The sequence below is a fragment of the Luteibacter yeojuensis genome (assembly GCF_011742875.1).
Taxonomy (GTDB): Bacteria; Pseudomonadota; Gammaproteobacteria; order Xanthomonadales; family Rhodanobacteraceae; genus Luteibacter; species Luteibacter yeojuensis.
Map to the genome: position 1 here is coordinate 56,769 of NZ_JAAQTL010000001.1, position 57,671 is coordinate 114,439.

At 66.5% G+C, this 57,671-nt stretch carries 45 protein-coding genes, 1 tRNA gene and 2 pseudogenes (2 of these 48 cut by a window edge); 27 read left to right on the forward strand and 21 right to left on the reverse strand.

Going from position 1 to position 57,671, the window contains the following annotated elements:
• A tRNA-Pro gene (locus HBF32_RS00255) sits at positions 1–2 on the forward strand; it begins 75 nt to the left of the window's first position.
• Between the two features lie 96 nt (positions 3–98).
• Here HBF32_RS00255 and HBF32_RS00260 read toward each other — a convergent pair.
• Both HBF32_RS00260 and HBF32_RS00265 read right to left on the reverse strand, forming a co-directional pair.
• The gene (locus HBF32_RS00260) at positions 99–1,550 is read right to left on the reverse strand and encodes a nitrilase-related carbon-nitrogen hydrolase (RefSeq protein ID WP_166697646.1); all 1,452 of its coding nucleotides are present in this window, start codon (positions 1,548–1,550) and stop codon (positions 99–101) included.
• The gene (locus tag HBF32_RS00265; protein WP_166697647.1) at positions 1,534–2,115 is read right to left on the reverse strand and encodes a TetR/AcrR family transcriptional regulator; all 582 of its coding nucleotides are present in this window, start codon (positions 2,113–2,115) and stop codon (positions 1,534–1,536) included. Before HBF32_RS00265 ends, HBF32_RS00260 begins: the two co-directional genes overlap by 17 nt.
• A 125-nt stretch (positions 2,116–2,240) precedes the next feature.
• Here HBF32_RS00265 and HBF32_RS00270 point away from each other — a divergent pair, with 125 nt between their 5' ends.
• Positions 2,241–3,191 (forward strand): GGDEF domain-containing protein, encoded by a 951-nt coding sequence (locus tag HBF32_RS00270; RefSeq protein WP_166697648.1) that lies wholly within the window; start codon positions 2,241–2,243, stop codon positions 3,189–3,191.
• Here the strand turns inward: HBF32_RS00270 and serA are convergent.
• Positions 3,188–4,423: a phosphoglycerate dehydrogenase gene (serA, locus tag HBF32_RS00275; protein WP_166697649.1), complete on the reverse strand. Its 1,236-nt coding sequence runs from the start codon at positions 4,421–4,423 to the stop codon at positions 3,188–3,190. The two genes, HBF32_RS00270 and serA, sit on opposite strands and share 4 nt — an antisense overlap.
• Before the next feature lie 112 nt (positions 4,424–4,535).
• Here serA and HBF32_RS00280 point away from each other — a divergent pair, with 112 nt between their 5' ends.
• A complete protein-coding gene (locus tag HBF32_RS00280) occupies positions 4,536–5,918 on the forward strand; it encodes an FAD-binding oxidoreductase (RefSeq protein ID WP_166697650.1) in 1,383 nt (460 codons plus the stop codon).
• 137 nt (positions 5,919–6,055) lie between these two features.
• A complete protein-coding gene (gene pip, locus HBF32_RS00285; protein ID WP_166697651.1) occupies positions 6,056–7,012 on the forward strand; it encodes a prolyl aminopeptidase in 957 nt (318 codons plus the stop codon).
• 3 nt (positions 7,013–7,015) lie between these two features.
• On the opposite strand, the gene HBF32_RS00290 is transcribed toward pip, so the two are convergent.
• The 5 genes from HBF32_RS00290 to HBF32_RS00310 all read right to left on the reverse strand — a co-directional run bounded on the left by HBF32_RS00290 (position 7,016) and on the right by HBF32_RS00310 (position 13,829).
• Positions 7,016–7,948 (reverse strand): MBL fold metallo-hydrolase, encoded by a 933-nt coding sequence (locus tag HBF32_RS00290; protein ID WP_166697652.1) that lies wholly within the window; start codon positions 7,946–7,948, stop codon positions 7,016–7,018.
• 89 nt (positions 7,949–8,037) lie between these two features.
• A complete protein-coding gene (locus HBF32_RS00295; RefSeq protein WP_166697653.1) occupies positions 8,038–10,776 on the reverse strand; it encodes a lamin tail domain-containing protein in 2,739 nt (912 codons plus the stop codon).
• A gap of 241 nt (positions 10,777–11,017) precedes the next feature.
• Positions 11,018–11,656, reverse strand: coding sequence for a uracil phosphoribosyltransferase (upp, locus tag HBF32_RS00300; RefSeq protein ID WP_166697654.1), 639 nt, complete (start codon positions 11,654–11,656; stop codon positions 11,018–11,020).
• 174 nt (positions 11,657–11,830) lie between these two features.
• Positions 11,831–12,142: a PsiF family protein gene (locus HBF32_RS00305; RefSeq protein WP_166697655.1), complete on the reverse strand. Its 312-nt coding sequence runs from the start codon at positions 12,140–12,142 to the stop codon at positions 11,831–11,833.
• A 190-nt stretch (positions 12,143–12,332) separates the two neighbouring features.
• Entirely contained in the window at positions 12,333–13,829 is a 1,497-nt protein-coding gene (locus tag HBF32_RS00310) for an aminotransferase class III-fold pyridoxal phosphate-dependent enzyme (protein ID WP_166697656.1), read from the reverse strand.
• A 213-nt stretch (positions 13,830–14,042) separates the two neighbouring features.
• Between HBF32_RS00310 and HBF32_RS00315 the strand changes: the two genes are divergently transcribed.
• From HBF32_RS00315 to queA, 6 genes are all read left to right on the forward strand, one after another.
• Positions 14,043–14,951 (forward strand): ABC transporter ATP-binding protein, encoded by a 909-nt coding sequence (locus HBF32_RS00315; protein WP_166697657.1) that lies wholly within the window; start codon positions 14,043–14,045, stop codon positions 14,949–14,951.
• On the forward strand, positions 14,948–15,727 hold the full coding sequence (locus HBF32_RS00320) for an ABC transporter permease (protein ID WP_240147766.1): 780 nt from the start codon (positions 14,948–14,950) through the stop codon (positions 15,725–15,727). Before HBF32_RS00315 ends, HBF32_RS00320 begins: the two co-directional genes overlap by 4 nt.
• A 36-nt stretch (positions 15,728–15,763) precedes the next feature.
• Positions 15,764–16,933 carry a sensor histidine kinase gene (locus HBF32_RS00325; protein WP_240147767.1) on the forward strand — a complete coding sequence of 390 codons (1,170 nt, stop codon included), beginning with the start codon at positions 15,764–15,766 and terminating at the stop codon, positions 16,931–16,933.
• Positions 16,933–18,066 (forward strand): sensor histidine kinase, encoded by a 1,134-nt coding sequence (locus tag HBF32_RS00330; protein ID WP_166700385.1) that lies wholly within the window; start codon positions 16,933–16,935, stop codon positions 18,064–18,066. Before HBF32_RS00325 ends, HBF32_RS00330 begins: the two co-directional genes overlap by 1 nt.
• Entirely contained in the window at positions 18,063–18,665 is a 603-nt protein-coding gene (locus tag HBF32_RS00335; protein WP_166697659.1) for a response regulator transcription factor, read from the forward strand. Before HBF32_RS00330 ends, HBF32_RS00335 begins: the two co-directional genes overlap by 4 nt.
• Before the next feature lie 152 nt (positions 18,666–18,817).
• Positions 18,818–19,849, forward strand: a complete 1,032-nt coding sequence (gene queA / locus HBF32_RS00340; RefSeq protein WP_166697660.1) for a tRNA preQ1(34) S-adenosylmethionine ribosyltransferase-isomerase QueA — start codon at positions 18,818–18,820, stop codon at positions 19,847–19,849.
• Between the two features lie 17 nt (positions 19,850–19,866).
• On the opposite strand, the gene HBF32_RS00345 is transcribed toward queA, so the two are convergent.
• Positions 19,867–20,646: an IclR family transcriptional regulator gene (locus HBF32_RS00345; RefSeq protein ID WP_166697661.1), complete on the reverse strand. Its 780-nt coding sequence runs from the start codon at positions 20,644–20,646 to the stop codon at positions 19,867–19,869.
• 151 nt (positions 20,647–20,797) lie between these two features.
• Here HBF32_RS00345 and fucP point away from each other — a divergent pair, with 151 nt between their 5' ends.
• Together fucP and HBF32_RS00355 are read left to right on the forward strand one after the other, a co-directional pair.
• Positions 20,798–22,096, forward strand: coding sequence for an L-fucose:H+ symporter permease (gene fucP / locus HBF32_RS00350; protein ID WP_166697662.1), 1,299 nt, complete (start codon positions 20,798–20,800; stop codon positions 22,094–22,096).
• Positions 22,093–22,449: an L-rhamnose mutarotase gene (locus HBF32_RS00355; RefSeq protein ID WP_166697663.1), complete on the forward strand. Its 357-nt coding sequence runs from the start codon at positions 22,093–22,095 to the stop codon at positions 22,447–22,449. Before fucP ends, HBF32_RS00355 begins: the two co-directional genes overlap by 4 nt.
• A 276-nt stretch (positions 22,450–22,725) precedes the next feature.
• Here the strand turns inward: HBF32_RS00355 and HBF32_RS00360 are convergent, their stop codons facing one another.
• The 6 genes from HBF32_RS00360 to HBF32_RS00385 are packed head-to-tail and all read right to left on the reverse strand — an operon-like array spanning position 22,726 to position 28,677.
• Positions 22,726–23,868: an alpha-hydroxy acid oxidase gene (locus HBF32_RS00360; protein WP_166697664.1), complete on the reverse strand. Its 1,143-nt coding sequence runs from the start codon at positions 23,866–23,868 to the stop codon at positions 22,726–22,728.
• A gap of 4 nt (positions 23,869–23,872) precedes the next feature.
• On the reverse strand, positions 23,873–25,192 hold the full coding sequence (locus HBF32_RS00365; RefSeq protein WP_166697665.1) for an enolase C-terminal domain-like protein: 1,320 nt from the start codon (positions 25,190–25,192) through the stop codon (positions 23,873–23,875).
• Positions 25,186–26,046 (reverse strand): fumarylacetoacetate hydrolase family protein, encoded by an 861-nt coding sequence (locus HBF32_RS00370; protein ID WP_166697666.1) that lies wholly within the window; start codon positions 26,044–26,046, stop codon positions 25,186–25,188. The genes HBF32_RS00365 and HBF32_RS00370 overlap by 7 nt, the downstream gene beginning before the upstream one ends.
• Before the next feature lie 11 nt (positions 26,047–26,057).
• A complete protein-coding gene (locus tag HBF32_RS00375) occupies positions 26,058–26,828 on the reverse strand; it encodes an SDR family oxidoreductase (protein WP_166697667.1) in 771 nt (256 codons plus the stop codon).
• Positions 26,825–27,655 (reverse strand): amidohydrolase family protein, encoded by an 831-nt coding sequence (locus HBF32_RS00380; RefSeq protein ID WP_166697668.1) that lies wholly within the window; start codon positions 27,653–27,655, stop codon positions 26,825–26,827. Before HBF32_RS00380 ends, HBF32_RS00375 begins: the two co-directional genes overlap by 4 nt.
• Positions 27,652–28,677, reverse strand: coding sequence for an aldo/keto reductase (locus tag HBF32_RS00385; RefSeq protein ID WP_166700386.1), 1,026 nt, complete (start codon positions 28,675–28,677; stop codon positions 27,652–27,654). The genes HBF32_RS00380 and HBF32_RS00385 overlap by 4 nt, the downstream gene beginning before the upstream one ends.
• A 348-nt stretch (positions 28,678–29,025) precedes the next feature.
• Here HBF32_RS00385 and HBF32_RS00390 point away from each other — a divergent pair, with 348 nt between their 5' ends.
• The 3 genes from HBF32_RS00390 (at position 29,026) to HBF32_RS00400 (ending at position 34,460) form a co-directional block, all read left to right on the forward strand.
• Positions 29,026–31,725 (forward strand): TonB-dependent receptor, encoded by a 2,700-nt coding sequence (locus HBF32_RS00390; RefSeq protein ID WP_166697669.1) that lies wholly within the window; start codon positions 29,026–29,028, stop codon positions 31,723–31,725.
• A gap of 69 nt (positions 31,726–31,794) precedes the next feature.
• Positions 31,795–33,411, forward strand: coding sequence for an alpha-L-fucosidase (locus HBF32_RS00395; RefSeq protein ID WP_193570307.1), 1,617 nt, complete (start codon positions 31,795–31,797; stop codon positions 33,409–33,411).
• Positions 33,408–34,460 carry a glycosyl hydrolase family 18 protein gene (locus HBF32_RS00400; protein ID WP_166697671.1) on the forward strand — a complete coding sequence of 351 codons (1,053 nt, stop codon included), beginning with the start codon at positions 33,408–33,410 and terminating at the stop codon, positions 34,458–34,460. The genes HBF32_RS00395 and HBF32_RS00400 overlap by 4 nt, the downstream gene beginning before the upstream one ends.
• A gap of 82 nt (positions 34,461–34,542) precedes the next feature.
• Here HBF32_RS00400 and HBF32_RS00405 read toward each other — a convergent pair whose 3' ends face one another.
• The 6 genes and pseudogenes from HBF32_RS00405 to HBF32_RS00435 all read right to left on the reverse strand — a co-directional run.
• Positions 34,543–35,913, reverse strand: a complete 1,371-nt coding sequence (locus HBF32_RS00405; RefSeq protein ID WP_166697672.1) for an alpha-L-fucosidase — start codon at positions 35,911–35,913, stop codon at positions 34,543–34,545.
• A 28-nt stretch (positions 35,914–35,941) separates the two neighbouring features.
• Positions 35,942–37,777, reverse strand: a complete 1,836-nt coding sequence (locus HBF32_RS00410) for a glycoside hydrolase family 35 protein (protein ID WP_166697673.1) — start codon at positions 37,775–37,777, stop codon at positions 35,942–35,944.
• A 47-nt stretch (positions 37,778–37,824) separates the two neighbouring features.
• The gene (locus HBF32_RS00415) at positions 37,825–40,413 is read right to left on the reverse strand and encodes a glycoside hydrolase family 3 protein (RefSeq protein WP_166697674.1); all 2,589 of its coding nucleotides are present in this window, start codon (positions 40,411–40,413) and stop codon (positions 37,825–37,827) included.
• Complete coding sequence (locus tag HBF32_RS00420) at positions 40,410–42,746, reverse strand: beta-N-acetylhexosaminidase (RefSeq protein ID WP_240147768.1); 2,337 nt, start codon at positions 42,744–42,746, stop codon at positions 40,410–40,412. The genes HBF32_RS00415 and HBF32_RS00420 overlap by 4 nt, the downstream gene beginning before the upstream one ends.
• Positions 42,747–43,588: 842 nt before the next feature.
• Positions 43,589–44,692, reverse strand: a pseudogene (locus HBF32_RS00425) (transposase); the annotation flags it as partial.
• Positions 44,668–44,838, reverse strand: a pseudogene (locus HBF32_RS00435) (transposase); the annotation flags it as partial. The pseudogenes HBF32_RS00425 and HBF32_RS00435, both read right to left, overlap by 25 nt.
• Before the next feature lie 166 nt (positions 44,839–45,004).
• On the opposite strand from HBF32_RS00435, the gene HBF32_RS00440 reads away from it, so the two are divergent.
• From HBF32_RS00440 to HBF32_RS00495, 12 genes are all read left to right on the forward strand, one after another.
• On the forward strand, positions 45,005–45,322 hold the full coding sequence (locus HBF32_RS00440) for an STAS domain-containing protein (RefSeq protein WP_166697678.1): 318 nt from the start codon (positions 45,005–45,007) through the stop codon (positions 45,320–45,322).
• 10 nt (positions 45,323–45,332) lie between these two features.
• Positions 45,333–45,695, forward strand: coding sequence for a response regulator (locus HBF32_RS00445; RefSeq protein ID WP_166697679.1), 363 nt, complete (start codon positions 45,333–45,335; stop codon positions 45,693–45,695).
• A 38-nt stretch (positions 45,696–45,733) separates the two neighbouring features.
• The gene (locus HBF32_RS00450) at positions 45,734–47,701 is read left to right on the forward strand and encodes a chemotaxis protein CheA (protein ID WP_166697680.1); all 1,968 of its coding nucleotides are present in this window, start codon (positions 45,734–45,736) and stop codon (positions 47,699–47,701) included.
• 208 nt (positions 47,702–47,909) lie between these two features.
• Positions 47,910–48,425, forward strand: coding sequence for a chemotaxis protein CheW (locus tag HBF32_RS00455; protein WP_166697681.1), 516 nt, complete (start codon positions 47,910–47,912; stop codon positions 48,423–48,425).
• An 83-nt stretch (positions 48,426–48,508) separates the two neighbouring features.
• Positions 48,509–50,221, forward strand: a complete 1,713-nt coding sequence (locus HBF32_RS00460; protein ID WP_166697682.1) for a methyl-accepting chemotaxis protein — start codon at positions 48,509–48,511, stop codon at positions 50,219–50,221.
• A 3-nt stretch (positions 50,222–50,224) separates the two neighbouring features.
• Complete coding sequence (locus HBF32_RS00465; RefSeq protein WP_166697683.1) at positions 50,225–51,100, forward strand: CheR family methyltransferase; 876 nt, start codon at positions 50,225–50,227, stop codon at positions 51,098–51,100.
• The gene (gene cheD / locus HBF32_RS00470; RefSeq protein ID WP_166697684.1) at positions 51,097–51,756 is read left to right on the forward strand and encodes a chemoreceptor glutamine deamidase CheD; all 660 of its coding nucleotides are present in this window, start codon (positions 51,097–51,099) and stop codon (positions 51,754–51,756) included. The genes HBF32_RS00465 and cheD overlap by 4 nt, the downstream gene beginning before the upstream one ends.
• A 58-nt stretch (positions 51,757–51,814) precedes the next feature.
• Positions 51,815–52,912, forward strand: coding sequence for a protein-glutamate methylesterase/protein-glutamine glutaminase (locus HBF32_RS00475; protein WP_166697685.1), 1,098 nt, complete (start codon positions 51,815–51,817; stop codon positions 52,910–52,912).
• Between the two features lie 16 nt (positions 52,913–52,928).
• Complete coding sequence (locus HBF32_RS00480; RefSeq protein ID WP_166697686.1) at positions 52,929–54,107, forward strand: methyl-accepting chemotaxis protein; 1,179 nt, start codon at positions 52,929–52,931, stop codon at positions 54,105–54,107.
• Between the two features lie 11 nt (positions 54,108–54,118).
• A complete protein-coding gene (locus tag HBF32_RS00485; RefSeq protein ID WP_193570308.1) occupies positions 54,119–54,424 on the forward strand; it encodes an STAS domain-containing protein in 306 nt (101 codons plus the stop codon).
• Between the two features lie 287 nt (positions 54,425–54,711).
• A complete protein-coding gene (locus HBF32_RS00490; protein WP_166697687.1) occupies positions 54,712–56,220 on the forward strand; it encodes a collagen-like triple helix repeat-containing protein in 1,509 nt (502 codons plus the stop codon).
• Between the two features lie 69 nt (positions 56,221–56,289).
• Positions 56,290–57,671: the 5' portion of a ShlB/FhaC/HecB family hemolysin secretion/activation protein gene (locus tag HBF32_RS00495; RefSeq protein ID WP_166697688.1), read on the forward strand. It continues 283 nt past the right edge of the window; only the first 1,382 of its 1,665 coding nucleotides appear in the window; its start codon is at positions 56,290–56,292; the stop codon falls past the right edge of the window.

Below are 57,671 nucleotides of genomic sequence, written 5' to 3' on the forward strand. Positions count from 1 at the left end.
CATTCTTTCGAAAAGCGTCCTTCGGGACGCTTTTTTTGTGCCTCACCGTCGTCCCCGCGAAGGCAAGGGACCCAGCGACTCAGGCTCCGGCCGGGCGATTAAGTCACGGGATTCCCGCCTTCGCGGGAATGACGAGTGCCGGGGGCCAGCGCGAGCCCCACGAGCGCGAGCAGCACCGCCACATCCAGCCATGCGAACCAGTTGCCGCAGCGGGCGTAGAGCGTCCTCGTTTCCCGAAGCGCGAGGTTCCCGACCAGTTCCGCATCGCCCTGTTCGCTCGACACCTCAGCCATCACGCGGCCGCGGTCGTCGCTGAGGGTGAGCCGGCCGGAACGCGCCGCGCGGGCGACAGCGAAGCCGCCTTCCACGCCGCGCATGATCGCCATGCGGCTGTGCAGCCAGCCGTCCGTTACGAAATCCCAGGCCGGTACCAGCAGCAACTGCGTGTTCCGCTGCCCGTAGGCGACGGCGAAATCCTGGAAGTCCATGTCCTTGCAGATGGCCAGGCCGATACGGGGCCTTCCCGACAGTGTCACGAACTCGGTGCCCGGCGTGAACCTGTCCTCGAAACCGGGGATGAGGTGGTGCTTGTTGTACATGACGGGCGAGGCCGCACCCGGTTGGAAGACCATCGCCATGTTCCGCTCGATGCCGGGCTCATCCTGGTAATCGACGGCCACGTTGACGGTGATTCCGCTCTGCTGCGCGAATCCGGCGAAGGAGGGGATGGTGGCGGACGCGGCGAAGGTGCCTTCCGGTATGACGACCACCTGCGCGCCCTGGGCTGCGGCACGATCCAGTGCCGCGAGGTAGCGGTCCTTGCGGGCCTTGCCTTCCGGGGAATCCACCGCGGCCAGCTTGCCGGTCTGTTCGAGCGAGACGAGCCCGACGCGCACGCTGGACGCAGCCGGCGCGGCAAGGCGCCAGAAGCCGTAACCGAGGACGACGGCCAGGATCAGCACCGCGGTCCCGGCCATCCCGATCCGGGCCCTCGCCGGGACATCGGTGGCGCCCAGCATCGCCAGTGCGGTCGCGACGAGCAGGAGCAGCATGCCGATGCCCCAGATACCCGTGAGCGCAGCCAACTGGATCATCGGCAGCGCATTCATCTGGGTGTAGGCGATATCGAAGAAAGTGCCGTGCGGCGAGAGCAGGTTGTTGACGAACGCGAGCGCCACCCATGTGACGGGGACGGCGAGCAACGCAGCCAACGGTCGCCCGCGCGACAGAAGCCGCTTATGGAGGAGTACGCAGAGCGCGAACATCAGCCCGGGCAAGACCATCGCGTAGATGACCGTCACCAGCGGCAGGTGAATGTGCCCGTACAGGTATGACCACAGATTCCCCGAGCCGGCCGCCATTGCCAGGAAGGCGGCGGCGACAGCCCGGGAGGTTCGCACCCTCGACGCCAGCCACAGCACCGGAAGGGGCGCCAGCCACGTCACCCACCACAGCGGTTGGGTGCCGCTTCCGAACCACCAGCCGACCGCCGTCAGGGCGGTGGCCAGTGCCCAGGTCGACACGGCGGAACGTTCAGGTCGCGTAGGCATCGATCAGTCTTCCGGTGGAGGCGAGGTAGAAGGCCCGGAACCGCTTCTCGTCATGGCTGAAGCGGCCCGCCCGGTACAACGCGATGAGCCCGTGGGCGTGCGCCCACAAGTCCATCGCCAGATCCCATTCGTCGAGTTTCCGCAGCGTTCCCCCGGCCATGCCTTCCACGATCGCGTCCGCGATGAGGTTCAGGGTGGGCGAGCGACGCGCGCGGAAATCCTCGGGAAAGCGCCTGGCATCCTCACGGGGAAGTCCGAAGGCATGGTCGAACAGGTGCGGGTGGGCCAGTGCGTAGTCGAGGTACGACTCGAGCATGGCCAGGAGGCGCCGGCGCGGGTCGCGCTGACGCGCGTGGCTTGCCCAGGTCCGCGCGGCTTCCTCGAAGCTCTCGTTGGACAGCCTCTCCAGCAGCGCTTCGCGGTTGGGGAAATGGCGGTAGATCGCCATGGCCGACAGGCCAACTTCGGACGCCACGCGGCGCATGGTCACGGCCTCGGCGCCGTGGGCGTCGAAGAGGCCGTGGGCGGCGGCGAGGATGCGATCGGCTGTTTTGTCGGGAGGCATGTTTACACTGTAAACGTGTGTGCCGGCCGATGCAATGCCTTGGTATGGTTCAAGGGTTGCGAAGCCCGGCCGATAACGGGTAGGCGACTATTCGCGGCCGAGGGCCGCTACGGGGGAAGGCTGCCATGAGCGTCGACGACGCACTGCTCTGCGAAGACTCGGGGGTCTACAAGACCTTGCTCGAGTCCACGCGTGCGATTCCCTGGAAGATCGAATGGGCGACGCTGCGCTTCGCGTATATCGGCCCGCAGATCGAGGCGCTTCTCGGCTGGTCCGCCCAGTCGTGGCTCACCGTGCAGGACTGGGCCGACCGCATCCACCCGGAGGACCGCGAACGGGTCTTCAATTTCTGCGTGGCGCAGTCCCAGGCGGGCATGGACCACGAGGCCGATTACCGCGCCCTGCGCAAGGACGGCGAGTTCGTGTGGATCCGCGACGTGGTGCACGTGGTGCGCCATGCGGACGGTACCCCGGAAGCGCTGATCGGCTTCATGTTCGACATCAGCGAGCGCAAGCGCACGGAGGAGCGCCTCCTCGACATGCAGCGCGAACTGGAAGAACTGTCGTACAAGGACGGTCTTACCGGCGTTGCGAACCGCCGCCGTTTCGACGTGGCGATGGAAACGGAATGGCGCAACGCGCAGCGCTTGCGTCGGCCGGTGTCGCTGATCGTGCTCGATATCGACTACTTCAAGCAGTACAACGACCATTACGGGCACCTGGAAGGCGACGAGTGCCTTAAGCGCGTGGCGAAAGCGCTGGAGGGCGTCCTTCGCGGTCCGCGCGACCTGCTCTGCCGCTTCGGCGGCGAGGAGTTCGTGCTCCTGCTGCCCGACACGGACGAAGGCGCCGCCATGGCGCTGGCCTGGCGCTGCCTCGACCTCGTGGACAAGGCACTCATACCCCATGCCGGCCACGGGCCCGGGAAGCGGTTGACCCTGAGCGCCGGCGTGAACGCCGCCGTGCCGAAGGAGCATGACGAGGTCAACCCGTTCATCGCCGTCGCCGACCGGCGCCTCTACCTGGCGAAGGAGCGCGGCCGTGCTCGCGTCGTGACCGACGACGGTGTCCTTTAGTAGAGGACGCGTGCCCTCAGCGTGCCGTCGATGGCCGCGAGTTCGTTGCGCAGGGCCACGGCATGCTCCTCGGTGGTGGTCACGTCGATCACCACGTAGCCGACCTGCGGCGAGGTTTGCAGGTACTGGCCGTCGATGTTCACCGCCGCGCGAGAGAACACCTCGTTGACCCGCGAGAGCACGCCGGGAATGTTGCGGTGGATGTGCAGCAGGCGCCGGCTGGTGGGGTGTCCCGGCAGGGATACCTCGGGGAAGTTGACCGCCGAGAGCGTGCTGCCGTTGTCGCTGTAGCGCACGAGTTTCGACGCCACCTCGATGCCGATGTTCTCCTGCGCCTCGGCGGTGCTGCCGCCCACGTGCGGGGTGAGGATCACGTTGTCCATGCCGATCAGCGGCGACACGAAGGGATCGTCGTTACCCTTGGGCTCGACCGGGAACACGTCGATCGCGGCGCCGGCCAGGTGCTTCGACTGCAGCGCGGCGGCGAGGGCGTCGATATCGACCACGGTGCCGCGGGACGCGTTCACGAGCATCGACCCCGGTCGCATCCGCGCGATTTCGGTGGCACCGATGAGGTTCTTCGTCTGCGGCGTCTCGGGAACGTGGAGCGTCACGACGTCGGAACGTTCGAGCAGGTCTTCGAGACTGGCGGCCGCCCGGGCGTTGCCCAGCGACAGCTTGGGTTCGATGTCGTGGAAGACGACGCGCATGCCCAGCGACTCCGCGAGCACGCCCACCTGGGTGCCGATGTGCCCGTAGCCGACGATGCCCAACACCTTGTCGCGAACCTCGAAGCTGCCCGCGGCGGATTTCGACCAGCCGCCGCGATGGCATTGCGCGTTCTTCTCCGGAATGCGCCGCACCAGCAGGATCGTCTCGGCGATGACCAGTTCCGCGACGCTGCGCGTGTTGGAATAGGGCGCGTTGAACACGGGTACGCCGAGGCGTTCCGCTTCCAGGGTATCGACCTGGTTCGTGCCGATGCAGAAGCAGCCCACGGCAAGGAGGCGGCGTGCTTCCGCGAGCACTTCGGCGGTGAGCTGCGTACGCGAGCGGATGCCGACGATGTGCGCATCCGCGATGCGCTCCAGCAGGTCGTCGCCGGAGAGCGACTTTTCGTGGAACTCGATCTGGGAGTAGCCGGCCTGGCGGAAGACGTCGAGCGCGCTGCGGCTGACGCCCTCGAGCAGGAGCACCTTGATGTCTTCCTTCGGGTACGAGGTACGCTTCATGGCCGGCGCTTCTGTTCCAGGTGAAGGGCCTTCACTATGCCAGATCGCGACGGTCATGTTGCAGCGCATCGAAGGGGCTGGCACCCTCGACACGACACCGAGCGAGACTCCCATGACCGATCCGCGCCTGGCCGAGCTGACCCGCCTCTTACCCGACCTGAAGCTGTCGACGGACCCCGGCGACCTCGATCATTACGGCCGCGACTGGACCCGGCGCTGGACGCCCGCACCGCTGGCCGTCGCATGGCCCGCCTCCGTCGGGGAAGTGCAGGCCATCGTCCGCTGGGCGAACGGGCAGGGCGTGGCCATCGTCCCGTCGGGAGGACGCACGGGTCTGTCCGGCGGCGCGGTGGCGGCCCGCGGCGAACTGGTGGTCAGCCTGGACCGGATGAACCGCGTGCTCGATGTCGATCCCGTCGACCGCACGCTCACCGTCGAACCGGGGATCGCGCTGGAGGCCGTGCAGAACGCCGCGCGCGAGCATGGGCTGCTCTATCCGGTGAATTTCGCCGCGCGCGGTTCCTGCCAGATTGGCGGGAACATCGCGACCAACGCCGGCGGCATCCGGGTCGTGCGCTACGGCAACACGCGGCAGTGGATCGCCGGCCTCAAGGTGGTGACCGGGGCGGGCGATCTGCTCGACCTCAACCGGGGTCTGGTGAAGAACGCCTCGGGCTACGACCTGCGGCACCTGGTGATCGGTTCCGAAGGCACCCTCGGCATCGTGGTCGAGGCGACGCTGTCGCTCACGTCGCCACCGCCACCGTCGCAGGTGATGCTGCTGGCCGTTCCGGCGATGGATGCCCTGATGAAGGTGTTCGCGGAAGCCCGCCGCCGCCTGCGTCTGGAAGCGTTCGAATTCTTCACGGACAAGGCCCTGCGGTACGTGCTCGCTCACGGTGCGCAGAAGCCCTTCGCGGAAGAACACCCGTTCTACGTCGTCACCGAATTCGATGCCGCGGACGGACAGGCCGAAAACGATACGCTGGCGTTCTTCGAATACTGCGTCGGCGAGGGATGGGTGGTGGACGGCGTCATCGCATCGAGCGAGGCACAGGCCGCTTCCCTGTGGCGGCTGCGCGAAGGCATTACCGAAAGCCTGGCGCCGCACAAGCCGTACAAGAACGACGTCTCGGTGCGGATTTCCGCCGTACCGGCCTTCATGGACGAGATGCAGACCCTGCTGGACGCCGAATACCCGTATTTCGAGGTGGTCTGGTTCGGCCACATCGGCGACGGCAACCTGCACATCAACGTGCTGAAGCCCGCCGACCTGGACGACGCGGCGTTCGTCGACCAATGCGAGCACGTGACCACGCTGCTGGTGGAAACGCTGGTCCGCCACGGCGGCAGCATATCGGCCGAGCATGGCATCGGCCTGGTCAAGAAACCCTGGCTGGGGAGCGTGCGCAGCGAGGCGGAAATCGCCCTCATGCGCGGCATCAAGGCGGTTTGGGACCCGAACGGGATCATGAACCCCGGTAAGCTGCTGTAACCGATGCCGCGGGGGACACGGAAACGGTAGGAGCCGCTATAGCGGCGAGGAAACCTCGCGACATGGCGGCAGGATTCCCCTCGCCGCCATAGCGGCTCCTACAATAGGCTTCTTTCCTCGCTTCCACAGGATCGCCCATGCCCCAGGAATCCCCCGCCCTTTACCCGGCCATCGAGCCTTACAACAGCGGCATGCTCCAGGTGTCGCCGCTGCATACGCTCTATTTCGAGGAAAGCGGAAACCCCAATGGCAAGCCGGTCGTCTTCCTCCACGGGGGCCCCGGCGCCGGTACCAACCCGCGCTGCCGCCGTTTCTTCGATCCGAAGAAGTACCGCATCGTCCTGTTCGACCAGCGCGGCTGCGGCAAGTCGACGCCGCATGCCGAACTGACCGACAACACCACCTGGGACCTCGTGGCCGACATCGAGCGCGTGCGCGAGCACCTGGGCATCGATCGCTGGCAGGTCTTCGGCGGTTCCTGGGGCTCGACCCTGGCGCTGGCCTATGCCGAAACCCATCCGGACCGCGTCACGGAGCTGGTGCTCCGCGGCATCTTCATGCTCCGCCGCTCGGAGCTGGAATGGTTCTACCAGGCAGGCTGCGATGCGCTGTATCCGGACGCCTGGGAAAGCTACCTCGCCGCGATTCCGCAGGCTGAGCACGGCGACCTCATCAGCGCCTACCATCGCCGCCTGACCAGTACCGATCCGGCCGTGCGCGTCGCGGCGGCGCGCGCATGGTCGGTCTGGGAGGCCGCGACGAGCTACCTCTACCAGGACGAAGGCCACATGGCGTCCAGCGGCGAGGACGAGTTCGCTCTCGCCTTCGCGCGCATCGAATGCCATTACTTCGTCAACGCGGGTTTCTTCGAGGTCGATGGGCAGCTGCTGCGCGACGTTCGCACGATCCGGCACATCCCCACGGTGATCGTGCAGGGTCGCTACGACGTGGTCTGTCCGGCGCGCAGCGCATGGGACCTGCATCGGGCCTTCCCGGAGGCGGACCTGCGCATCGTGCAGGATGCCGGCCACTCGGCATTCGAGCCGGGGATCACGCGCGAACTCGTGAAGGCGACCGATCGTTTCGCCGGCTGAGGTTCACCGGCCGAGGCCATAGCAGTCGAGGTCGTGGGCGACGACCAAAGGGCCCTTGTAATGGACGCGGATGGCGGCGATACCCTCGTTCAGCCTGTCCAGCGAGCGCTTCATGTTGTGCGCGAGCACGAGCCGGCGGGGAGCGACCTCGCCGGCGAGCTCGCCCAGCGACGTGGGGGAGCGATGCAGGCCGATGGGCTGGCCCGGTCCTTCGGGAATCACGTGGTGAACGATCATGAGGTCCGGCTTCTTGCCTGCGAGGCGCGAGGCGAAGGCCTCGCTCTCGTCGTTCTGGTCGCCCGCGAAGACGGCCGTCTTGCCTTTCGCTTCCACGAGGAAACCCAGGGACGGTGCGTCGCCGTGGTGGACCGGCATCGCGGTCAGGAATATGTCGGACCCGATGGCGAAGCGCTTCGGCGGATCGTCCTGCTTGTCCGCCTTCACTTCGCGGATGTCGAGTTGCGTGCTGCCTTCCTCGCCGTCCAGGTAACCGGCCAGGTAGCGCCACGCGCCGTGGTCGCGCGATACGAGGCCGCGCACGAAATCGGTCGTTCCCGGGAAGCGGCCGGCGCCATTGGGGCCGATCAGCAGCAGGCGCGGACCGAGTTCCTCGAAGGCTCCCATGTTGAGGATGCCGGGGAGGTCCACGGTATGGTCCGCATGCAGATGGCTGAGGGCGATGCCGTCGAGGGTGGCGACAGTGGCGCCGGCTTCGCCGAAGCGCAGGAAGGAACCCGGGCCGGCGTCGATCAGCAGGCGCGGCACGCCGTCGATGCGAACGAGGTAGCTGGCGGCTGCGCCGATGCCTTCGGCGATGGGGCCGCTGGAGCCAAGCACCTGCACGGTGACCGGGTCGGAGGGACAGCGCAGCGGCGCGGCAGGCTTCGGCGCGGCGAGCGCGAAAGCGGGCAGGGTAGCGAAAAGGGCCAGGCCCATGCGTTGTTTCCAGCGCGACGGCATCGCGGGTGCCTCCAGGTTCCGATGATCCGAACGAGGTGCCCGGCGAACCGGGCACCTCGCCTGTATCAGAACAAGCTTAGCGGAAGCGCCACCATGTCCACCACGAAACCGTCGTGGTCGGACGAACCGATCGCCTTGCGCACGCCCGTGGCGGACGCCGAGTCGTCGATCGTCTGCACCGGCGCGTCGAGGTTGCCGCGGCCATACTGCATCTTCAGGAACAAGCCGCGCGCGACGGTGTTCAGCAGCGCGTGGTCGAGCACCTGGTGCGTAGGCACCTGGCGCGGGGACTGGCCCTGGATATTGCCGAAGTTCTCGGTGAACAGGAACGAATAGCGGTCCTGTGCGGGCACCGAGTCCACGGCGTTCCACAGTGCCGGCTTCACCAGGTTCCTGCCGAGCTTCAGCAGGTTCTGGCTGTCGTCGTACCTGCCCGAGACCAGGCCCACCACATCGGTGAAGCCGTCGCTGAACTGGTACGAATTGAAGTCGCCCACTACCAGCAGCGGGGCCAGCAGGTTCTTCCGGTCCGTCTGGATGGCCTGCACCTGCGTCGCCAGCGACTTGGCCTGGAGGAAGCGCTTCTCGCGATCGCGATCGGCGGCGGGGCCGGTCTTGTCCACGTTCTGCCGCGCCTTCGGATGCACCGAGATCACGTTGATGCGCATGCGGCCGACGATCGACGGTACATCGGCGGTCAGCAGCAGCGGCGGGTGGTCGTGCACGAAGGCCGTCTCGCCACCGTCCTGCCAGGTCTCGTCGGCACCGAGCTGGCGCACGTCGAGCACGCGCACGCGGTCGGTACGGACCAGGAAGCCTACGTTGATGCCGCTCGGGTCGTGACCCGGCTGCAGGATCGCCTCGTACTGCGCCGGGTAATCGTCGCCCAGCTGCTTGGCGAGACCCTGAAGCACCTGCAGGCTCTTCACTTCCTCCACCGAGAGGATGTCGGGCAGCTTCAGCACGCTGCCGATATACGCGGACAGGCGCTGCGTCTTCAGCTTCACCTCGTCGGCGGTGGGTTCCGTGTCGCCGCCGCTGCAGGTGAACGTGGTGTTGAACTCGGTGTCGCAGAAGCGCTCGGTATTCAGCGCGCCCACGCGCACCGCGTAGAACGGACGCGAATCCACGGCGCGCGGCAGGGGCGCCGCCTTCTTGATGTCGATCGTCGTCGGGATGAAGGTGTACATGCCGAACGCGTACGACATCACGCCTTCCGCGCGGAACGTGGTGCCCGCGTTGAACGGCGTGTTCGGGGTGACCGCGCCGAAATCGGCGGTGTTCATCTTGAACACCTGCGGGTTGCCCGACCAGTTCGGCAGATTCACGCCCTCCGGCACCGGCACGGTGTAGCGCACCCCCGGTTCGCGGAGCGAGCGCTTGCCGTTGGCGGTGATGTACACCTCGGCGAAGGGTTCGTTGCTGAAGCGCAGGTTGCCCGTGGTGATCATGCCGTTGTCGATCGACACGCGCATGCCCACGTAGCACTGAAAGTTCGTTGCGCCGCAGGACAGTGCGTCCGGATCGGACGACGGGATCGTGTCGCCGAACACGACGGCCTTCGGCAGGCGCACACCGTGCTTCGTAGCGGTGATCCCGGCGTTCTTCAGTTCCGGCAGGTTGAAGTAGTTGTCGACGGTCGCTTCCACGTCGACCATGTCGCCCACCTTCACCGATGGCGTCGTGCTGGTGAACACGTAAATGCCGTTGGAGGTGAGACGGTCGTCGTCGGCGCGGCTGTCCGGCGTCTGCATCGTGAAACCCGCGGGGCCCACGGCCGTGACGATGTTGCCGTGCGTCGTCACGCGCTTGCCGAGCAGCGGCGACACCTGGCCGCGACCGGTGACCTGCCAGATCTCGGCGGCAACCGGGATCTCGTTGAGGATGGCGCCGACGGCCGAACCCTTGGCGATCGTGACGTCGCCCCCGGTGGCGTCGCTCAGGTTGACGCGGAAGGCCTTGTCCGGGCCGGCGGTCTTCGCACCGTGCACGGTCACGTCGAGCGTCGTGCTCGTGCTGCCGGCCGGGATGGTCAAGGTGGTGTCCACGGCGTCGTAGTCGCCGGCGGCCACGGTGGCCGTGTCGTCGGCCGTCGTGGCGTGGACCGTGACGTCTGTCGTGGCGGGCTCGCTCAGCGCGATCGCAAACGGCATGCGCTGGTCGTCGCCGTTGCGCACGCTCACGGTGGCGTCGGCGATGGACACGCTGAGTCCCTGGACGGTGCAGGGCGACGTGCTGGCGCGCGGCGCGGTGGGGGCTACCTTCACCCAGTCGGCCGCGTTGTCGCCGCTGTTCTGCGGCAGGCCGGCGCCGTTCAACTTGCGGCCGTAGCCCTGGTCGCTGTTCGAACTGCCAAGGCTGGCGAGCGGCGTGCCTTGCTTGTAAGCGGAACCGGAGCTCAGGCCGACCCGGTCGACGATGGCGCCCGAAGCGTTCAGCAGCGCGAGGCCGCCGTCGTCCGTGATACCGGTGCCGTACTTGAGGTCCGGCGTCACGCTGCCCGAATAACCCGAGGACGCGCCGTTCGCCAGGAGCAGGAAGCAGCCCGGCGCCACCGACGTACCGGCGGGGAACGTCAGGCGCGTGCCCGTCGTGCCGCTGGCATTGGAAGCATTCAACTTGTAGCCGGAAACGTCCAGGGCGGCCGTGCCGGTGTTTTGCACTTCCACGAATTCGTCGTTGCCGCCGCTGGGGCCGCGAACGCGGAACTGCGTGATGGAGAGATTCGCCGCCTGCAGCGACGATACGGCCATGAGGCCTGCCAGCGCCGCCCATGAGGCGCGCCGCGAAGTGGTCAAACGCATTCGAATGTCCCTCGAGTCGTTAGGGTAGTGTGCGACCCGAAGCACCCCGCATCCCCTGCGCGGCGTTTCCCCCTGTCGGGTCCACCGCGCGAGTGTGCGCCGACTTTGTGACAGCGGGATGTGACGAAACCGACGGCTTCGGGGACACGACCCTCTGTAGGAGCCGCTATAGCGGCGAGGAAATCTCGCGAGAGCCGGGCAAGATTGCTCTCGCCGCTATAGCGGCTCCTACAACGATGGCTTAGCCTGGCTTCTGCTTCGTACCGAAGATCTTGTCCCCGGCATCGCCGAGTCCCGGCAGGATGTAGCCGAGTTCGTTCAGCCGTTCGTCGATCGAGGCCACGTAGATCTCGATATCCGGATGCGCCGCCTCGATGCGTTTCAGGCCCTCGGGCGCCGCCACGAGGAACAGGCCCTTGATGCGCTTCGCACCCGCGGCCTTGAGCATGTCCACGGTGGCGACGAGGGTGCCCGCGGTGGCAAGCATAGGATCGACGATGAGCGCCGTGCGCTCGGCCATGCCGCCGCTGAGTTTCTCGTAGTACGCCACGGGTTCCAGCGTTTCTTCGTCGCGCTGAATACCCACCACGCTGACCTTCGCCGAAGGGATCAGTTCGAGCACGCCGGAGAGCATGCCCAGCCCGGCACGAAGGATCGGCACGATGGTGACCTTCTTCCCCTTGATGTGGGTGACCTCGACCGGACCGGCCCAGCCGTCGATCGTCTTGCGCTCCGTCTCCATGTCCGCGGTCGCCTCATAGGTAAGGAGCGCAGCCACTTCGGAAGCCAGCTCGCGGAATTCCTTCGTGCTGATGCCGGCGCGGCGCATGAGGCCGAGCTTGTGCTGGATGAGGGGGTGCTGGACTTCGACGATCTTCATGGGCACGGGACTTCGGCTGGCGGTGGCCACGATTGTCGCATCTACCTCAGGGAGAAGCGCACTTGTGGGAGCCGCTTCAGCGGCGATCCCGCGGCAGCGGGCAACCCTGGCGCGAGCACCCATCGCCGCTGAAGCGGCTCCCACAGTGTTCCGGCAGCAGCAGGCCGGGAAGAATCAATGCTTGAGGCAGCTGCTCATGAAGCTCTTCCGCTCGTCGCCCTTGAGGCCCTTGGCGGAAGCGTCCTTGTTACATGACTTCATTTTTTCCTGCTGCGAGGTCTTCGCCGGCTGCTCGCCTTTCAGGCAACTGCTCATGAAGGCCTTCCGCTCGTCGCCGGTCTTGCCGGAGGCCTGGGCATTGCAGGTGCTCATCCGCTGCTGCTGCGGGGTGAGGTCCTTCTTGGCGGGCATCTGCTGCGCGGCGACGGTGCCGGCGGCGAAAAGGGAGAGGGAAACGACGGCAAGGACACGAAGTTGCGTACGCATGGCGAACCCCAACGTGAAACCGGGCGAATCCGGCGGGTGGAGCTTACCGCGATCCATGGGCAGACGTGCAGTCGTAGACGCGCACTTGTAGGAGCCGCTATAGCGGCGAGAAGCCAACGGAGTGGCGAAGCGGCGAGGCAAGTTCCCCTCGCCGCTATAGCGGCTCCTACACGAAGCGAGGGACGTCGCCTCAGGCCGCCTTGGTGGAGGCTCGGCGCGGGCCTTCCTTCAGGGCGTGGCGGATCTCTTCCACGATCAGGTCCACTTCGGCGCTGGTCACGCGGAAATGCGGGGTGAAGCGCAGCGAGTTGGCGCCGCCGTGGATCACGCCGATGCCGCGCTCCCGCATGTATTCCTCAGTGGAACCTTCACCGTAGCACTTGAATTCCGGCGCCAGCTCGCAGGAGAACAGCAGGCCGGTGCCCTGTACCTTGGTGATGAGGCCGCCGAGTTCGCTCTTCAGCGCCTCCATCTTCTTCAGGAACTCCTGGCCCTTTTCGCGGATGTTGGCGCGAACCTCGTCCGACAATTCGTCGAGCGTTGCAAGGGCCACGTCCAGCGCGCGCGGATTGGCAGTCATCGTGTTGCCGTAGATGCCCTTGCGGTAGAGTCCGGCCACGCGATCGGTCACGGCCAGGACGGACAGCGGGTACTGGCCGGCGTTGAGCGCCTTGGAGAAGGTTTCCATGTCCGGCGCTTCCATCGACTCGAAGCCCGGGTAGTCCACGATCGACAGCACGCCATGCGCGCGCAGGCCGGCCTGGATCGAATCGACGAGCAACAGCGTGCCGTGCTCGCGGGTGAGTTCGCGTGCGGCGGCGTAAAACTCCGGCGTGACCGCGCGGCCCGGATCGCCTTCGCCCATCACCGGCTCGAGGAACATCGCCTCGATGAACCAGCCCTGGCGGTCGGCTTCGGCGAACGCGGCCTTCAGCTGCGCCACGTTGTACGGATCCACCGTGATCAGGGTGTCCTCGTTGCGGAAGCTGGCGAGGTGCTGCTGGTAATTACGGCGCGAGGAGTCCGAATAGATGGCGGGGCGTTCGGTGCGGCCGTGGAACGCGCCCTTCACGGCGAGGCGCTTGATCGTGCGGCCGGCATGGCGCGCACCCGGATCGGTCATCATGCGCGCGTTGACGTCGGCGATGCGGCCGGCCAGCGTCACCGACTCCGAGCCGGAGTTCAGGCAGAGGAAACGGGCATAGGGACTGCCGCCGCGGGTGTGGCCGAGTTCCTTGCGCAAGGCATTCGAAAGGCGCAGCTGCGACACATTGGCCGTCATCACGTTGGCCATCACCTGCGGCCGGGACATGGCTTCGAGCACGTGCTCCGGATTGTGGCCGAAGCCGAGCATGCCGTAGCCACCGTTGTCGTGCAGCACCGCACCCTTGAGCGTGACGATCCAGGGGCCGCGCGCGGCGGCCGGCACGTACGGGTTCACGCCGTCGTCGGGATAGAAGTTGACCAGTCCGGCCTGCGCGCGATGGATCTGCTCGGATTCGTCCAGGCGAAGGAAGTCGGCCATCTCGTCGCGCAAAGCGCGGTGATAGGCCACGGCATCTTCGATGGCCCTGACCAGGGACGCGTCGGTCGTCGCGAACCGCGCGATGGTCGCGTCCGGCAAACCCCGGGTACGCGGCGAACCGCCGAAGTCGCGCAACTCACGCAGAAGACCGATGACGTCCATAAACCATTCCTCGCACAGGTGACGCGGCACTCGCTTGCAACGATCCCTTAAGATGCCGCTAAGTATCTATATGTAAAGGGATTATCAACTCAGCATAGCACGCGTATTTGGACGGCGTAACCCCCGGGTGACGCTTGTCACATGCGCACAATGACGCAAGCGACTGTCGCCAATGGCTTGCGCGGGAATATGTTGCGCTGCAAGGAGGGGAGCATGAACGACACCCGCATCGCCGGCCTCGTAAAGGCCCGTAAAAACTATGCCGCGATCACCGCGCTCGACGGCATCGACCTCGACATCCATCGTGGCGAAATCCTGGCCTTGCTTGGCCCCAACGGCGCAGGTAAAAGCACCAGCATCGCCCTGCTGCTGGGCCTGCACCGGCCGGACAGCGGCAACGCCACGCTGTTCGACCGGGACCCCCAGGACATCGAGGCACGCCGGCGCATCGGCGTGATGCTGCAGTCGGCCAACCTGCCGGCCACGCTGAAGGTAGGCGAACTGCTCCGGCTGACGGCCAGCTACTACCCGGAACCGCGCCCCATCGCCGAATGCGCCGAACTGGCTGGCATCGCCGACCTGCTCGGCCGCCGGTACGGCGCCTTGTCCGGTGGGCAGCAGCGGCGCGTGCAGTTCGCGCTGGCGATGGCGGGCCGACCCGACATCCTGTTCCTCGACGAACCCACGGTGAGCATGGACATCGATGCCCGCCAGTCGCTCTGGGCCGCCATCCGTCGGCTGGTGTCCGAGGGCTGCGCGGTCGTGCTCACCACGCATTACCTGGAGGAAGCCGAAGCGCTGGCCGACCGCGTGTGCGTGATCGCCAAGGGACGCGTGGTGTCCGAAGGCAGCGTGGATGCCTTGCGCGCGCACGTGTCGCTGCGCCGGATCCGCTGTATCACTTGCGTAAAGATCGAGACCTTGCAGGCATGGCCCGAGGTCGTCTCGGTCGAGACGAAGCAGGATCGTACGATCATCGCTACCGCGCAGGCCGAGACGGTGGTGAAGCGTCTGCTCGACGCCGACCCCTCGCTTTCCGAACTGGAAGTGCAGCGTGCCGGCCTGGCCGAAGCGTTCCAGGAAATCACCCGCGAAACCGAAGACGTCCGGGAGGCCGCATGACCGCCATCGACAGCACCACCACGCCCGTCATGACGACGGGGCGCGTGGTCAATGCGTACCTGGAGGAAGCGAGGGCGGAATGCCTGCGCTACCTGCGCAATCCCGGCTTCCTGCTGCCGACGCTGCTGTTTCCGTCGGTGTTCTACCTCATGTTCGGCATCCTCCTCGGCCATGCGAACGGTGCCGACGCACCGCGCTACCTGCTGGCTTCGTACGGTACCTTCGGCGTGATGGCGCCCGGCCTGTTCGGTTTCGGCGTATCGCTGGCGCTCGAGCGGGACACGGGGCTGCTCACCTTGAAGCGCGCGTTGCCCATGCCGCCCGGTGCGTACCTTCTCGGCAAGATGTGCATGGCCTTGCTGGTGGCGGCGATCGTTTCGGTCATCCTGCTCTGCCTGGCCGTCTTCCTCGCCGGGGTGAGCCTGCCGCCGTCGCGCATCGGCATGTTCTTCGCGCTGGAAGTGCTGGGCGTGCTGCCGTTCGCCGCGCTGGGCCTGCTGGTCGGCACGCTGGTGAAGGGGCAGGGTGCGCCGGGCATCGTCAACCTCATCTACCTGCCCATGGCCTTCCTGTCCGGCCTGTGGTTCCCGCTGTCGGTCATGCCGGCCTTCCTGCAGTCGATCGCGCCGCTGTGGCCGGCCTACCACCTCAACCGGCTGGCGCTCTCGGCCGTCGGGCTGGGGCAGGGTGGGGAAGCCTTGCATGCCGCCGTGCTCGCCGGCTTCACCGTCGCCTTCGTGCTGGTCGCCGCGCGTCGCCTGCGCCGACATGGTTGAAGTAGCATGACGGCACGCCTTTCCACGGATATTCCCATGCATCGCTCGTGGTTCCAGCCGACGCCCGATTCGCTTTGGAACCGCTTCCGCGACAGGCCGCGCCTGCGTATCGCGAGCTTCTTCAATCTCGTATGGGCGGTGTACGTCTTCGGCGACCTCATCTTCTCGCAGACGCTGGGCCCGCACTGGGGCCTGGCCACCGCGATCTCGTTTCCGCTCTTCCTGTTCTTCTATGCCATGAGCTACGTGCGCCCGCTGCGCCACCTGCCATGGTTCATCGCCGCCGTCGCGCTGCTCTCGTATGGCACGCTGCACTTCAATGCCAGCGGCGGCGGCACGTACATCATCTATGCCTGCGCGATGACGAGTTTCGGCGGGGCGCCGAAGAAGTGCCTTGCCGGCATGGCGATCCTCCTCGGCATCTTCGCGGCCATCGCGTATTTCTCGGCCGGCTGGCCGATCTCCATCATCGCCACGCTGAGCTTCATCGCGTTGTCCGTGGGCACCATCAATGTCATCTACCGGTTCAATGCGCAGCGCGACATCGAGCTGCAACTCTCGCACGACGAGATCCGTCGGCTGGCGGCGACAGCGGAGCGTGAGCGCATCGGTCGCGACCTGCACGATCTGCTCGGGCACACCTTGTCGCTGATCACGCTCAAGCTGGAGCTGTCGCGGCGCCTGCTGGACCGCGACAACGCGGCGGCACGCCGGGAGATGGAGGAAGCCGAGCAGGTGGCGCGCCATGCGCTGGCGGAAGTGCGCTCGGCGGTCACCGGCATCCGCGCGTCGGGCGTGGTGGCCGAACTGGCGGCGGCGCGCGTGTTGCTCAACACGGCGATGATCGACTTCGTCTACACCAGCAACGCGCCCGAGTTGCCCACGCGGCTCGACAACCAGCTGGCCCTCGTCCTGCGCGAAGCGGTGACCAATATCCATCGCCATGCCGGTGCGACCTTCGCCGAGGCCACGGTGACGATGGACGAGCAGATCTGCACAATGACCATCGTGGACAACGGGCGTGGCCTCGCCGGTGGCGAAGGCAATGGCATCTGCGGCATGCGCGAACGGGTGCGTGCCCTCGGCGGTACGCTGGCTTTCGAATCGAACGTGCAGAAGGGCACGATCGTGCGCATCGAGGTGCCGCTGACGCCGGTCGACCGGCTGCCTGAGCCTTCGACCGAGCCGTCGCGGCTGGCCTCGTGATGCGCATTCCCCCGCCACATAAGGATTCCCTCCTTGGCGGGCTGCGTTCGCCGGTCTACCTGCGCTGGCAGGCGGGGCTGCAGGTGTTCTGGCTGATCGCGCTCATCCAGGCGCCGCTGGCCGTCAAGGGCTTCCACTGGGCCTGGATGGCGCCGACGCTGGCGACCATTCCGGTCTACCTGGTCTGCTACACGGCGGTGTATGCGGGACCCCTCGCGCGCTTGCCATTCCATGCGGGAGCCATATCGACGCTGGGCTTCGTGCTCTGGCCGGTGAATCCGCTGGCCTTGGGTTACGTGGTGATCGGCGTGGTGCTGCTGGCCTATGCGAACCGCCTGCCTGTCTGGTTGGGTGGCGTCGCCGTGGCCACGCTGGTCACCCTCGGCTGGGTCTACGCCTTCGACGTACCCATGATCCACGTGCTGGTCGTATTCGGCGCGGGCCTTGCCGCGGGATTCAGCAATTACCTCTACGTGCGAAGCGCGCGCCGCGATGCCGAACTGCGTCTCTCGCAGGCGGAAGTGCGGCGGCTCGCCACGCTGGCCGAGCGCGAGCGCATCGGGCGCGACCTGCACGATCTGCTCGGCCATACGCTTTCGCTGATCACGCTGAAGTCGGAACTCGCCAGGCGACTCGCGCTGGCCGACCCCTCGCGCGCGCAGCAGGAGATGGAAGAGGTGGAGCGCGTCGCGCGTCATACGCTGGCGGAAGTCCGAAGCGCAGTCACCGGGCTGCGTGCGGGCGACCTTTCCAGCGAACTGGTGTCGGCGCGGCTGATGCTGGAATCGTCCGGCATCGCTTTCGAAGCGGAGCTGCCAGGCCAGCTGGAGTTGCCAGCGCAAGCGGAAGCGACGCTCTGCCTCGTGCTGCGCGAAGCCGTCACCAATATCCATCGTCATTCGCGCGCCACCGAGGCGCGTGTGGTCATCACCCGGAACGGACAGGACTTCTCGATGCGAATCACGGACAACGGCTGCGGCGGACTCGCCGCACACGGCAACGGCGTTTCCGGCATGCGCGAGCGCGTGCGCCAGATCGGCGGTCGCCTTGCCATCGACTCGCCGGCTCGTCACGGCACCACGCTGGCTATCGACGTGCCGATGCAGACGGGTCTCATGGAGCGTTTCGCATGATCCGCGTACTGCTTGCCGAAGACCAGGCCATGGTGCGCGGCGCGTTGTCCGCACTGCTGAACCTGGAATCCGATATCGAGGTGCTCGGTTCCGCTGCCGACGGCGAGAGCGCGTGGCGCGAGTTGCAGCGGCTCAAGCCGGATGTGCTGGTCACCGACATCGAGATGCCCGGTCTGACGGGGCTGGAGATCGCCCAACGGGTTCGGCGGCACGAGTTGCCGGTGAAGGTCATCATCGTCACCACGTTCGCTCGCCCGGGCTTCCTCCGCCGGGCTCTCGACGCCGGTGTCGGCGGGTATCTCCTCAAGGACGCCCCGGCGGAGAACCTTGCCGAGGCCCTGCGTACCGTGCACCGCGGTGGCCGCGCCATCGACCCGCAGCTGGCGCTCGAAGCCTGGTCCGATGCCGACCCGCTGAACGACCGTGAGCGCCAGGTGCTGCGCCTGGCCGGCGAGGGTCATTCCGCCAGCGACATCGGCACCCAGCTAAACCTCTCGCACGGCACCGTCCGCAACTACCTGTCCGAGGCCATCGGCAAGCTGGGTGCGGCCAACCGCATCGAGGCCTACCGCCTGGCGAGGCAGAAAGGCTGGCTCTGAAGGACGCTGCCCCTGTAGGAGCCGCTATAGCGGCGAGGAAACCTTGCGACCACCCGCCGGTCTTCCCTCGCCGCTATAGCGGCTCCTACAGAAGGACCTGGCCGGGCCGGATAGGCGATAATCCGCTCATCGCTCCATTCCCGGCCGTACCCGTGAAGAAATCCGACTTCGACTTCGAACTCCCGCCCGACCTCATCGCGCAGGCGCCGCTGGCCCGCCGCTCGGGTAGCCGGCTGCTCGTGGTCGACGTGGGGGCGCACAGCAAGAAGGACCGCAAGTTCCACGAACTGCCGGAGATGCTCCGCCCCGGCGACCTGCTCGTATTCAACGACACCCGGGTTCTCCCCGCGCGCCTTTACGGTCGCAAGGAATCGGGCGGTGCAGTGGAAATCCTGATCGAGCGCGTCACCGGTGCCCACGAGGCCCGCGCCCAGCTCGGCGTCAGCAAGAAGCCGAAGGAGGGCGGCCGTATCGAACTCGCCGACGGCAGCATGATCACCGTGCTCGGCCGCGAAGGCGAATTCTTCGTGCTGCGTTTCGACACCGAGGAACCACTGGAACGCCTGCTGTCACGCCTGGGCGAGATGCCCCTCCCGCCGTACATCGAGCGAGGCGCCGATACGTCCGACAATGAGCGCTACCAGACCGTGTTCGCCCGCGAACCGGGCGCGGTCGCGGCGCCCACCGCCGGCCTGCATTTCGACGAGGAATTGCTCGACCGGCTGCGCGAGCGCGGTGTGGACATGGGCTATGTCACGCTGCATGTCGGCGCGGGCACCTTCCAGCCGATGCGCGCGGACGATGTGCGTGACCATGTGATGCATCGCGAATGGCTCAACGTGGGTGCGGGGCTGGTGGAAAAGATCCGCGCCACGCGCGAGGCAGGTGGGCGCGTTATCGCCGTGGGTACGACGGTCGTCCGCGCACTGGAAAGCGCCACCGTCGATGGCGTCCTGCGTCCCTTCGCCGGCGAAACGCAGATCTTCATCTTTCCCGGCTACAAGATCACGAGCATCGACGCGCTGATCACCAACTTTCACTTGCCGCAGTCGACCTTGCTGATGCTTGTGTCGGCGCTGGCGGGCAAGGAGGCCATTCTGGATGCGTATCGTTACGCGGTGTTGCAACGTTATCGCTTCTTCTCGTACGGCGACGCGATGCTGATCGTGCCGCCGAAGACGTAGCGCCTGGAACGGGGTACTCAGACCATCGCCGCCCCGGGCGCACCATGCGACAGCTCCCGCGACACATCCCCAGCCGCGGCCATCAGCAACCGTGCCGTCTCCCTCATGTCGATCTTCGCCCCGCGCCGTTCGATGAACGGCACGGTGAGCGCGCACACCGCATGGTTTCCCTCGATGATCGGCGCCGACAGATCGGTCACGCCATCGACGACTTCGCTGGGAATCGTCGCAAGGCCCGCCTCGCGGATCTCCTTGATCGACGCCTCGACCCGCGCGCGCTTCAGCGTCGGCTCGTGCTCCAGCATCGTGCGGAACCAGCGATCCCGGGTTTCCTCGGTCTGCCAAGCGAGCAATACATAACCGGAGGCCGAATGCGAAATGGGCCGGCGGTGTCCGACACGCACTACAAGACCCGTTTCGCCCGGCGGATCGACGCGCGCGATCACCACGATCTGTTCCTGCGACGGCACCACCAGATGACAGGACTGGTCGATGTCCTCGGCCAGCCGGTGCATCACCGGCATCGCCGTTTCGACGAGGTTCCGCACCGGCGGCTGTTCCATGCCGAGACGGAACAGGCGCGGCGTGATCGAGTAGGCGCCGTCGCCGTCGGCGCGAGCGATGTAATCGCGCTCTTCCAGTACCTGGAGCATCCGGAAGATCTCGCCGCGGGAGCGGCCGACGCCGTCGGAGATCTCGGCGATGGACAGGGGCTGGGTCGCCTTGGCGAGCAGTTCCAGAATGTCGAGGCCCTTATCGAGGGCGGGGGCGCGATACTTCGGCGAATCGGAGGACATGGCATTCCGTGGCGGTGGTTGAATGTCGCGGAAGGAGTCTAGCCTGCGCTAGCCCGGCCTCATGTTGCACCGCAGCTTGTTATGCTGGTGAATATTGAGTTCATATTTGTACACGTCGGGGCGCGCCGTGTCACGGTGGAGGAGGGCAAGCATGCAGCAACACACGCCGATCGCGGCGCCGGCCACGCGCGCCCTCGCGCGTACTCCCCTGATTCCCCTGGTGCTGATCGTAAGCCTGTTCTTCCTCTGGGGCGTGGCGAACAACCTCAACGACGTGCTGGTTGCGCAGTTCAAGAAGGCCTTTACGCTTTCCGATCTTCAGGCGGGCCTCGTCCAGAGCGCCTTCTACCTTGGCTATTTCCTGCTCGCCATTCCCGCCGGCATCTTCATGCGCCGCTTCGGGTACAAGGCTGCGGTGGTCTTCGGTCTTCTTCTCTATGGCGCGGGCGCCTTGCTGTTCTGGCCGGCGGCGGCTACGGCGACGTATGCCACCTTCCTGCTCGGGCTCTTCGTGATCGCGGCGGGGTTGGCCTTCCTGGAGACCTCGGCCAATCCATGGGTCACGCTGCTGGGTCCGCGCGAATCGGCGGCGTCGCGCCTGAACCTCGCGCAGGCCTTCAACCCGCTCGGTTCCATCACCGGCGTGCTCATCGGCCAGCATTTCATCTTCACCGGGGTGGAGCGCACGCCGGCCGAACTGGCGGGCATGGACGCCATGGCGCGCACCGCCTATATGAAGAGCGAAGCCGCCGCCGTGCAGATGCCTTACCTGGCGATAGGCCTCGGCGTGATCGCCTGGGCCGTCATCATCGTCGCGACGCGCTTTCCGCGCACAGCGGCCGAAGACGATGGCAGCGACGCCGCGGAACGCGGTGTGCTGGGTCGCCTGCCACGCGACGGCCGTTTCATGTCCGCGGTGCTCGCGCAGTTCTTCTATGTGGGCGCGCAGGTCGCCATCTTCAGTTACATGATCCGCTACGCGCAGGCGACGATGCCGGGCACGGCGGACAAGACCGCCGCCAATTTCATTACCGCCGGGTTGCTCTGCTTCATGGCCGGCCGATTCGCCGGTGCCGCGCTCATGAAATACCTGCGTCCCGCCCGGGTGCTTGGCACGTTCGCCCTCGTGAACGTCGCGCTGGCGGCGACGGCTGCGATCGTGCCGGGAAGCGTCGGCATCTACGCGCTGGTGGCTTCGAGCTTCTTCATGTCGATCATGTATCCGACCATTTTCGCGCTGGGGGTCGAAGGACGGAGCGATGCCGAACGCAAGCTCGGTGCCTCGCTCCTGGTGATGTCGATCGTGGGCGGCGCGGTGATTACCGCAGCGATGGGCGCGACGTCGGACCGTTTCGGCATCGCCCATGCCATGTTGCTGCCGATGTCGTGTTTCGTCGCGATCTCCCTCTTTGCGTGGCGCCGATCCGGGGGCGGGGAGGCCGTCGCATGAGCTGGCAGTGCCTGGCGCTCGATCTTCGCGACGATCCCGCGGCCATCGCCGAGTACGAGCGCTGGCATCGCAATGAATTCATCTGGCCGGAAGTGGTGCGTTCGATCCGCGAGGCGGGCATCCTCGACATGCAGATCTTCCGCACCGCCAACCGGCTCGTGATGCTGATGCGTGTGGGGCCGGCGTTCGATGCCGGTGCCAAGGCGAAAGCAGATGCGGCGAACGAGCGTGTGCAGGCGTGGGAAGCCTTGATGTCTCGCTTCCAGCAGCCCTTGCCGTGGGCAGAGGCAGGGCAGAAGTGGGTGCCGATGCAAAGGATTTTCGACCTGGCCGACGTACCGTCCGCATTGTAGGAGCCGCTATGGCGGCGAGAGCACTCTTGCGAGTACGTCGCGAGATTTCCTCGCCGCTATAGCGCCTCCTACAGAAAAGCGGGCCCGTTGTGGGAGCCGGTTTTGCCGGCGATCCAGCAGCAGCGGGCAACCTTGCCGCAAGCACCCATCGCCGCTGAAGCGGCTCCCACACAGAGCCTGGCAGTTCATCGTAGGGGGAGTGTGGGTAGCGCGCTGGTGCGCGGAGGGATTACGGCCTGGCCGTACACGCGCCAGCGCGCTCCCCACAGCAAACGGTCATCCCTTCCACAGGATGTCTCGCGACACGCGGGTGGCATCCAGCGCGCCGGTGAGGGCCATCGATACGCTCAGTTCCTTGCGGATGAGTTCGATGGCCTGGGTGACGCCGGCTTCGCCGTTGGCGCCGAGGCCATAGAGGAAGGCCTTGCCGATGAGGCCGGCGCGGGCGCCGAGGGCGAGTGCCTTGAGCAGGTCCTGACCGCTGGCGATACCGCTATCGAACAGCACCTCGGTGCCGCCGGCCACTGCATCGACGATGTAGGGCAGCACATCGATGCTGGCCGGCGCACCGTCGAGCTGGCGGCCGCCATGGTTGGACACCACGATGGCATCCACGCCATGGGCCACGGCCAGCTTTGCATCCTCGGGATCAAGGATGCCCTTGAGGATAAGCTTCCCGGGCCATAGCTCGCGAATCCATGCCAGGTCGTCCCAGGTGATGGTCGGATCGAACTGTGCGGCGATCCACTGCGCGAGCGTGGTCAGGCTGTCCGCGCCCTTGATGTGGCCGTCGAGGTTGCCGAAGGAACGGCTTGGCGCGCGCAGCACGTTCCACACCCAGCGCGGTTTGCTGGCGATGTCGAACAGGTTTCGCAGCGTGAGCTTCGGGGGAACCGAGAGTCCGTTCTTGATCTCGCGGTGCCGCTGCCCCTGCACGGTGAGGTCTGCGGTGACCATCAATGCGGAACACTCCGCCGCACGCGCACGCTGGATGAGCTCCCGGGAAAATCCCCTGTCGCGCATCACGTACACCTGGAACCAGAACGGTACGTCGGTGCCGGCGCGCACCTGTTCGATCGAGCAGATCGACACGGTGCTGAGGCAGAATGGAATGCCTGCCTTCGCGGCGGCGCGCGCGCCGTGGATCTCGCCGCTGCCGTATTGCAGCCCCGCCATGCCGGTGGGCGCGATCGCCAGCGGCATGCTCAGCGGCTGCCCGACCACGGTCGTGGCGAGCGAGCGGCGGTCCACGTTCCGCATCACGCGCTGGCGGAAGCGCAGGCGTTCGAAGGCGCGGCGGTTTTCCCGCAATGTCACTTCGTCGTACGAGCCGCGGTCGGCGTATTCGAAGAAGGCACGCGGTACGCGGCGCCGCGCGAGTTCGCGCAGGTCGGCGACGTTCGTGACCGGCGTGGCCATGACGTCAGCGGTCCGCCGCCATGGCCACGCCCTGCCAGACGATGCCGTCGGGATACAGGTGATCGCGTATCGACGCCGGATGCATCTGCGCCGAGAAGCCGGGCGCGGTGGGTGCCACGTAGCGGCCCTTCACGATGCGCACCGGATCGACGAAGTGCTCGTGCAGATGGTCCACGAATTCGATGGCGCGGTCTTCCTTCTTGCCCGTGATGGCGACGAAATCGGCCATGGCGAGGTGCTGCACCAGTTCGCACAGGCCCACGCCTCCCGCATGTGGAAAGACGCGCACGCCGAAGTGCGCCGCAAGCAGCAGGATGGCCAGGTTTTCGTTCACGCCGCCGACGCGCGCGGCGTCGATCTGGATCAGGTCCACGGCGCCGGCCTGCAGCAGCTGCTTGAACAGCACGCGGTTCTGGCCGTGCTCGCCGGTGGAGATGGGCGTGGGCGCGACGGCGCGGCGGATAGCCGCGTGGCCGAGCACATCGTCAGGGCTCGTCGGTTCTTCCACCCATGCGAGGCCGACGCTCTCCAACGGCTTCAGCCACTCGATCGCACTCCCCACGTCCCAGCGCTGGTTCGCGTCCACGGCGATGGCGATGTCGGGGCCTACCGTGGCGCGGGCGAGCCGGCACCGGCGGATGTCGTCTTCGAGGTGCAGGCCGACCTTGAGCTTGATGGTGCGGAAGCCGTCGTCGACAGCCTGGCGGGCGAGGCGCTGCATCTTCTCGTCGGTGTAGCCCAGCCAGCCGGGGGAGGTGGTGTAGGCGGGGTAGCCTTCCGCCTCCAGTTGGGCGATACGCAGCTTCTTGTGCGGTTCCGCCGCGCGCAGGATCTCCAGTGCGCGGTGGGGCGTCAGCGCGTCGGTGAGGTAGCGGAAGTCGACCTGGTCGACGATCTGTTCCGGCGTCATGTCGGCGATGAATCGCCATAGCGGCTTCCCGGCGCGCCGCGCCGCGAGATCCCAGGCGGCGTTGATTACCGCGCCGATGGCCATGTGCATCACCCCCTTTTCGGGGCCGAGCCAGCGCAGCTGCGAGTCGCCGTTGAGCTGGCGCGCGAAGTCGCCCAGGCGCTCGACGATATCCTCCACGCGCCGGCCGATCACCCTCGGCTCGAGCGCGGCAAGCGCCGCCGTCTGCACGTCGTTTCCGCGTCCGATCGTGAACACGAGCCCGTAGCCGGACAGGCCGTCGGGACTGTCCGTGCGCATCACCACATAGGCCGCCGAGTAATCCGGGTCCGGGTTCATCGCATCGGAACCGTCGTGGTCGATCGAGGTGGGAAAGCGGACGTCGAACGTGTCCAGCGCGGTGATCGTCACCATGCGTTGCGGTCTCCATAGGCCACGACATCCTGGCGTTGTCTTCCCAGTCCCTCGATGCCCAGTTCGATCACGTCGCCCGGCTTGAGGTAGGTGGGCGGCTTCAACCCGAGGCCGACGCCGGCGGGCGTGCCCGTGCTGATGACGTCGCCCGGCATCAGGGTCATGTAGCGACTGATGTAGCTGACCAGCTGCGCCACGCCGAACACCATCGTTCGCGTGTTGCCGTTCTGGTAGCGATGCCCGTTCACTTCGAGCCAGAGGGAAAGGTCCTGCGGGTCGGCCACTTCGTCGCGCGTGACCAGCCAGGGGCCGATCGGGCCGAAGGTATCGCAGCTCTTGCCCTTCACCCACTGGCCGCCGTGCTCGAGCTGGAAGGCGCGCTCGGACAGGTCGTTGATCACGGCGTAGCCGGCCACGTGTTTCAGGGCCGCTTCCACCGGTACATGGCGCGTCACTTCGCCGATGATCACTCCCAGTTCCACTTCCCAGTCGGTCTTCACCGAATCGAGCGGAATCACCACGGTGTCGTTGGGGCCGCCGATGGCCGTCGTGGCCTTCATGAACAGCACGGGCTGTTCGGGCACCGGCGCGCCGGTTTCCGCGGCATGGTCGGCGTAGTTCATGCCGACGCAGATCATCTTGCCGATGCCAGCCACGGGAGCGCCGTAGCGCGGCGTTCCCGCGACGAGGGGGAGCGTGGCGGGATCGATCGCGGCGAGGCGGCGCAGGCCTTCATTGCCGATGACATCGCCGGAGAGATCTGGCACGACGCCGGAGAGATCGCGCAGGCGGCCTTCGCCGTCGATGAGTCCAGGCTTCTCCTGGCCAGGGGCGCCGTAGCGGGCGAGTTTCATCGCATGCGTCCTCAGTTCGACCAGCCGCCGTCCACGACGTGGACGGTGCCGGTGGTAAACGACGATTCCTCGGAGGCCAGATAGACGGCCAGCGCGGCGATTTCGCGCGGATCGCCGAGGCGGCCCATCGGCTGGCGCTCGGTGAATCCACGCCACACGGCTTCCTCGTCACCGCCCATGGCGCGCACGCGGTCGGCGAGCGACGGCGTTTTCACCGTGCCGGGACAGATGGCGTTGCAGCGCACGCCGCGCGCCACGACATCGGCGGCGATGGACCGGGTGAGACCGATCACCGCGGCCTTGGTGGCTCCGTAGGCGAAGCGGTTGGGCACGCCCTTGATGCTCGACGCCACCGAGGACATGTTCACGATGCTGCCGGTGCCGCGCTCCAGCATGCCGGGGAGCACCGCGCGGCAGGTATGGAACATGCTGTCCACGTTGATGGCGAAGGATCGGCGCCAGCTCGCCTCGTCCGTGTCGAGGATGGTGCCCGCATGCACGTATCCCGCGCAGTTGAAGAGGATGTCGACGACGCCGGCTTCCGCGACGAGGGCGGCGATCGCTTCGGGGTCGGTCACATCCAGCATGCGCGTCGTCACCGAAGGCTGTTCGGCGGCCAGCGAGGCGAGGCTGGCAGGGTCGATGTCGGTCGCCAGCACCGCCGCGCCTTCGGCGGCGAAGGCCAGCGCCGTGGCACGGCCGATACCTGCGCCGGCCGCGGTGACAAGGGCCCGCTTGCCTGCGAGACGGCCGCTCGCGCGCGGAACGGGTTGTGGCGTCATGAAGGAATCCTCGGAAGGGAATAGACGGAGCATGCGTTGCCGCCGAACACGGCGGCTTCCGCCGCGGGCGCGTGGCGAAGGACGAGGTCGCGTGCGCAGGTTTTCCACGCGCCGTAGCTGGCGTGCGTGGTGAGCACCGGCCAATCGCTGCCCCAGATCAGGCGGTTCGCGCCGAAGGTCTCGAACAGATGCGCGACATATGGCTCGAGGGTCGAGGCCTCCGCCCCGTTTCCGGTGAGCGTGAGCAGGCCGGAGAGCTTGCAGTACACATCGGGCATCTGCGCGAGCCGTGCGATCGATGTGGCCCATTCGGCGAAGCTGCCGCCGGCGATGTCCGGCTTCGCGGCATGGTCGATCACCGTGTGCAGCCCCGGGTGCCTGGCCAGGCGCTCGGAAAGCGCGCGCAGGTGACGCTCGTCGACCAGCGCATCGAAGACCAGTCCGCGGTCGCGTATATGTTCGAAGGCGATGTCGAGCGATGGCGACGCCAGCCATTGCGTATCCGGAATGTCCTGCACCATCGGGCGGATGCCGCACAGCAGGCCGCCACCGTCCGCGACGAGCCAGTCCAGGCGCGAAGCGACGTCGAGCGCTTGCATGTCGACCCACCCGACGACGCCGAGGACGCCCGGGTACCGGCGGGCCAGTTCGAAGAGGAAGCGCGTTTCGCGTTCGTCCGGCGCGGCCTGCACGAGGATGCATGGATCGGGGGCGCCCACGAGATCCTCGGGAAGAAAAGCGCGACGCAGCGCATGGGGCGCGGCGGCCAGCCAGTCGTACTTGAGCCGCGCAGGGTCCCAGTAGTGACGGTGGGCGTCGACGATCATGGCGTGGGCACCGTCGGATCGATCAGGCCTTCCTCCCGCAGCGCGGTCCAGGTGGCGGCAGGCACGGTCGCGCACCGGCGATGCATCGCCGCTTCCACCTCGGCCGTCGAGCGCAGTCCGCAAACCACGGCGGACACGGCGGGGTGGGCGAGTGGGAACTGCAAGGCGGCCGCGCCGACCTCCGCGCCGGTACGGCGGCAGACATCGTAGTAGCGCCGCGCGCGTGCGAGTACCTCGGCCGACGCGGGGGCGTAGTCGTAAGTGGAACCGGGACCATCCGCGCTACCCAGCAGCCCGGAGTTGTACGGCCCGGCGACGAGCACCGAGACGCCGTTCGCGGCCGCCCGCTCCATCACGGCCTTGCTCGCCCCCTGTTCGAACAGGGTGTAACGGCCCGCGAGCATGATGGCGTCGAGCGGAAAGCGCGGCATCACCTCGAGGCATATCGCTTCCTCGTTCACGCCGATGCCGATGGCGCCGACGAGGCCTTCGTCGCGCATGCGCGCCATCTCGGGCAATGCGTCGTCCAGCGCCTGAGTCAGTACCCGCGGATGACGGTCTCCGTGGGTGAGGGCACCGATGTCGTGCAGGAAGAGGATGTCGATGTATTCGACGCGCAGCCGGCGAAGGCTGGCTTCGAGGCTGCGTCGCACGCCGGCGCGGCTGTAATCGAAGCGGGCGGCGCGATCGTCCACGGCGAAGCCGTCGTCCCGGCCGCGATGGCCGGTGGCGTCCTCGACGATCCGGCCCACCTTCGTCGACAGCGTATAGCTCGCGCGCGGCAGGCGGGCCAGCGCATCGCCGATGCGCGTCTCGCTGAGGCCAAATCCGTAGTAGGGCGCCGTGTCGTAGTGGCGGATGCCGCGCTCCCATGCGAGCCGGATGGCGTTTTCCGCCTCGGCTCCGTGCACCGCGCTGTAGAGATTGCCGACCGGCGCGCCGCCGAACGCCAACGACGAGAGCGGGCCTGGCTTTCGCCCTTGCGGTGTGACTGGCAACTGGCCGGCATTCGGCGGCGACATCGAGGCTCCCCAGGCTGCGCCACACGTCGCGTGCGGCACTGAACAGATATGGATATTACGTTTATAGGTGAACTTGTCCAGCGTCAAGGCGAGGTTTTTCATCATGTTGCACCGCAGCTTGAAACGCTGAAAACATATCTGAATACTCAGTTCGCCAGTGAACGGGTGCCGGAAACGCGCACTCGAGCGGGGCGAGCCGGTCGGCGAGGGGTCGACCGCCGTCCCTGCACGGATCGCCAAAGTGCCCCGCGCCGCTGCCAACGGCGCGGTTTTCATACACGCCAAGCATGCGCCGCCCCGACGGGGTCGGGTGCGTGCATCCGGAACCAAGGTTTGGGGAGACCATTCATGACGATCAGCAAGACCTTGCTGTGCGCGAGCATCCTGTATGCGCTCGCCGCGGTGGCCCAGGCGCAGGACGCGGCGCCCGCCCAGGCGGACAAACCGAAGACGGCGCAGCAGAAGGCCGCCGAGAAGCAGGTCCAGGAACTGCAGGAGGTGACCGTCACCGGTTATCGCGGCAGTCTCGAGAAGGCCATCGACATCAAGCGCAACGCCAATGCCGTTGTCGACGCGATCAGCGCCACCGACATTGGCAAGTTTCCCGACACCAACGCCGCGGAGTCGCTGTCCCACCTGCCGGGCATCACCGTGGATCGCCAGTTCGGCGAGGGCGAGAAGATCAGCGTCAACGGCACCGACGCCGCGCTCAACCGCGTGCTGCTCAACGGCCAGACCATCGCCTCGGGCGACTGGGGCGGCAATCCCACCGATACCAGCGGCCGCACCTTCAACTACTCGCTGCTCTCTCCCGAGATCATCGGCCGCATGGAGGTCTACAAGTCGCCCGAGGCCCGCATCGACGAGGGCAGCATCGGCGGCACCGTCATCATCCACACGCGCAAGCCGCTGGACCTCCCGGCGAACACGCTGCGCGGCTCGCTCGGCTACAACTACAACGACCGCTCGAAGGAAGGAAATCCGCGTGGCTCCGCGCTGTGGAGCTGGAAGAACGCGGACAGCACGTTCGGCTTCCTGACCAGCGTCACCCACGACAAGGAAGACCTGTCCCGCGCCGGCATCGAATTCTTCGGATATACCACTGGCGCGAACATCACGGGCCATCCCAACGTCACGGGCGATCCGAACTACGCCAACGCAAAGATCCCGGTCGGCATCAACAGTGCGTACTTCCAGCAAGAGCGCGAGCGCAACGGCATCCAGTCGGCGTTGCAATGGCGCCCGGACGAGAAGAACGAGTTCAACCTGACCGGCCTGTACGTCAAGGGCAAATACAACAATTTCAGCGAGTCGCGCTATGTCTGTCCGGGCTGCGGCGACCTCAACAAGCTGACCGACATCAACGTCAACAACGGCTACATCACCTCGGGCACGGTGTCGTCCACCACTGGCAACGGGCAGCCCTATGCCGAACTGGACGCGAATTACCGGAAGACCGAGGTTTCCACCAAGAGCATCAACCTCCGCCACGACTTCAACGGCGATGCGTGGGTGTTCACGAGCCAGGTGGGCTATACCAGCGCCAGCGGCGGCAAGGACCCCGAATACCTCATGAAGTACCTGCTGAAGAACGGCGGGTACGACTTCGGTTACGACGGCCGCAACACCAGCGTGAACTACCAGAACGGCTCGGCCGCCAACTGGGGGCTGCCGGGTTCGCCGGCGGGTTCGCCCCCGGGCGACACGTCGCTGCCGGGCCAGAACCAGGCGGGCGGCATCTATTACGAAACCACGAAGGATCGCGAGCGCTACGCGCAGTTCGATGCGTCCCGCGACGTGGAGTGGGGCCCCATCAAGCAGGTGCAGATGGGCGTGAAGTACACCAACCACTTCAACGGCACGAATTCGCGCGGCAACCGAATCAACACCACCGATCCGGTGTCGCTGCTGGACTTCGATCCGGGCAGCACGCCGGGTGGCCTGTTCGACGGCCTGCACGCCGGCGGCGACCTCACCGATTGGCCGACGGCAAGCAAGGGTGCCGTGGTTTCCTACCTGAACGCGCAGCCGCAGGGCCCGTACACGCTGAATTACCCGTCGATGTTCGGCGTGGCGGAGGTCACGAAGGACGCCTATCTCCAGGTGAACTACGAGTCCGGCAAGTGGCGCGGGAACGTGGGCGTGCGCTACGTGGACACGAAGGACACGTCGACCTATTACGTGAGCAGCGACAACATCCCCGGCACCTATAACCGGACGACGACCACCACGCACTATTACAAGCCGCTGCCGACCTTCAACTTGGCCTACGATCTCGACGAGGACAAGGTGCTGCGCATGTCCGTCGCCAAGGTGATCGCGCGGCCGCGCTACGGCGACCTGGCCGGCGCCACCTCCCTCAGTGGCGCGAGCACGGGCAACTTCACGGCCAGCGCGGGCAACCCGGACCTGAAGCCTTACCAGTCCACCAACTTCGACGTCTCGGCGGAATGGTACTTCGCGCCGGCAAGCCTCTTGTCGCTCGAAGGTTTCGTCCGCAAGATCGACAGCTACATCGTCACCACCACGTCCGAGCGCTCGATCACCGATCCGACCACCGGCCAGACCAACCTCTACTCGGTCACTTCGCCGGTGAACGCGTCGAACGCCAAGGTCTCCGGTCTTTCGCTGATCTACCAGCAGGATCTCGGCCTGGGCTTCGGCATCCAGACGAATTACACCTACAGCAAGGCGACCACGCAGACCAATGCGGCCGGCGACAAGCTCAACCTGCCGTACCTGTCGAAGAACACCATCAACATCATCCCGTACTACGAGCATGGCCCATGGTCGGCACGCATCAACTACAGCCGCCGCTCGCCGTACTTCACCCAGGTGGGGCGCCTGAACTCGAACGTGTTCGCCGACGCATACAAGGAACTGGACCTCAGCGCCTCGTACCAGATCACGCCGTGGGCCGGCATCACCCTCAGCGCCACCAACCTGCTGGATTCGACGTACTACCAGTACGCCGACATCAAGTACGCTCCGATCGGCGAGTACAAGAGTGGCCGGACGTACTCGGTCACGATGAACTTCAAGCTTTAAGCGCGTTCCGGCGGCGGCCGCCTCCCTGACGGTCCCGCCGGTCTTTTGCCTGGACGAGGAATGTTACCGATGCTTCGACGACTGGCCTGTTTCGCGACGGCGGCACTGCTGGGCGGCGTCGTCCACGCCGGCCAGCCGACGGCACCTACCGCGGACAGCTTGTCGCCGGAGGCGCAGGATATGGCCTGGCAGAAGGCTGCAGCCAAGTTCGCGCCGGAGAGGAAGGCGATTCTCGACCACGTCCGTAAAGAGGCGGCCGACGGCCCCTTTCGCCCTGACTGGGCATCGTTGAAGGGATACCGTTCGCCGGCCTGGTACGACGAGGCGAAATTCGGCATCTTCATCCACTGGGGCGTTTATTCGGTGCCGGCCTTCGGCAGCGAGTGGTACTCGCGCAACATGTACCGGCAGGGCACGAAGGAGTTCGCCCATCACGTCGCGACCTACGGGCCGCAGTCCCGCTTCGGGTACAAGGACTTCGTGCCGATGTTCAAGGCCGAGCGCTTCGATGCCGACGCCTGGGCGGCACTGTTCCGCGAAGCGGGCGCCCGCTACGTGGTGCCGGTGGCCGAGCATCACGATGGCTTCGCCATGTACGACTCGAAGCTCTCGGACTGGACGGCGGTGAAGAAGGGGCCGAAGCGCGACGTCATCGGCCTGCTGGCGAAGGCGGTGCGGGGGCAGGGCATGCATTTCGGCGTGTCGTCGCATCGCGCCGAGCACGATTGGTTCTTCGACGGCGGACGGCACTTCGATTCGGACGTGAACGACCCGGCCAATGCGGAACTCTACGGACCGGCGGTCGATCACCTCAGCGTGCACGACGAGAACCTGGCCGACGACTGGACGTACGTTTCGCAGGCATGGCTGGACGACTGGCTGGCGCGCACGACCGAGCTGGTCGACGACTACCACCCCGACCTCATCTACTTCGACTGGTGGATCGGGCATCCCACGTTCCGCAACACCTTGCCGACCCTGCTGTCGTACTACTACAACGACGGCGCGAAGCGCGACGGCGTGGTGGTCAACTACAAGCTGGGCGACCTGCCCGAGGGCGCGGGCACGCTGGACATCGAGCGCGGCCAGCTCACCGGCATCCACGCCACCCACTGGCAGACCGATACCTCGATCAGCAACGACTCCTGGGGCTACGTCGAGCACGACACCTACAAGTCGCCCACGTTCATCATCCACTTGCTGGCGGACGTGGTCAGCAAGAACGGCAACCTGATGCTCAACATCGGGCCGAGGGCGGACGGCACGATCCCGCAGGGTGCCCAGGACACCTTGCGCAGCATCGGCCGCTGGCTGAAGACCAACGGCGAGGCGATCTACGGGAGCAAGCCGTGGCGCGTGTATGGCGAAGGTCCCACCGAAGTGGTGGGCGGCACGTTCCAGGACACCAAGACCAAGCCATATACCGCCAGGGATTTCCGTTTTACCACCGGTAACGGCAAGCTGTATGCGATCGAGCTGGGCTGGCCCGCGAAGGGTGCCGCCACCGTGCGCTCGATCAAGCCATCCGACAAGGTGAAACGCGTGGAACTGCTCGCCGACGGGAGCAACGTGCCGTTCACCCAGGACGCCGGCGGTCTGCACCTGCGCCTTTCCCCCCAACCCGTCGGCAGCGATGCGTACGTGTTTCGCATCACGCTCGCCGGCCCGATCGAGACTACCCCATGAAGCGTTGGTTGTTCGTGCTCGTCGCCTGCATCCTCTGGGTGCCGGCGGTCTTCGCCAAGGCGCCCGTCGCGCTGTTCTACATGATGAACACGCAGAAATCGATCGCCTCGCTCGAAGCCCATGTCGACAAGATCGACCTGCTCGTGCCCACCTGGTACGGCGTGGACGAACACGGCCTGGTGTCGGGCGGCCCGAACGACTATGTGCTGGACCTGGCGAAGAAGCACCGTCTTCCCGTGATGCCGATCATCTCGGCGGGAGGCGACCGGGCGAAGTTCCATGCGCTGCTCGGCGACGAGACGGCGAAGAAGCACATGATCGACTCGATGATCGACGAGGCGAAGGAGCACGGCTATACCGGGTTCCAGTTCGATTTCGAGAACATCGCCTGGACCGATCGCGACGCGCTCACGCTGTTGACGAAACAGACTTACGAGGCCCTGCACAAGCACGGTTTGCAGCTGACCATGGCCGTGGTACCGAACGCCCCCGGGCATGCCGGACAGGGCGCCTTCGGCAAGTGGATGTGGGAATACTGGCGCGGCGCGTACGACCTGAAGGCACTGGCCAAGGTGCTCGACCTGGTCTGCCTCATGACCTACGACCAGCATACGCGCTGGACCACGCCGGGCCCGGTCGCGGGTATGCCCTGGGTGATGGACCACCTGAAGTACGCGCTGAAGGCGGTGCCCAAGGAAAAGCTGTCGCTGGGCATCGGCCTGTACGGTTACCACTGGTTCGCGGGCAACCCTGTGGGGCCGGACGGCAAGGAGAATTCCAACATCTCGGCGGCGTACATCGACGCCGACGAGTCCTTCCCGCTGGCGAAGCAGTTCAACGTTACGATGCAGTGGGACCCGGTGGAGCACGAGTCATGGTTCTACTTTTACCGTGACCAGATGCGCGAGTGGGTGTTCCTTCCCGATGCGCATGCCTTCCGCGACCGCTACGACGTGACGAAACAGTACGGCCTGCAGGGATTCTGCGCCTGGGTGCTTGGCGCGGAAGATCCGAAGATCTGGGACGAGTTGCCGAACGCCGTGCGGTGAGGCGGGATTTTCCCGCCGCTATAGCGGCTCCTGCGGTGCATGCAGTTGTAGGAGCCGCTATAGCGGCGAGGGAACCCTGGCCTCAGTGCCCCACGTCGAACAGCTTGAACTCACGAATACGCGCCGTGCCCACCGACGACAGGATATTCAGGCGCACCTTGCGCGCCGTCACCGCCGGAAAGCGATCGATCTTCATGTGCCCGATCGCTTCCGCCCGGGCGACCGTTTTCCACGCGCGGCCATCCCACACCTGCACGGCATAGCCGCGCACGTTCTGCCCGTCGTCCAGCCGCTCCATGCTCATCGCATGGTCGAACGTCACGTCCCGGCCGAGATCGATCTCCAGCATGGCGTTGGCCGAGCCGGCCGGCGCAGACCAGAAGGTGGACGGATCGTTGTCGAGCGCCGCGGCGACGTTCTCGTCCGCCGGCGCGTGCTTCGCGGCGAGGTTGGCCTCGTCGCCATAGCGCGCCTTCAACGCCTTGCCGAACTCCGCGAGGCGTTTCACGTCCGCTTCCGGCAGCAGTCCGTGCCGATCCGGCGCGATGCCGAGCATCAGCTGTCCGCCCTTGCCGACACTGCTCTCCCAGTTATCCATGATCTCGTCCACGCTCTTCAGCGAGGTGGCGAAGTCGGGCTTGGAGCTGTAGAACCAATGGAGCTTGTGCAGCGGGGTATCCACCTCCAGCGGACGCCAGCGCAGCTGGCCATGGCGGTCGATGACGTTCCAGTTCTCGCCCTGCACCACGCCCTTCTCATTGCCCACCCAGCGGATGTCGCCGTAGTCGAAGAGGGCGACGTCGGCGAACACCATGGTGTTGGGCTGGTAAGTGCGGAGCGTCTCGATGTACTTCGCGAAGTCGTAGACGTGGCCGGCGCTGCCGGCGCCGTCCAGCCACCATTCCGTGAGCGGCCCGTAGTTCTGCACGAGCTCCTCCATCATCGACAGGTAGTACTTGTCGTAGGCGGCGCTGTCCTTATAGCGCGGGTCGTGCCGGTCCCACGGCGAGAGGTACACGCCGAAGCCGAGCCCGTTCTTCCTGGCCGCCTCGGACGCCATCTTCACGAGGTCGCCCTTGCCGCCCATCCACGGGCTGGCCTTCACCGAGTAGTCGGTCTGCCCGGTCGGCCATAGCGCGAAACCGTCGTGGTGCTTCGCCACCAGCACCATGTAGCGCACGCCGGCCGCCTTCACCGCACGGGCCCACTGGTCCGGATCGACCTTGTCCGGATTGAAAACCGAAGGCGGGGCGGTGCCGTCGCCCCATTCGCGGTCGAGGAAGGTGTTGGTGCCGAAATGCACGATCACCCCGAATTCGAGGTCCTGCCACGCGACCTGTTGCGGCGATGGCTTCACGTCGGCGAACGACTCGGCCTGCGTGACGACGGGCAGTGTCGCCAGCAGGGCGGTGGCGATGGCGATCTTCAGGCGGCGGAAGGCAGGTTGCGGCATCGATGGAAGTCCTTGGGGGGAGGGGTGTTCAGGGCGTCGACGCGGGGTCCGACCAGAGGCGCCGGTCGACGCCCTGCATTGCCGGCGCATCGCGCGTCTCGAAGTCGAACACCACCACGGTGTTCTTGCCGCGGTGGAACCACGGCGCCGGTGCATAGAGGTCGTGCTGCGGCCCGATCGACCAGATCCGGCCGAGGTTCACGCCATTGAGCCAGGCGGCGCCCTTGCCAAAGGCGCGCGTGTCGAGGAAGGTGTCGGCCGGCGTGTCCACAGCGACGATACCGCGGTGGAACGCCGGGCCTTCGACAGTCGCCGTGGTCCAGCCGCGCAATGCGCCCGTCGAGGTCATCGGCAGCGGGAATACCTGCCAGCCGTGCAGGACCCGCTGGCCCAGCATCACGGGATCGACGATGCCGGCACGGCCGTCCGCCATGTGCGGACCGTAGTTCACGCGGCCGGTGTTTTCCACGAGCACATCCAACGTATGCCCGCCGGGGCCGAATTCCACCTCGGTGGACACCTGCTTGAGCCGACGGTCCACGGTACCGCTGGGTCGACGATCGAGGTACACGGCGGCGTAGTCGCGCACGTCGCCCAGGTAAAGCGTGCCGCGGAACGGACCGCGCACTCTCGTGCGATAGAGGATGTAACCGTAGGCCTGGCCATACGCCTCCATCGGCTGCGGCTTGTCGGACGCACGCGGCGAAGGCAGGTTGTCCCACAACGAGGCGGATTCGTTCAGCACGAACGCTGGCAAGGTACGTACGGCCGTAGACGCCGGCACGGGAGGCGGCGTCCGCCCCGTGGCCTTCGCGATCGCGTCGCGGAACAGCGTGTACTTGGCCGTGGGACGGCCGGCCTCGTCCAGCGCCGCGTCGTAGTCGTAGCTGGTGGTCTGCGGCGCGTAGTGGTCGGAAGGATTGCCCTGGTAGTTCGCACCGTTCATGAAGCCGAAGCTGGTGCCGCCATGAACGAGGTAGACGTTCACCGAGTAGCCTTGCTGGAGCATCCAGGCGATCTCGTCGGCCTCGCGTTTCGCGTCGGTCTTCGCGTGCTTGCCGCCCCATTGGTCGAACCAGCCGGCCCAGTACTCGCCGGCCATGCGCGGCGCACGGGGGCGGAAGCGTTCGAGCAGATCGAAGCTTTTCTTCGCCTCGCCTGGCGCGAAGTCGATCACGGCGGTCACGCCCGGCAAGCTGCCGTTGGCGAGAAGATCGGGGCCGTCGTAGGTCAGCAGCAGGTCGTCGGCCAGGCCGGCGTTCTGCAATTCCTCGCGAATGGCCTCGAGGTAGTCCCTGTCGTTGTCGTACGAACCGTATTCGTTCTCGAGTTCGGTCGCGACGATCGGGCCGCCGCGGCTCGCCATCAGCGGTGCGAGTTCCCTGCCGAGGCGTTGCAGGTAACGGTCCGCCGCCGCGAGGAAGCGCGGATCGCGCGAGCGCACGCGCATGCCGGGCACCGCGAATAGCCACGCCGGATAACCGCCCGCGTCCCATTCGCCGCAGATATACGGCCCGGGACGCAAGATCACATTCAACCCTTCGGCCTGCGCCGCTCTCACGAACGCCGCCACGTCGTTGTTCCCGCCGAAATCGAACTGCCCCGGCTTCGGTTCCAGGAGGTTCCAGAACACGTAGGTGGTGATCGTGTTCAGTCCCATCGCCCGGGCCTTGCGCAGGCGGTCCGTCCAGTACGCACGCGGCACGCGCTGGAAGTGCATGTCGCCGGAAACGATCTGGTAGGGCTTGCCATCGCGCATGAAATGCGCGCCGGAGACGCTGATCGGCGAATTGGCGGACGTCGCCGGCGCCGCGAGCGCGGCGGCGACAGCGAGGGCCAGCGAAGCGAGGGCGGCGTGTCTCATGCGGTTTCCAGGGGGCTTCCATACGGAACGTCGTCGTCTTGAGACGCTCATCGCGGCAGTGCCTGCCGGCCGTCGATCGCAAAGTCGACGCGCTGCCCGGGCGCATCGCCCGGCTGCCCACCGCCGATGAACAGGCTGTAGTTGCCGGCAACCACGGCACGCTTACCGGAAGCGTCCACCGAGCTCAGCCGCCGCGGATCGAGGGGAAAGCTCACGGTGCGCGATTCGCCGGCGACGAGATGGACGCGTTGGATGCCGACGAGGTTGCGTACCGGTGCCAGCGTGTCCGTCGCCGGATAGCTCACATAGGCCTGCACGACTTCATCGCCCGCGCGGGGACCGCTGTTGCGAACCGTCACGCTCGCCGTCACCGTCTGTCCGGCATCCACCGTCTTGGCGGACACGCGTGCATCGGTGTAGGCGAAGCTTGTGTAACTCAGGCCGTGGCCGAAGGGATAGAGCGGCGTGCCCTTGAAATAACGATAGGTGCGTCCCTTCATCTGGTAGCTCGCGAACGGTGGCAGGTCGAGCACCGAGCGATAGAACGTGACCGGCAGGCGGCCTGCCGGGTTGTAATCGCCGGCGAGTATCTGGGCGATGGCGGTGCCGCCGTCCTCGCCCGGGTACCACGCGGCGACGATGGCGGAGGCGTGGGCCTGCGCCCAGTTGAGCGCCACGGCGCTGCCGGACATCAGCACCACGACCAGCGGCTTTCCGCCGGCAGTAGCCCTTTCGAGCAGGGCCTGTTGCGCGGCGGGCAGGCCGATGTCGGTACGGTCGCCGCCGTCGAAGCCGGGCACGTCGACATGCAGCTCCTCGCCCTCCACATCGGGAGAGAGGCCGACGAACGCCACGGCGATGTCGGCCGCCGCGACGGTGCGTTCGGCCTCCGCGAGCTGCGCCTCTGCGGGTGGCAGCCACTGCAGGCGGACGCCCTGGTCCTCGCCGCTGTGCACGTAGTCCAGGCGCAGGTCGTGTGCGCGCGCATCGTCGAAGTGCAGCGTGGCCTGGACGTCCTTGTCGTCGCCCTTGTCGTCGATCACCGGTTTGCCGTCGACGAAGAGACGCACCGGATCGTGGCCCGCGCAGTCGAAACAGCGCTCCACGTGTACCGCGAGCGTGTAGTCGCCGGGGCCGGGTGGAACCAGCGTACCGGTCCAGCGTACGGCATAGCGGCCGTCGGGCAATCCGGCGGGGGTGACGTGGTCCCAGTCGAAGTCGACGGTACGATCGACACGGGTGGCGAGAGGCTTTCCGTCGAAGCGGGTGTTGGCGAAGTAGCTTCCGGCAAGGCCGGTGCCCGCATCGCTGCCGTGGTCGGTGCGCAAGGCCGTTTCGGGTATCGGCACGGGCACGCCGCCCGCCACCGGCGAGCCCTGCGCATAGCTCACGCGCTCGGTGCCGAAGCGCGCGCGCAGGCCCAGCAAGGGCGTGACGGGCGCGCGTGGCGTGGCATGGTAGTTGGCTTCCAGCGTCTCGACCGTGTCCGCGTTCGGCCCGATCACGGCGATGCGCGGCGTGCCGCGCAGCGGCAGCGTGCCGTGTTCGTTCTTGAGCAACACCATCGATTCGAGCGCGGCACGCAGCGATAGCGCCGAATGCGCTTTCGTGTCCACCGGCTTCGGCTTCACGGCCGGGGCGCCGATCTCGCCGAGCCGGTAGCGCGCGGCGAAAAGACGGACCAGCGAGGTGTCCAGCACCGACTCGGCGACATCGCCGCGACGCAACGCCTCGGCCAGGTCGGCATAGGCGAAACCGCAATCCAGGTCGGTGCCCGCGGCGATGGCCGCGGCCGACGAACCCGCGTTGTCCGGGCGGTAATAGTGGAACTTCGTCATGTCGTCGATCGCATCGCAATCGGATACGACATAGCCCCGGAACCCCCAGTCCTTGCGCAGGATCCCGCCGAGCAACGCGGCGTCGGCACAGACCGGCGTACCGTGAAGCGCGTTATAGGCGCACATGACGGAACCCGCATGGCCTTCGGTCACGGCCGCACGGAAAGCGGGCAGGAACGTGGCCTCGAGGTCGTGCGGCGATACGTCGATGTCGAAGCCATGGCGTCCGGCCTCCGGGCCGCTGTGCACGGCGAAGTGCTTGGGCGTGGCGATGGCGCGCGGATGGGCGGGGTCCGGTCCCTGGATACCCTCGACGAAACCGACGGCGAGGCGGCCGGTGAGGTAAGGGTCCTCGCCATAGGTTTCCTGGCCGCGGCCCCAGCGTGGATCGCGGAAGATGTTCACGTTGGGCGACCAGATGGTCAGGCCCTCATAGCGGCCGTGGTCGCGGCCCGCGCCGATGGCGTCGAAACGGGCTCGCGCTTCCCTCGATACCGCGTCGCCGACCCGCCGGAGCAGGTCTGGATCCCATGTGGCCGCGAGGCCGATGGCCTGCGGGAACACCGTGGCGTAACCCGCGCGCGCCGCACCGTGCAAGCCCTCGTTCCACCATTCGTAAGCGGGAATGCCCAGGCGCGGAAGCGCTGGCGCGGCACTCTGCAACTGGGCCACCTTCTCCGCCAGGCTCATGCGTGCGACGAGGTCCGCCGCCCTCCGTTCCGGCGTGGCGGGCGTCGCGGCCGTGGCGCTCCCCACAAGGGCGATGGCAAGGGGAAGAAGGAAGTACCGGTACGTCATCGTGTCTTCTTTGCGGCCGAATCGAGGAGCTGCACTTTGCCGAGACCGTAAAGCGGACCGTCGATCGGCGCGGTCACGCGAAGGCAGAGATCGTGCTCGCCGCCGGTGCGGGGCAGGGCGCCGTCGAGGGCGAATCGCTCGCCCAGCGCCTTGCCGGGCGGCAGCGCCAGGCTGGCGAGCAGCGGACCGGTGCAGGTGTCCTGGTGCACTTCCAGCTCGCCGTACGCCGTCTTCTTTGGATAGGACACCACTTTGGACTGGTCGTGGGCCAGGCCGTAATTGCGTGCGAGCCGCGCCATGTCGACTTGGATACCGGCGATGCCGTCCAGCGGCGCCTTCGGATAGAGCCAGCAGGAATGGAAGAGGTCCACGTCGTACACCGGCGTGTCCATCGCGCCAAGGTCGGGCAGCAACGGCATGCGCAGGCCAAGACCGCCGTCCGGGCACTTGGTGAATTCGCCGTTGGCGCGGGTGAGCAGGTTGGCGCGGTCGATCGTGCGGGAACGCACGGCGGCGAGCGGCGTGCCGTCCGGCGCGAAGGTCGTTGCCCGCACTGTCGCGGGCAGGGTTACCTTGAACGCGGCGGTATACGCGGTCGCATTCGCGCCGGGCGCACTGCCGTCGGTCGTGTAACGCAGCGTGCCGAAGTTCGTCTGGTTGTCGATCCTCACGGTGGCCGTGCCTGACTTGAGGATCGCCGACACCGCCTCGTCCACGTGAATGGCCGGCGCGAAGGCTGTGTCCGATGCGGCGATGCCCAAGGCCGCATAGCGCCGGAACTGCGCAGGCAGGCGCTGCAGGAAGCCGTTCCAGTTGCGCGCTTCCTTAGGCGACCACGCGATCTCGGACATGGCGTCCACGCGCGGAAAGAGCGCATGCTGCACGTGTGCGGGCGAGGGGATGAACTCGGCCCATAGCGTCGCTTCGGTACCGAGCACATGGCCGGCCTGTTCGGGCGTCAGCGAGGCGTCCACCGGCTCGAAACCATAGACACGCTCCAGCGCCAGCACGGACAGCCGCCCATTGGGCTCGTCCGCGCGATCGCTTTGCAGGTTGTCGAAGTACATCCAGCCGGCCGGGGCGAGCACGACGTCGTGATCCTTCTTCGCGGCGTCGATGGCGCCCTGGACGCCGCGCCAGGACATCACGGATGCCGTGCGGGGGAGACCGCCCTCGAGGATCTCATCCCAGCCGATGAGGCGCCGGCCATGCTTGCCGAGGTAATCGCCGAGGCGGTCGGTGAACCAACTCTGCAACGCGTTCTCGTCGGCGATGCCCAGCGATTTCATCTTCGCCTGCACTGCCGGCGAGTTCTTCCACTGGTCCTTCACCGCCTCGTCGCCGCCGAGGTGGATGTATGTGGACGGGAACAGGGCCATCACCTCGTCGAGCACGTTCTCGATGAAGGCGAAGCTCTTGTCGTCCACGTTGTAGAGGTAGGGATTGACGCCCCAGTCCACCGAGACCTTCGGGCGGTCGCCCGTCACGCCGACGATCTCGGGATAGGCGGCCACCGCGGCCTGGGCGTGGCCCGGCATGTCGAGTTCGGGCACCACCGTGATGTGCCGCATGGCGGCATAGGCCACGACCTCGCGGATCTGCGCCTGCGTATAGAAGCCGCCGTAGCGCTGCGGCTCGCCGTGCGTGTCCGCGCCGGGAGGGGTCCGCCAGCCGCCCACGCCGGTGAGCTTGGGATAGCGCTTGATCTCGATGCGCCAACCCTGGTCGTCGGTGAGGTGCCAATGGAAGACGTTGAGCTTGTGCTCGGCCATCGTGTCGAGTACGTGCTTCACCGTCGCCACGTCGCGGAAGTGTCGCGCCACGTCGAGCATCAGACCTCGCCATGCGAAGCGCGGCCAGTCGCGGATGGCGACGTCGTGGATGCGGGTGGCACCCCGTTTTCCGTCCGCGGTCGCCAGCTGCCATAGCGTGACCGCGCCGTAGAACAGGCCGGCGTCGTCGCGTGACGATACCTGCACGCCCTTGTCGTCGACATCCAGCGTGTAGCCCTCGGCCTTGTCGACCGCCGCGCCGGTGTCGGTGCGGAAAACGATCGCGTGGCCGGCCACCTTGGTCGACGGCATCACGGCGAGGCTCAGGCCACGGCTGCGACGGAGTTCCGACGCCAGATAGTCCGCCGCGGCCTTCGCGCCCTTGTCGCCGGGCGGATATGCGATCGCCGTGTGCGCATCGATCGCCAGCGAACCCGACATCGGCCTCACTTCCGCGGGTAGAGGTATCAATGGCACCGCGCTTTCGGCATGCACGGCCACCGTGCCCGCGAGGAACGAGATACCTTGCAGGCACAGGCCCACGAGCAGGCTACGCTTCATCGAAACTCCCATCACTGGAACGTGTACCGCGGATCGCATCGCGCGGGGACGAACGCGTCTCATCGAGCGCTAAAGCGGGTCGAGTCTTTCCCACGTATGACAGTGTGTCAATATGAATACGACGTTTACTGGTGAAATTGAGTAAAGATCATAGTTGATTCCGCCTGATTTCGTCATCTGGATGTCGCTCTAAGGTTGCGCAACTTCCTGCCGATGACGTGCCTGAAGAGTCGGGCCGCGGCACTCGAGATGGAAGCGCATTGAAATTGAAGCTCCCCCTTTTGAATCATTGAGCTAGCGATGAATAGACCTACCCTGCAGGCAATACAAGATCGCTTATATGTACTCTGCTTTGACGACTACTCGGCGGAGACATTTACGAGCGGGCTTGTGCCCGGAGCCGACACTTCCGTCAGATGGCAGGCGGCGGTCGATACTTTGTATCGATTGGCTGTTTGTGGGCTCATCTGGTCTCCTTCGCTCCCAGATTGTCAGGGCGAAGGAGAAGGGCTGGTTGCATACATTGATGAGCTTTCCAAGGTTGACCCATTCCCTCCCGGGGACTTAGCGGATGCATGGTTGGGCCTGGACGTACTAGCGACGAAACTCTCTACAGACCTAATGAGTAAATATGGCGTTATGGAAAGCAAGGGCGCTCCGAATGAGGCTTTGGGTCGTGCGCTCCAGTCAATATTTTCGGACCACGGTGTTTCATACGAGATCTACCCCGTGAAGGGCATAACATTAGCGGCAGATCTTCGCCTTTAAGCGGTCAGGCCCGCGTCGGGTCTTGGCATGATCTGGAATGGCCCCCTGATATCGAGGACACCGCGACACGCTTAAGGTGATGAACCCACACGACGCCTGAACTCCCGAGGCGAACGATAGTTCAGGGCGCTGTGAGGATGGTGCTCGTTGTAGTGCTCGAAGACTTCTTCCAGATGCCGCATGGCAGTCGGGGCATCGGGCTTGGGCATGTGTGCGATGTAATCGCGCTTTAGCGTTCTGACGAACGACCCGGCCATGCCGTTGCTCTGCGGAGAGCATACCGGCGTGGTCAACGGATCGAGTTCGATCTGGCGTGCAAACGCCCGTGTCTGGTGAGCGATGTAGAGCGAGCCATTGTCGGTCAGCCGCTCGATGGGGCGATCGGGCAGCGTTGCCCCGAAGCGCTTCTCCACCGCCGCCAGCATGACATCGCGCATGATGTCGCCCGTTTGACCGCCCGTCGTCGCCGCCCAGCTCAAGGCCTCCCGGTCGCAGCAATCCAGGGCAAAGGTGCCGCGTACCGATTCGCCCTTATCGCAGCGAAACTCGAAGCCGTTCGAGCACCATCGCTGATTGCTGGTATCGACGGCGACTCGCCCTTCGTGGCGACGCGACCGCCGAGGCCAGGCAGAGGAACGAACCAGCATCAGCCCGTGTGTGCGCATGATGCGATACACGCGCTTACGATTCACCGGCAAGGCATCACGTGCCTCGCGGTCGCGGCGTAGCAGCGCCCACGCCCGCCGATAACCGTAACTGGGCAAATGGGCAACGGCCTGACGAATCTCCTGAACCAGGTCAGGATCGCCTGGGGGAGCGGACACCGACCGGTGCCTTCACTGCCGCCGTGCGCGACACACCGCGGACGTCACAAACCCGCTTCATGGGCCGTCCTCTGGCAGCAAGGGTGCGTGCGCAATCCATTTTTTTGACCGGCCGTACTCCACCGCTTCGCGGAGAATCTCGTTCTCCATGGTCTTCTTGCCCAGCAGGCGTTGCAGGGCCTGAATCTCCTTCAGCGCCGCGGCGAACTGCGACGCCGGCACCACATCCTCGTCCGCCTGAACCGCTGTCAGGCTGCCATCCTGATACAGCTTGCGCCACCGGAACAGCTGGTTGGCGTTCACTCCGTGCTGGCGGGCCACCAGCGATACCGTCTTCCCAGGCTCGTACACTTCAGAGCCTCGATGTCCAGATGGGCCTCTGCGAGCAGACGCTTAAGCCGACCGTTCTCGGACTCCAACTCCTTCAGTCGCTTGGCGTCCTCAGCCTCCATGCCGCCGTACTTGGCTCGCCAGGCGTAGAAGCTCGCGGGGCTGAAGCCAGCCAAACTGCTACTGTAAAATGCATCGTCGATCCGCTACACGCTCACGACAGCCGTCGATCGGGGAAGGCTAACCCACACCCCTAAAGCTTTCCCCCACCAAGCCGATAAGCCCATCGAACGACCCCCCGGGCGATGTGCGCCAAGGGTCCCAACGGTACGGACGATGGCGAAGAAATCTCCCAAAGACGCCCCCCGCGCCCCGCTGGCGCTGGATGCCGACCTGCGCATCGGCGCGGCGCCCGCGCTTCGCGATAGGCTGCTGGGTGTCCTGGCGGCCGGCGAGCCCATCGAACTCGATGGCGCGGTCGTGGCCCAGGTCGATACGGCGGCCCTGCAGGTCCTCGCGGCGTTTTCCCGCGATGCCCGCGCGGCGGGCCTTCCGGTCGCCTGGTCCGGTGTCAGCGACCCTCTCCGACGCGGCGTGTCCGTGCTGGGCCTCCATGCTTTGATCGAACTGCCGGCCGACGCCGGCGTGAACTGAAGGTGCTCCGATGGCGAAGATTCTTGCGGTAGACGACTCGGCCTCCATGCGCAGCATGGTGGCCTTCACCCTGCGTGGCGCGGGCCATGACGTGGACGAGGCCGACAACGGCCAGGCCGCGCTGGATACGGCGCGCGGCACGAAGTTCGACCTGGTCCTGGCCGACGTGAACATGCCGGTGATGGACGGTATTTCCATGGTCCGCGAGATGCGCACGATGGCCGGCTACAGCGGCGTGCCCATCCTCATGCTCACCACCGAGTCGAACCCGGAAAAGAAGATGGAAGGCAAGGCCGCCGGCGCCACCGGCTGGCTGGTGAAGCCGTTCGACCCCGACCAGCTGCTGGCCACTGTGGCCCGCGTGCTCGGTTAATCCGTTCCAAGACGTTCCGGCAATCCAGGATCCACCCCATGTCCAAAGTCGATCTGGCGCAATTCCACAAGGCGTTCCACGAGGAAAGCCTCGATGGCCTCGACGCCATGGAGCAGGCGCTCCTCGCCCTGGACGAGGGTGCCGACGACCCGGAACTGATCAACGTCGTGTTCCGTGCCGCCCACTCGATCAAGGGCGGCGCGGCCACGTTCGGTTTCACCGACGTGGCGGCCTTCACCCACGTGGCCGAGAACCTGATGGAGGAGGTCCGCAGCGGCCGCCGTCCGATGGAGAAGGCCGTGGTGGAGCTGCTGCTCCGCTCGGGCGACACCGTGCGCGACATGCTGGCCCTGTCGATGGCCGGCAAGTCGGCGGCGACGGCCGACAGCCAGGTCCTGCTGGCCGAGCTGTCGGCGATGGTGTCCGGCGGCACGGCCGCTGCCCCGGCGGCGGCGAAGGTCGCCGCGCCGGCCGAGGCCATCGAGGGCTGGGACATCGCGTTCCGCCCGTTCGATTACCTGCTGAAGACCGGCAACGATCCGGCGCGCATGTTCCGCGAACTCGGCGCCCTGGGTCCGCTGCGCGTCGAATGCGACGCCGGCAAGCTTCCCGCGCTGGCCGACATGGACGCCTCCTCGTCCTATCTCGGCTGGACGCTCCACCTCGACGCCGGCGCCAAGCGCGCTGCCGTCGAAGGTGTGTTCGACTGGGTGGACGGCGATTGCGACCTCAGCCTGACGCCGCGTGTCGCCGCGCCGGTACCGGTCGCCGCCGCTCCGACGGCCCCGTCCGCGCCGCGTGCCGTGCGCGACGTGACCGCGAACAGCGAATCCAGTTCCGTCCGCGTCGGCATCGAGAAGATCGATACCTTGATCAACCTCGTGGGCGAACTGGTCATCACCCAATCGATGCTCAGCCAGTTCCACGACGGCGTGGATGCGTCGCAGTTGGAAATGCTGCGCCACGGGCTCGCCCAACTGAGCCGCCATACGCGCGAGCTGCAGGAAAGCGTCATGAGCATCCGCATGCTGCCCATCAGCACGGTGTTCAACCGTTTTCCGCGCCTGGTCCGCGACCTGGCGCAGAAGCTGGACAAAAAGGTGGTGCTCGACCTGCGCGGAGAGACCACCGAACTCGACAAGACCGTGCTTGAGAAGATCGGCGATCCGCTGGTCCACCTTGTGCGCAATGCCATCGACCATGGCCTGGAAGGTCCGGCCAGGCGCCTCGCCGCCGGCAAATCGGACACGGGCACGCTGCGCATGGAGGCCTTCCACCGCGGCGGTTCCATCGTGGTCGAAGTGGCCGACGACGGTGCGGGCCTGAACCGCGACGCCATCGTGGCGAAGGCCGTGCAGCGCGGCATCATCACGTCGGGCGACGGCATGTCCGACGAGGCGGTGGCCGAACTGATCTTCGAGGCCGGGTTCTCCACGGCCGCCGCCACCACCGACCTTTCGGGCCGTGGCGTGGGCATGGACGTGGTGCGCCGTAACGTCATGGACCTCGGCGGCACGGTCGGCATCCGCAGCACCCAGGGCAGCGGCACCACCTTCACGATCACGCTGCCGCTCACGCTCGCGATCATCGACGGCCTCACGGCCGCGGTGGGCGAGGAGACCTACATCGTGCCGCTGGTGTCCATCGTGGAATCGGTGCAGGTGAAACCGGATGCCATCCGCAGCGTGGCCGGCGGCGGCGAGCTGTTCCGCTTCCGCGACCATTGGCTGCCGATCGTCCGCTTGTTCGACGTGTTCGGCTGTGATGGCCGCCGCCTGGCGATCGACGAGGGCATCGTGATCGTCGTGGAAGGCGAGGGCACCCGCATCGGCCTGTTCGTGGACGAACTGATCGGCCAGCAGCAGGCGGTGGTGAAGTCGCTGGAAGCCAACTACCGCCGTGTGGCGGGGATTTCCGGAGCGACCATCCTGGCCGACGGCTCGGTGGCGCTGATTGCGGATGTGACCGGCCTTGTCCGGATGCAGGGCCGGAAGAAGGCGGCCTGATCCCGCCTGGGCTTCAGCGATGCCCTACCTGTAGGAGCCGCTATGGCGGCGAGGAGATCTCGCGACACCGCGGCAGAGTGCTCTCGCCGCTATAGCGGCTCCTACAACGGCTCCAGGCCGGACATTCCCCCTCAAGTTCCAACGGCCGCGGCCGATACCCCTTGGGAAGGGGTCCCGAACCGCCGATCCGATCCGCCGTGGGAACGACATGAACGAGCAAGCCAGCACCGCCAGCGCCGCGTCCGACGAGGCCGCGCAGTACCTCACCGTCAACCTCGGGAACGAGGAATACGGCGTCGACATCCTCGCCGTCCGTGAAATCCGTGGCTGGACACCGGTCACCCGCATTCCGCAGGCGCCGTCCTACGTCCTCGGCGTGCTGAACCTCCGTGGTGCCATCGTTCCTGTGCTGGACCTGCGTCTCCGCTTCGGCCTCGCCCGCGAGGAATACACGGCCACTACCGTCTGCGTGATCGTGATGGTCGCCGGCCGGCAGTTCGGCGTGGTGGTGGATGCGGTGTCCGACGTCGTCGACGTCGCCCCGGGTGCCGTTCGTCCGGTGCCGGATATGGGCACCACCGTCGATACCGAATACCTGAAGGGCCTGACTTCCGTCGGCGAGCGCATGGTGCTGCTCCTCGACGTGGATCGCCTGCTCCAGCCGCAGGATGCCCAGATGCTCGAGGCGGCCCTCGCCTCGCCGGAAGTGAAAGCCGTCGCCTGAGCGTACGAACGCCGGGAGGCCGCAAGGCCTGCCCGCCGTGATGCCTGGTTTGCCCTTGCCGCACCTTGCCGATTGGAACCGCAATGAAGAAGTTCAAGTTCAAAATGCCCGCCCTGACCATCCGCGGACGCCTGTACGGCGTGCTCGGCCTGCTCACGCTCATGCTGATCGGCGGCGCGGCCGTCGGCCTCGGTGCCATGCACTTCCAGAACGAAGGCATGCGCAAGATCTATGAGGAAGAGCTGGCGCCGTCGGAGATGCTCGCGCGGATCAACACGAACTCGCTCATGTCCTTCGTTGTCCTCGGCGAGGCCGCCTCCAAGGTCGGCAAGCCGGACCAGGTGAAGCAGAAGGTCGCGGAATTCCAGAAGTACCAGACCGAAATGGATGCGGTGAAGGCGCAGTTCAGCAAGGTCCCGATGTCCGCCGACATCAAGAAGTACTACGACAAGTGGCAGGCCACCAACGAGGAGTACACCCAGGGCAAGAGCGACATGCTCGATGCGCTGAACCAGGGCGACGAAGGTGCCACCGACATCCTCGAACTCCAGGTGCGTCCGCTGCTGATGGATCGCCAGGAACAGCTGCAGAAACTCATGGAAGGCAAGCGCATCGAGGCCGAGGCCATCTTCGCCAAGGAATCCGCGCAGTACAAGACGATCCGCACGCTGAGCGTCATCGCGCTGGTCCTGGGTCTTGGTATCAGCCTGCTGATCGCCGTCCTGGTCATCCGCTCGATCATCCGCACGCTGTCGCAGACGGTCGCCGTCGCCCACCTCATCGCCGAGGGCAAGCTCGGCCATGACGTGAAGGTCACGCGCAACGACGAACTGGGCCAGTTGCAGGCCGCGTTCCGCGCCATGGACGAGCGCCTGAGCGCCATCGTCTCCGAAGTACGCCATGGCGCCGGCTCGGTCAGCACTGCCGCGCAGCAGATCTCGCGCGGCAACGACGACCTCTCGCAGCGCACGCAGGAACAGGCTTCCAGCCTCGAGGAAACCGCCTCGTCGATGGAGGAAATGACTTCCACGGTGAAGCAGAACGCCGAGAACGCCAGCCACGCCAACCAGTTGGCCCGCGGTGCCCGCGAGCAGGCCGAGAAGGGCGGCGATGTGGTCGCCCAGACGGTCGTCGCGATGCGCGAGATCAACTCCTCCAGCAAGAAGATCTCCGACATCGTCAGCCTCATCGACGAAATCGCCTTCCAGACCAACCTGCTGGCGCTCAACGCCGCGGTGGAAGCCGCGCGTGCCGGCGAGCAAGGCCGCGGCTTCGCGGTGGTGGCGACGGAAGTTCGCAACCTCGCCGGGCGTTCCGCCAATGCGGCTAAGGAGATCAAGGGCCTCATCAACGACAGTGCCGACAAGGTCCGCGCCGGCTCGGAACTGGTCGACCAGTCGGGCAGGGCGCTGGCCGAGATCGTCGACAGCGTGAAGAAGGTGACCGACATCGTCGCCGAGATCGCCGCCGCCAGCTCCGAGCAGTCCGCCGGCATCGACCAGGTGAACCATGCGGTGCTGCAGATGGACGAGATGACCCAGCAGAATGCCGCGCTGGTCGAGGAATCGGCCGCCGCCGCCCGCGCCATGCACGAGCAGGCCACCGAACTCAGCCGCCAGGTCTCGTTCTTCCAGATCACCGGCAACGCCTCCGCCACGCCGTTGGCCAAGGCGAAGAAGAAGGACGCCGCGCAGGAAGAGATGGAAACCGTGTTCGCCGCCGTGCGCAGTGCGCCGGCACCGCGCGCCCCGCGTTCGGCGGAGCCCGCCGACGCCGGAGTGTGGAAGGAGTTCTGATCGATGAACGCGCTCGTCGACAGCGGTGATGCCGTCGGCCCGGCGGGCGCGGCCGGTCCGAGTCTCGGGGAAGCCGATTTCGCCTTCCTTCGCGAGTTCGTGCTGCAGCACTGCGGCATCTCGCTCGGGGACCACAAGCGCCAGCTCGTGCAGGGGCGCCTCCTGCGCCGCCTCCGCGCGCTGGCCCTCCCTGGCTTCGCCGCGTATTGCGACCTGCTGCGGCGCGATCCGGAGTCGGAGCTAGGCGAGCTGGCGAGCTGCATCAGTACGAACGTCACGTCGTTCTTCCGCGAGATGCACCACTACGACATGCTCGTGGACGAACTGCTGCCGCGCTGGCTCGAAGCGAAGCGCGCCGGCGGCCGCCTGCGGATCTGGTCGGCAGGCTGTTCCACCGGCGAGGAGCCGTACGCCATCGCCATGGTATTGGCGGAAGCACTGGGGCGCATCGGCACCGACGTGGACGCGAAGATCCTCGCCACCGATCTCTCGCCGCAGGCGCTCGCGACGGCGCGCAAGGGTGTCTATCCGGTCGATCGCCTTGGCGGCGTCAGCGAGGCGCGGCGCAAGCGTTGGTTCCTGCGTGGCGAAGGCAGCTTCGACGGTTACGCCCAGGTCCATCCGCGCCTGCGCGAACTGGTGACGATCCAGCCGCTGAACCTGCTCCACGAATGGCCCATGCAGGGGAAGTTCGATGCGATCTTCTGCCGCAACGTGGTCATCTATTTCGACAAGCCCACGAAGCAGCGCTTGTTCGCCCGTTATGCCGGCATGCTGGAAAGCCGCGGCTACCTGTTCCTCGGTCATTCGGAGTCCATGTACGGATTGTCCGAGGACTTCGACCTGATCGGCCGCACGGTCTACCGGAAGCGCTCATGAGCGATGCGTTCGTCCTGCAGCCGAGGACCTTCGCCGGCTTCGACCCCAAGAGCGTGCTGCCGGGCTTCGAGCACGTGCGCCGCTTCTGGGATCCGGCCCAGGAAGTGGTCACGGTCAAGATCCTCCCTGGCGAGTACTACGTCAGCGTGCAGGAGGAAATGATCTCCACCGTGTTGGGTTCCTGCGTGTCGGCGTGCGTGCGCGACGCGCGGCGGCGCATCGGCGGCATGAACCACTTCATGCTCCCCGAGCCCACGGGCGAGCGCGATAGTTGGAGTTCCACCATCGGCCGTGCGGCCCGCTACGGCAACGACGCCATGGAGCAGCTCATCAACGCGATCCTCAAGGCCGGCGGCAAGCGCGACGATCTCGAGGTGAAGATTTTCGGCGGCGGCCGCGTGCTCGCCACCATGACCGACATCGGTCAGCGCAACATCGCCTTCGTGCAGCGGTACATCGCCACGGAGAAGCTGAAGCTCTGCGCCGCCGACGTGGGTGACATCTACCCCCGCCAGGTCCAGTTCTTTCCCGTGAGCGGCAAGGTGCGCGTGCGCCAGATGCGCTCCATGCACGACCAAAGCCTGGCCGATCGCGAGAAGCGGTACCTCAAGCGATTGGCCGACGATCCGATAAAGGGAGAGGTGGAGCTGTTCTGACGTCCCCGTCAGGCCGCCTGCCTCGTCACCGTTTCCGCCACCCGAGCCGCCAGAGCCCATGCAGAAAGTACGCGTTCTTATCGTCGACGATTCGGCCCTGGTGCGTAAGGTGCTGACCGCCATGCTCGAGTCCGATCCGGGCATCGAGGTGGTGGGCACCGCCGCGGACCCGCTGATCGCGCGCGACAAGATCAAGCAGCTCGATCCCGACGTGCTCACGCTCGACGTCGAGATGCCGCGCATGGACGGCCTGACCTTCCTCGACAACCTCATGCGCCTGCGTCCCATGCCGGTGGTGATGGTATCCACGCTCACCGAGAAGGGGGCCGACGTCACGCTTCGCGCGCTGGAACTGGGAGCGGTGGATTTCTTCACGAAGCCCGCGGCCGACCTGGCGAACACCTTCATGGAGCACGCACCGGAAATCTGCGCGAAGGTGCGCCTCGCCGCCGGCGCCAAGCCGCGCGAGCGTGCCACGGTGACCCGGCTGGACGTAGCGCCGCGCCTGAGCGCCGACGCGGTGCTGCCGCGCGCACAGACGGCGGGTAGCCGCGGCGGCACGCGCATCATCGCCATTGGCGCCTCCACCGGCGGTACCGAAGCCATTCGCGTGGTGCTCGAGGCGATGCCGCCCACGGCGCCACCCATCGTCATCACACAACATATTCCCGCCGCCTTCAGCGGTCCGTTCGCCGCCCGCATGGATTCCTGCTCGGCCATGCGTGTGTGCGAAGCGCGCGACGGCCAGCCGATCCAGCCGGGCCACGCCTATATCGCCCCAGGCAGCCAGCACCTGCTGGTGATGTGGGATGGCGCTCGCCACGTGTGCCGCCTGCACGACGGCCCGCCGGTGAACCGCCACAAGCCGGCGGTGGACGTGCTGTTCCGTTCCATGGCCGCCAGCGTCGGCGCCGCGACCATTGGCTGCCTGCTTACCGGCATGGGCGACGATGGTGCGCGCGGCCTTGGCGAACTGAAAGAGATCGGCGCCCACACCCTTGTGCAGGATGAGGCCAGCTCCGTGGTCTGGGGCATGCCGGGCGCCGCCTGGAAAGCGGGTGCCGCCGGGGAAATGCTTCCCCTCGATGCCATCGCGGCACGCCTGCTTGCGCTTGCCAACACCCCCGTGCCCGTCGCCGCGCGCGTCGGCACCTGATTAACGAGACGTCATCATGCTGATCCCAAAAAACGAACACAGCATCGGCTTCACCGCCAGCGCCGTCGCGCTGGTGCTGGTGCTGGTGTTCCACTCGGCCTGGGTCGCCCCGGTCGTGGTGGCCCTGCTGACGGCGACCTGGATCGCTGTCAGCCTGCGCACCGAGCGATTGCCCGAGGTGGAGGTGGTTCTCAGTGCCGCGACCAGCGACGAGGCCTCCGTGCGCGAGGCGATGGAAGACGTCCGCAGCGCCATCGTCGACGAACTCGGTCACGCCAGCCGCGAACTCAACCAGGCACTGGAGCTGCTGCGCGATGCGGTCGCCGAACTCGGTGGCGGCTTCAACGGCCTGTCGCACAAGACCGGCAAGCAGCAAAAGCTGCTCAGCGAGATCATCGAGGCGGGTGGCAAGGGCATTTCGGTCCAGGACTTTGCGGATCGCACCGCCAGCCTGCTCGAGCACTTCGTCGGTCTCATCGTGCAGCTTTCCCGCGAGAGCCTGCGTATCGTCTACCGCATCGACGGCATGGCGAAGGAAATGGACGCCGTGTTCGCACTGCTGAAGAACGTGAACACCATCGCCGAGGAAACCAACCTGCTGGCGCTCAATGCCGCCATCGAAGCGGCGCGTGCGGGCGAATCCGGCCGAGGCTTCGCGGTCGTCGCGGGCGAAATCCGTAACCTGGCCCAGCACAGCAACCAGTTCAACGAGAAGATCGGCAGCCACGTGGAGCGGTCGCGCACGGCGATGGAGAGCTTGCGCGAGCTCGTCGGCCACATGGCCTCGCAGGACATGAACGTGGCGCTGTCCACCAAGGGCGGCATCGACGAGATGATGGCCACGATCACCGAGTCCAACGCGCGCACCAGCGCGGCCGCGGACGAAGCCGCCTCGATCAACCGCGGCCTGGGCAATGACGTGTCCACCACCATTCGCTCCCTGCAGTTCGAGGATATCCTCAGCCAGCTGCTCCACCAGACCCGCTCGCGCCTTGTGGAACTGCAGGAGATCACCGCCGACTGCACGCGCGACATCGAAGAGCTGGCCTGTGCGCCGGCCGATGCTTCCGAACTCGGCGCGCGCGCGCAGCGCGTGCGTGCCCGCCTGGCCGAGCAGCGTGAGCGCGCCCGCCTGCGTTCCCGCGGCCCGGCCCTCCAGCAGTCGATGGCTGCCGGCGACATCGACCTGTTCTGAGGAAAGTATCCATGGCCATCACCGTCCACAACGATTCCGAACAGGGTTGCCTCACCCTCCACCTGGGCGAGCGCTTCGACTTCTCGATCCATCGCGCCTTCCACGACGCCTGCCTCGGCGACGTGCCCGCCGCACGCAGTTATGTGCTCGACCTGGAGCAGGTCGAAGGCATGGACAGCTCCGCCTTGGGCATGCTCATGCTGCTTCGCGAACACGCCGGCGGCGACCGCGCGGAAATCCGCATCGTCAACGCCAGCGCCGACCTGCGCAACACGCTGCGCATCGCGGGCTTCGACAAGCTTTTCACCGTGCACTGATACGGCATTTCGACCGATACGGTTTCACGGAACGCCCCGGCCCACCGGGGCGTTTTTTTCGTGCGAAATCCACGCACCGCATGGCCCGGTCTTCACCTGTGTGACGAAGGCGCACACATTTGGCCGAAATGGCATGCCATTAGCCGCCTTGGTGGCCGAATTTGCGCAACGTGGCAAAACCACTCCGCGTCTCATGGAACCAGGCCGTGATGCAGGTCACGGCCCATGTTCCGCTCCCACTGGCAGGGGGCAACGCCCACGGGCATCGTCGTAGGAGTCGAAGCATCATGACCGAGAAACGTTCAGGAACAGTCCTCACCCGCACCTTGCTGGCGACGTGCATCGCCGCCGCGGCTGTATCGATGGCCGCCTGCAGCGGGCATGGTTCCACTCATTCAGGTGGCGGGTCGGGCGGTACCGTGCAGCCTGGCGGATCGGGAGATACCGGGGGTGGCGGTAACGATGGTGGCGGTGGCTCGGGGACCGGTGGCTCCGGAACGGGCGGCTCCGGGACAGGCGGAGGCACCGGTGGCGGCAGTGGTGGGACCGGTGGCGGCGATAACGGGGGAGGTGGCGACAACGGTGGTGGCGACAATGGAGGCGGCGACGGTGGCACCGGTGGCACGCCCGCACCGAGCAATGCGGTCGGCTCGGTAGCCACCGGCGCCGGCAATATCGTCTCCGCCGTCGGTGGGACCGTATCCGGCATCGGTACGCAACTTCCCGCGACCACGGTGCTCGGTGGTACGGGTGGTCTGGCCGAGGGTGCGGGCAACGCCGTCGACGATCTCGGCAATGCGATCACCACCGTGGGCAATGGCCTCAGCGACGGCCTGGGCCAGACCGGCAATATCGATAACCCGGTCGGCACGACCACGGACAGTCTCGGCAACGCAGTGACGCAGGTCGGTGGCGCGGTGAACGACTTGGGCGAGGGCGTGAGTACCGTGGGTGCGGGTACGCCCATCACTCCGATCACGGCCGTCGTGGGCACGGCGGTGTCCATGGTCGGCACAGGCGTCGAACAGGTCGGTACGCGGCTCGACGGCGCCCTCGAATCGTCGGGCGTGGACACGCTGACCCAGGCGGCCAGCGATGTGGTGACCCCGCTCGCGGGTGCGTTGGGCGATAGCTCGTCGCCGATCAATTCCGGCAACCTCGTCCAGGCTGTCGGCAACGGAGCGGGAGGCCTTGTCGGCGGTGGCAGCACCGCCGTGGCCAGCCTCGGCGCAAACATCGCCGGGGCGCCTGTGCCGGGTGCGGCGGGCGGTCTGACCGCTTCCCTCGGCACGACGGTGCAGAGCGCCGGCAATGCCCTCGCGCCTCTGGGTGCGGGGTTGCACAGCGGCATCGGAACCGCGGCTCCCGGTGCGGGCGACGTCGTGAGCACGACGCTCGTCGGGGCCACGAACACGGTGGCCGGGCTGGGCAATACCGTCTCCGGCGCCGCGTCCGGTCCGCTCGCGCCCCTCTCGCCGCTCACCTCGGCGATTGGAAATACGGTGACGGGTGTCGGTAACGGCGCGACGGCCGCGGTCGGTTCGGGCGGCGCGCTTTCGGGCGTGACCGGCACCGTCAGCACGGTGGTCAACGGTGTCGCCGGCGCGACGGGCACGGGCGGTGCCGCGAGTGGCGGTAGCAGCGGCACCGGCGGCACCGGCGCGGGCGTCGGCGGTGTCGTCGCGGGCGTGACCAACACGGTGGGCGGCCTCGTCGGCGGCCTTGTGGGTGGCGTCACCGGTGGAGCGGAAACGGACAACCAGCCTCTCAAGGGGCTGTTGGGTTCGCGTCGCTAAGCCGGCAAGGGCGAGGGTGGCGCAGGTGCGCCACCCTCACCGTTCTCGCGTCAATCACAAGGAGAGTTCATGTACCGATGGCTCGGTTGCCTCCTGGGCATGACCGTCGTTTGTTCCGCATCGGCGCAGGTCCGCGCCCCCGCCAATCCCCTGCAGACACTTCCCCGCACCGAGACGCCGCGGCAGGCACCGTCGGTAAAGGTCAACGTGCAGGCACCGAATCGCGCCTTGGAAGCGCTGCTGGCGCGGCATATCACGCCGTCGCGCTTCGACGTCACCGGCGTGAGGTCGGTTCCGTTCGCCGACGTGGCGGCCTTTTTTGCGCCGTTGCGCGGGAAAGACACGACCGTCCGCGAACTCGTCGCGGCGGCGGACCGTGTCACCGCTCTCTACAAGGCGAGCGGCTACGCGCTGTCGTTCGCGTTCGTGCCCAACCAGACGCTTGCGGACGGTGTGGTGAAGATCCAAGTGGTCGAGGGTTACGTGACCGGCGTCGACGTTCGTGGCGATGCCGGCAACCTCGCGCCGCGCATCGAGGCGATGGCCGCGCACATCGTCGGCGAGCGGCCGTTACGCCAGGAGACTTTCGAGCGCTACACGCAACTCCTTGGCCAACTGCCCGGCCTGAAGGTGGCGGCGAACGTGCCTCCGCCCACCACGACCGACGGTGCGACGCGGCTCGCTCTCGACGTATCGCGACAGCGCTACGACATGAGTTACGGCCTCGACCTGAATCACCCGGGCGCGCAGGGCGTGTTCACCTTGCTGGAAAACGGAGCGACGCCGCTCGGCGAGCAGCTGAGCGTATCCACGCTATTTCCCAACGGTGGCGGACAGCGCTTCTATTCGGCCGCCTATGTGCAACCCTTCGGGTCGCGCGGATGGCAGGGCAAGCTGGATGCCAGCCGCTATTGGGGTCAGCCGGATACGGATGAGCAGTTGCCTTCGTACCTCGACCATCGGCTGACGCAGGAACGCCTGGCGCTCACGGCGACGTATCCGCTGGTGCTCGGCAATACGCGCCGGTTGAACCTCGCGATGGGCATGTATGCATCGAGGCAGGACGACCGTTATCGCAACGTGCTCACGGGTGCGATGGTCGCACTGAAGTCCAGCGTGCGCGTACTCGATGCGGAGCTTTCGTGGTTGTCGGTGGACGACCGGCGCACTCGCCAGTTCGCCATCGCCGTCGCGCACGGGTTCGACGGGCTGGGTGCCTACTCGCGCTCCGTGAGCAACCTCGGCGTCCTGGGCATCGCGGTGCCGGACGTCGCTTTCACCCGGTACACCGCCAACCTGACCTGGGCGCAACAATGGGCACGTAAGCTCGGTACGGTGTTTCGGGCCACTGGCCAGTACAGCGGCGACGCCTTGCCATCGACGGAGCAGATCAACTTCGGCGGACCGAGCTTCGCGTATGCCTACGATCCGGGCGACGCGGCGGGCGACAG

Excerpts from the sequence above, each read along its gene's own strand:
- HBF32_RS00345 (WP_166697661.1), bottom strand. The coding sequence starts at position 20,646 with ATGTCCTCCGATTCGCCGAAGTATCGCGCCCCCGCCCTCGATAAGGGC.
- HBF32_RS00310 (WP_166697656.1), bottom strand. The coding sequence starts at position 13,829 with ATGGACGTCATCGGTCTTCTGCGTGAGTTGCGCGACTTCGGCGGTTCG.
- HBF32_RS00475 (WP_166697685.1), top strand. The coding sequence starts at position 51,815 with ATGCAGAAAGTACGCGTTCTTATCGTCGACGATTCGGCCCTGGTGCGT.
- HBF32_RS00360 (WP_166697664.1), bottom strand. The coding sequence starts at position 23,868 with ATGGCCACGCCGGTCACGAACGTCGCCGACCTGCGCGAACTCGCGCGG.
- fucP (WP_166697662.1), top strand. The coding sequence starts at position 20,798 with ATGCAGCAACACACGCCGATCGCGGCGCCGGCCACGCGCGCCCTCGCG.
- HBF32_RS00445 (WP_166697679.1), top strand. The coding sequence starts at position 45,333 with ATGGCGAAGATTCTTGCGGTAGACGACTCGGCCTCCATGCGCAGCATG.
- HBF32_RS00420 (WP_240147768.1), bottom strand. The coding sequence starts at position 42,746 with ATGAAGCGTAGCCTGCTCGTGGGCCTGTGCCTGCAAGGTATCTCGTTC.
- HBF32_RS00490 (WP_166697687.1), top strand. The coding sequence starts at position 54,712 with ATGACCGAGAAACGTTCAGGAACAGTCCTCACCCGCACCTTGCTGGCG.
- HBF32_RS00325 (WP_240147767.1), top strand. The coding sequence starts at position 15,764 with ATGCATCGCTCGTGGTTCCAGCCGACGCCCGATTCGCTTTGGAACCGC.
- HBF32_RS00355 (WP_166697663.1), top strand. The coding sequence starts at position 22,093 with ATGAGCTGGCAGTGCCTGGCGCTCGATCTTCGCGACGATCCCGCGGCC.
- HBF32_RS00290 (WP_166697652.1), bottom strand. The coding sequence starts at position 7,948 with ATGGGCCTGGCCCTTTTCGCTACCCTGCCCGCTTTCGCGCTCGCCGCG.
- HBF32_RS00385 (WP_166700386.1), bottom strand. The coding sequence starts at position 28,677 with ATGTCGCCGCCGAATGCCGGCCAGTTGCCAGTCACACCGCAAGGGCGA.
- HBF32_RS00365 (WP_166697665.1), bottom strand. The coding sequence starts at position 25,192 with ATGGTGACGATCACCGCGCTGGACACGTTCGACGTCCGCTTTCCCACC.
- HBF32_RS00395 (WP_193570307.1), top strand. The coding sequence starts at position 31,795 with ATGCTTCGACGACTGGCCTGTTTCGCGACGGCGGCACTGCTGGGCGGC.
- HBF32_RS00485 (WP_193570308.1), top strand. The coding sequence starts at position 54,119 with ATGGCCATCACCGTCCACAACGATTCCGAACAGGGTTGCCTCACCCTC.
- upp (WP_166697654.1), bottom strand. The coding sequence starts at position 11,656 with ATGAAGATCGTCGAAGTCCAGCACCCCCTCATCCAGCACAAGCTCGGC.
- HBF32_RS00265 (WP_166697647.1), bottom strand. The coding sequence starts at position 2,115 with ATGCCTCCCGACAAAACAGCCGATCGCATCCTCGCCGCCGCCCACGGC.
- HBF32_RS00450 (WP_166697680.1), top strand. The coding sequence starts at position 45,734 with ATGTCCAAAGTCGATCTGGCGCAATTCCACAAGGCGTTCCACGAGGAA.
- HBF32_RS00295 (WP_166697653.1), bottom strand. The coding sequence starts at position 10,776 with ATGCGTTTGACCACTTCGCGGCGCGCCTCATGGGCGGCGCTGGCAGGC.
- HBF32_RS00380 (WP_166697668.1), bottom strand. The coding sequence starts at position 27,655 with ATGATCGTCGACGCCCACCGTCACTACTGGGACCCTGCGCGGCTCAAG.
- HBF32_RS00405 (WP_166697672.1), bottom strand. The coding sequence starts at position 35,913 with ATGCCGCAACCTGCCTTCCGCCGCCTGAAGATCGCCATCGCCACCGCC.
- cheD (WP_166697684.1), top strand. The coding sequence starts at position 51,097 with ATGAGCGATGCGTTCGTCCTGCAGCCGAGGACCTTCGCCGGCTTCGAC.
- HBF32_RS00320 (WP_240147766.1), top strand. The coding sequence starts at position 14,948 with ATGACCGCCATCGACAGCACCACCACGCCCGTCATGACGACGGGGCGC.
- HBF32_RS00375 (WP_166697667.1), bottom strand. The coding sequence starts at position 26,828 with ATGACGCCACAACCCGTTCCGCGCGCGAGCGGCCGTCTCGCAGGCAAG.
- HBF32_RS00410 (WP_166697673.1), bottom strand. The coding sequence starts at position 37,777 with ATGAGACACGCCGCCCTCGCTTCGCTGGCCCTCGCTGTCGCCGCCGCG.
- HBF32_RS00260 (WP_166697646.1), bottom strand. The coding sequence starts at position 1,550 with ATGCCTACGCGACCTGAACGTTCCGCCGTGTCGACCTGGGCACTGGCC.
- HBF32_RS00480 (WP_166697686.1), top strand. The coding sequence starts at position 52,929 with ATGCTGATCCCAAAAAACGAACACAGCATCGGCTTCACCGCCAGCGCC.
- HBF32_RS00370 (WP_166697666.1), bottom strand. The coding sequence starts at position 26,046 with ATGAAACTCGCCCGCTACGGCGCCCCTGGCCAGGAGAAGCCTGGACTC.
- HBF32_RS00390 (WP_166697669.1), top strand. The coding sequence starts at position 29,026 with ATGACGATCAGCAAGACCTTGCTGTGCGCGAGCATCCTGTATGCGCTC.
- HBF32_RS00335 (WP_166697659.1), top strand. The coding sequence starts at position 18,063 with ATGATCCGCGTACTGCTTGCCGAAGACCAGGCCATGGTGCGCGGCGCG.
- HBF32_RS00280 (WP_166697650.1), top strand. The coding sequence starts at position 4,536 with ATGACCGATCCGCGCCTGGCCGAGCTGACCCGCCTCTTACCCGACCTG.
- serA (WP_166697649.1), bottom strand. The coding sequence starts at position 4,423 with ATGAAGCGTACCTCGTACCCGAAGGAAGACATCAAGGTGCTCCTGCTC.
- HBF32_RS00455 (WP_166697681.1), top strand. The coding sequence starts at position 47,910 with ATGAACGAGCAAGCCAGCACCGCCAGCGCCGCGTCCGACGAGGCCGCG.
- HBF32_RS00400 (WP_166697671.1), top strand. The coding sequence starts at position 33,408 with ATGAAGCGTTGGTTGTTCGTGCTCGTCGCCTGCATCCTCTGGGTGCCG.
- HBF32_RS00415 (WP_166697674.1), bottom strand. The coding sequence starts at position 40,413 with ATGACGTACCGGTACTTCCTTCTTCCCCTTGCCATCGCCCTTGTGGGG.
- HBF32_RS00440 (WP_166697678.1), top strand. The coding sequence starts at position 45,005 with ATGGCGAAGAAATCTCCCAAAGACGCCCCCCGCGCCCCGCTGGCGCTG.
- HBF32_RS00460 (WP_166697682.1), top strand. The coding sequence starts at position 48,509 with ATGAAGAAGTTCAAGTTCAAAATGCCCGCCCTGACCATCCGCGGACGC.
- HBF32_RS00315 (WP_166697657.1), top strand. The coding sequence starts at position 14,043 with ATGAACGACACCCGCATCGCCGGCCTCGTAAAGGCCCGTAAAAACTAT.
- HBF32_RS00465 (WP_166697683.1), top strand. The coding sequence starts at position 50,225 with ATGAACGCGCTCGTCGACAGCGGTGATGCCGTCGGCCCGGCGGGCGCG.
- HBF32_RS00270 (WP_166697648.1), top strand. The coding sequence starts at position 2,241 with ATGAGCGTCGACGACGCACTGCTCTGCGAAGACTCGGGGGTCTACAAG.
- HBF32_RS00330 (WP_166700385.1), top strand. The coding sequence starts at position 16,933 with ATGCGCATTCCCCCGCCACATAAGGATTCCCTCCTTGGCGGGCTGCGT.
- HBF32_RS00305 (WP_166697655.1), bottom strand. The coding sequence starts at position 12,142 with ATGCGTACGCAACTTCGTGTCCTTGCCGTCGTTTCCCTCTCCCTTTTC.
- pip (WP_166697651.1), top strand. The coding sequence starts at position 6,056 with ATGCCCCAGGAATCCCCCGCCCTTTACCCGGCCATCGAGCCTTACAAC.